The organism is Pseudoalteromonas rhizosphaerae (assembly GCF_028885455.1).
GTDB classification, from domain to species: Bacteria; Pseudomonadota; Gammaproteobacteria; order Enterobacterales; family Alteromonadaceae; genus Pseudoalteromonas; species Pseudoalteromonas rhizosphaerae.
Genome location: NZ_CP118496.1, coordinates 4,094,266 through 4,151,936, shown reverse-complemented (window position 1 = coordinate 4,151,936; position 57,671 = coordinate 4,094,266). Strand labels below are relative to the sequence as shown.

The following is a 57,671-nucleotide window of genomic DNA, read 5'->3' as shown; positions in this document are numbered from 1 at the left end:
CATCAACAGTAATAAATGCTTTAGCTTTAGAAACTCGCTCTATTTCTTGCAGTGCTTTTGCGCAATTATTAAGATCTAAATTATGAATAGTGTTAATTGATATTACAGTATCAAAACTATTGTCTTCGAAAGGTAATTTAGTAGCGCAACCTTGTTGTAATAAGTGCTTTACTTCCTGTTTGGCATTGTCTAATGCGTAATGGGATATATCTATTCCACTTAATGTCATTGTTGGTAGCTGTTGTAAAATATCATAAAGCATAAATCCTTTTGCACAGCCTACGTCTAATAAACTGCTATTTTCTTGCAGACCAAAGTGCGTAATAAAGTCAGGCACGACTGGCTGCCAAAATCTTGAATGATAGTTAAAACCACCATAGCCGTGCTCTCTATCACCATCAAAGAATTCCTCGTCAAATTGGCGCGCTATAGCTCTAACTGCTTCACTTTTGGCTTCTAATCTACCAGAAAGATCACGCTTAGACTTAGGGTAATTTTTTAGTAAATCTATTTCTTGTCCTATCATGATTGCCTCAAGGTTTGTGAATATAGTCATGTTCTTGCTTGGCGAGTACATCTAAATTTTGCTTCATCCAATAAATTGTACGTTCTAAGCCGTTTTCTAATGAAATAGAGTCTTGCCAATTTAGCTCGGAGCGAATTTTTTTTGTGTCTAATAAATATGCTGCATCTTTTCCTAATCGATCTTCAGTCGATTGGCACACTTGTTCAAATGGGAGCTTAAGCATATTGCAGATTGTTTCAACGAGTACTCGAATAGAGATCATTTGATCTGTTGAAATATGGTAAATATCACCATTTTTACCCTTTTCGCCAATAAGTTGTGTCGCTGAAGATACATCGTCAATATGTATAAATGATCGTGTTGAATGCCCTCCGCCATGCAGCTGTAATTTTTTGCCTAGTAGGGCATATAAAATAGTACGAGGGATTATGCGATAAAGCTGTTGGCCTTCACCATAAACATTGGCAGCTCGTGTAAATACCACTGGAAAGTCATAAACATCTGCAAATGTATGTAGACTCATATCTGCAGCAGCACGGGAGACTGCATATGGTGTACTGGGTTGATAATTAGTATGCTCTGGTACTAATCCGTTACAACTACCATAAACTTCGGGAGTTGATATATGGATGTATTTTTCAAGGAAATCTAATTGTCGGAGAGAATTGTGTAACTTGATCGTTGAAACAGTGTTAGTCATAAACCAATGTTCAGGATGTTGCCAGCTTTGACCAACCATGCTTTGTGCAGCAAAGTTATAAATTTTTTTAATTTTTTTCTGTTTAACAATATCAATAATTTTTTGCAGATGATGATTTATATCCAGTTGGCTAAATTGCAATTTATCTGCATTTTTTTGCCAACTATATGGTAGTAATGCTGAATTAGGTTCTGATGAGCGACTAACAGCAACAATTTGCTGATCATTTTTTAGCATATGCGCACAAAATGATGCCCCTGAAAATGAATTGCTTCCTAAAACTAAAATTGATGAGTCATTCATAGTTTAGATTGCCGCCTTATTTATTTTATTCTCAAGAAGAGAAAATTGAGTTTGAATATTTTCAAATGAATCATCCATCCATGCATTTATTTGAAATTCATTATCATTAAAGTAATGATTTTTTCCAACTTCAAAGCCGTGCATGCTATTTGTTCTGTCTGATAGATTTGGAATATCATTCGAACACCATCTAAAAATGATTGAGCGAGCCCCTTCAAGATAGCTAATCGGATAAAGAGGACCACTGTCAACACCCATATTTATATACGCTTCATGGTATAAGGCGAGCCTGATACTTAAATCTACAGCTGCAAGGGGATACGTTGTAAGCGATTGATATTTTTCTTCAAGGGGCTCACTTACTTTATAAGTATCTCTAATAATTAGCGGAAAGTATTCATTGAGGTCTAGTGATAATGCAAAATCAAGCCATGCCGTTGTATTGCTATTTCTGTGCTCGGAATTTGCCCAATATTCTCTCAATGTAATTGTTATTAGCTTTTTTTTGCCCACGTTATGTCTTATGAAGTCATTAACAATAGTATAAGCTTGTTGTGGAGGTGCTAAGTTACTTAATTTAATATTTTGCTCGGCATAAGATTTTAATAATTTAAAATCTCCAGCTGCTTGTCTAGGGTTTTGAAAGTAGTTATTTGGATATATGCTAGGGTTCAAGCTTTTATAGTATACAAGGCTACTTTGCGAAATCGGCTGATCAATACCTATGCATGAGGCAAGACAATTAAACATGGGTTTAATAACCTTTTCGATACGCCATTTAGCATCAACGTTATCGTGATATACATTTAATCCTGGAGTATCGTCACTATGGCTAGGGATAATTACAAATTGAATATTTTTTTTATTTTGTTTTTTTCGTTCTATTTCAGCTAAAACGATAAAAGTAGTTACATCAAAGCAGGGCAAATTATAAGAGAGATCATAAAAAGCATATAACGTTGATTTAGTATCAATATCAAATTGCATTTGTATACAAGGAATGAGCTTACCGCTCATGTGGTTAAAAAAAGAACATTGATTAGTGGTAATACCAATTTTATTTAAAGATTGTAAGATATCAAAGACAAATTCAGAACAAATTACTACTTGGAGCGTTTGTTTTTTTTCTAGTTTTGATAATTCTTCTAATGATTTTGCAGGCGTGCCTTTGTATGATTCGCCACCATTTGTACAAGCAAAAATATTATTGTCAGTATTATATTCTGATCGGATAAACATTTCTGTTGAGGCTGTAATTCCGTAGACAATGGTGGTCATTAATTAGCCTCACGTAATGCATTGTATAGAGCTTTCATTAAGATATGCCCGACAATAACTTGAGTATCTTCTGATATCTGCATATCTTGGACTTCGAAATGGAAAACTTGGTCAAGCATCGGCTTAACTTTACCGCCAGAAAATCCTAAAATGCCCACTGTTTTCATGCCAATGTCGAGTGCTTGTTGAGTCGCTCTAATTATATTTTCAGAGTTACCGCTACCAGATAAAACAAGTAAAATATCATTGCTGTTTGCTTTAACTTTTAGCTGATGTGCAAAAATATTTTCATAACCAATGTCATTGCCTAGGCAAGTTAAAACAGAGCTGTTTGCTGGTAATGCTTCAACTTTTAATGCATTACCTTCTGGGCTAATACCAAATGTAAAGTCATTTGCAAGGTGGATTGCATTTGCTGCTGAGCCGCCATTGCCACATAAATATAAAGTGCCGTTATTTGCCTTCATAGTAAGTAAGGTATCAACAAGACTCTTAACTTGTTCACTATCTAACTGTTTTAATACATCCGTTAGGGTGTTCACATAGTTTGTTGTCAGGTTTTTCACTGAATCCTTGGCTATAGTGGTTGCAGATTGGTTGTTAGTCATAAAACTTCTCTTTGCATCCATTTAAGGTTGTAAAAATGGTCTTCATCTTTAAGTAAGTCTTGTTTGTAAGCTGTAATAATTTCGGTAATGGCTGTGTCGACATTTTTATTGGGTGTAAAACCGGTAGATAGTAACTTATCTGAATTAATACGGTAACAACGAGGGTCATTTGAAGGAGTAACCTCAATCTCACATGCTATTTTAGCCTGTACCATTTTTGCTATATCCATAATTGAGATATTTTCAAACCCTGCATTAAAGACACCAGAGACTTTCTCTGGATTATCCAGCATATAAATATAGAGATCAGTAATATCGTCAATATGAATATTTGGTCTGACTTGATCGCCGCCAAACACTGTGATTTTTCCATTTTTTAGAGCTTGCATTGTCAGCATATTGACAGAAACATCTAAGCGCATTCGTTTAGATAAACCGCATACAGTTGCTGGGCGTACAATTTGTACCGCCATGTCGTCGGCATAACTGAGAAGTACACGCTCTGCAACCATTTTCGTTTTGTTGTATTCAGAAATAGGCTCAAGCGTTAAGTCCTCAGTTACTTGCTCTTCATCTTTAACGCCGTATACGCTACCCGATGACGCATAAATAAACTGTTTTATTCCACAGCGCTTTGCTTTATCGGCTAAGCGCATAGTTGCTAACGCACTCACTTCCCATGTTAATTTAGGGTTTAAATCACCACAGGGATCGTTTGCGATAGAAGCAAGATGAATAATAGAATCCACACCGTCTAAGTTAATCGTATCAGTGTCGCGTACGTCACCTTTAATGACTGAGAGGTTGTCATGAGAGGGCAAAAAATTACCAAACCATTGGATGTCAAACGCGATTACGCGATGGCCTAAAGCCAGTAGTTTTGGAACCAGTACAGTTCCTTTATAGCCAGTTGCACCGGTAACTAATATTGTTTTTGGATTCATTTAATATTCTCTAATTCTTTGGTAGTCATAAATATAATGTTCAATGACATACAATTATTATGCCTAACTTAAGTAGATTTTTGCTCTACATGTTTATTTATATCGGTGATGTGAGGGTTTTCCTTTAATGTTTTTATTAAATCATTATAGGAAAAATCTACTTTATTCAAAAAATGCTCATAAACAGCGGTAATTGCTTTGTAATCGTCTGGTTCATCAAGTGTTAGGCGAAAGTGGCTATAATCTTCATACGCACTGAATGTGTGAGTCGTTATAGTATTAAATTTTGCCATGCCTAACGTAACATGCTCACGATCGTCCGGTGATGTTGCTTTTAGATGGGTATTCTCTAGTAAATCAAATGAAAATGCGCAGCAGTCAAGTCCTCTAGGGTAACCACTATGAGGACCTAAATTAACCATGTCATAGGTTTGAGTCACTCTTTCATTAATCACTTTGTTACATAGCTCTTCATCAATCAGTGGACAATCACTCGTTAGCCTAACTATGGTTGTAGATGATTGAGCATTATAATGTTTAGCAGCCAGATAATAGCGGCTTAGTACGTCTTGTGTATCCCCTTGGTAGGTTTTAATATTCAGCTGTGTGCATAAATCCAAGATAGGCTGCTCAGTGCCATCATTAGTTGTTGCGACAATGATTTGATCGTGCCAGTTTGGTAAGCGTTCAAGCATAATTTGTAACACTGGTTTGCCACACAGCGGCAACATCACTTTGGCAGGCAATCTGGTTGATGTCATACGTGCTTGAATTATTATTAATACATCAGACATGGTCACTGGTAATCGTAATTATTATTGAGATAAATATAGCAAATCATTACACTCTTGCACATAACTTAAAAGTTAAAATCCTTTTGGATCAATATAGTTTATCAAATTGTAAGCTATTGTAGATAATTAGGTATGAAATTTGCTTTGATTTAATGATTTTTTGACAGTGCAATTTAAGGGGCGCAAATGGCGTTTAATTCTGAAATTACCATCGATGGTAGAAAAATTGGGCCAGGTCATCCTGTGTATATTATTGCCGAAATGTCAGCAAACCATGGTCAAAATTTAGAGCAGGCGAAAGCGTTAGTTAGAGCCGCAAAAGAGGCCGGAGCTGATGCGATAAAGTTACAAACTTACCGCGCAGATACTTTAACAATGGATTGTAAATTACCGCATTTTGAAGCAACAGGTCCATGGCAAGGACAATATTTATATGATTTATACGAAGGGGCATATATGCCATGGGATTTTCACGCCCCTTTAATTCAGCTGGCGAATGAAATCGGTATCACTATTTTTTCTTCACCATTTGATGATTCTGCAGTCGATTTATTGGAATCTTTTGATTCACCTGCATATAAAATAGCTTCGCCAGAGTTGATCGATCATGACCTCATTCGAAAAGTTGCTGCGACTGGAAAGCCGGTGATTATGTCAACAGGTGGAGCAACGCTTGCTGAGATTGACGAAGCTGTGAAAGTTGCTCACCAAGCAGGAGTAACAGATTTAGCTATATTGAAATGTACAAGTAGCTACCCAGCTCCCCCGCAAAGCATTAATTTAAAAACAATCCCTCATTTAGCAGATGTTTTTAAAGTACCAATAGGCTTATCGGATCACACATTAGGTAACCATATACCTGTCGCCTCTGTAGCTATGGGGGCGACAATTATAGAAAAGCATTTTGTGATGAGTAAAGAAGATGAAACGGCTGATAGCTTTTTTTCCATGACACCAGATGAACTTGAAGATTTAGTTCAAGGAGTTAGGCAAGTTGAGTTGGCTATTGGCAGTGTACATTTCCCTAGTGAGCCCAGTAAAGCAAGGCGTTGCCTATTTGCAGTGAGGGATATTGCTGCTGGTGAAGTTTTGAACAAAGAGAATGTGGTCAATCTAAGGCCTGGTGTAGGTGAGCTGATGCCAAAGGATTTAGGATTTATAACGGGCAGACTCGCAACGAAAGCGATTAAAAAAGGTATGCCTTTGACTTGGCATCACGTTGGAGCGATTAAATGAACTATCTAATTTACGGAGCGGGTCATTTTGGAGAATGTTTTTATAGAATTTTAGTAAAGCAAAAGCTACAAGTTAATGGGTGGATCGATCAACGTTTAGTTAGCCAGATGAAGTATAATTTACCTATTTTTGATGAGCATACAGCTGATCGTAATATGACAGTCATTGTTGCAGTAACGCCGTTAGTTAACTCTAATAGAGGGCAAATCAAAGAGCGCCTACAAGAGCTCGGTTATAATAATGTTCTTGGCTTTTTTGAGGCTGCACGAGAGTTCCCAGAAGTGTTTAAGGAATATGCACAGCTAGAGCATTTATGGATGCGCACAAGTCATCATGATATGTTGAATTTACCAAGTATTAAGTGGTTACGAGCGCGTTTGGGGGATGATAAAAGTAAAAATATATTAGATAAATTGTGTGCTTTTAGGGCATCCCTTTCTATTGATGACTACCCTGAACCGGATAGAAAAATTGAGTACTTCCCAGATGATATACCTTTCAATTTTCAATCACCAATTCGTTTTATCGATTGTGGTGCTTATACTGGGGATACAGTAGAGGCGTTTGTAGAACTTCATAAAAAAAATATTATAACACTTGAGCATATTTCCTCATTTGAACCCGATACAAATAATTATCAAACACTTACAAATACACAAAACAGGCTAAAGAAAAATAATCCTGAAATTTCTTTTCAAGCATTCCCTTCGGGTGTTTGGAAATGTGTTGATTTACTTAATTTTAATCAAGGGCAAACAAGCTCCAGCAATATTATACAAAGTGAAGTTATAAATGATTCTTCAGTATCTGTTGTTGATTTAGACTCAACTTGTCAAGCTATGGATATAAACTATATAAAAATGGACATAGAGGGGGCCGAATTAGCTGCTCTTGAAGGTGCCAAAAATTTAATTCAAACCCAACAGCCTGTGCTAGCTATTTGTGTTTACCATAAACCGAAAGATTTATGGGAACTCCCTCAATTTATCGATCAATTGCAGCCTAATTACGATATGTATTTACGAGTACATGAACATTTAGGGTTAAGCACCGTTTTGTATTGTATTCCAAAAGGTTCTCATTAATGAAAAATCAACTTATTAACTTTTTATATCAGTTTTTTACAGACAGAGGTTGCGCTGTTGATATTGATAATATTTTAGAGCTTTCATTCAAGGATGATATAGCTTTGGATTCATTTGAGATTCTGACATTAGTAATGCAGATTGAATTGACTTTCGGTATAAAAATTGAACCTCAGGAATTGCTTGATCCAAAGACGAATTATGTGAGTGGATTTGTTGATATGGTTATGGCAAAGCAATAATTATGTTTGCAATTCGTATCACTAATAAGCAAGACAATGGCATTGGTCATTTAATGCGAATGAAACATTTGGCTTCTGCATTAAAACAGCATCAATTAGGTGTCCACATAATTCTTGATGATTTATGTCAGTTTAGCCAAACGCTGTATGCAGATTTTAAAGTGGCTGATGTTCATTGGCAAAATTATGAAGAGGACGCACTTTTAACAATTAATTATATGCATCAGAATAGTTTATCGCATTTAATAGTTGATAGTTATACTTTACCGCATGAATACGAGCAGTTGATAAAGAAATCCGGTTTTACCTTAACCGTTATTGATGATAACGAGCGACAACATACTTGCGATTTTTTGATTGATTATAAATGGGTAGGACCGAATACAAAGAGCCGTTATGAATCGCTAGTACCGACTGATTGCGTTCGTCTTTTAGGCCCGAATTATTGTATTTTAGATCCCACATATCGTACCGTTGAAAAGCACTCTTCGGAGTCAGATCTTCCCGTTCGAGTTTTATTTTCATTAGGTGGCGGTGGTGATCTTTTTATTCTAAAAAGAATCTTTGATGGATTACCAAGAGCCATTCAAGCAAATGTTCTTTTTGATATAGTGATAGGTCCCTATGCAACGAATAAAGATACTATGTATGCTATTGGGCAAGAGTTTCCAAATATTAATATTTTAGAGAATGTAACTTGCCTGAAAGAGTATTATGAAAGATCCTCACTTTTTGTGGGTGCATTAGGCACCTCTTTTTATGAATGTGCTGCGACTAAAACACCAGCGATTACTTTTTCTCTTGAGGATAACCAGACTAATGATATTGATATCTTGGAGTGGTTAGGTCACTACCTCCATATTAATGATGTTTCTATTGATGATTTTTTGCGATTAGGAGAGTTAATTGATATCGCTCTTAGTCAATTACCAAGATTACAATTGCTGGTAGCCAAAAGAAAAGTATCGGTTGATGGCGAGGGGGCACGGCGAATAGCTAAAGCTCTTGTCGGTGAGAAGATATCAACAAATTGTTTTGCTATTGCTGAGCAGCACTGCGAAGTAAAGACTGAATTAACAGATAATTTGGTTGTTTGCCAAGTTGATGATACCCATATAAATAGTTATTTATCGGCTAGAAACTTACCTAGCAATAGCGTGAGAATGACTGTGCAGAATGCTATTAAGCCATTGGAACATTATTTATGGTGGTTTAATCAATCACGTTTTAACTTTGTGATTACAGAGCGAGAAGGCAGTAGACAATCTCAAAGTTTGTATATCTGGCATAATTTATATAAAGATAAGTATTTATATGGCGGCTGGTTTTCTTGTAATCAAGATCTTTCCTTGCCCATAGCTATGATCGCCTTACAATGGCAACTTGAGTTTTGTAAAGCGAGTCATCCCAATGCTATTTGGCTTGCGGTGATCCACAAAGATAATAAATTCGTCAATTTGCTAAATAAATATATGGGGTTTGTCTCAACGCCTATCGATTCAATTGAATATGCAACAACGCAGCAATTATTCCCTTTAGCCGATGAGCAGTTTAATTTTGTAATGTGGGACCCAAATGCACAATAAAAATATATACCAGCTTGTTCAATCACATACGGTTACTCAACCTGAGAAAATTGCGTGTATATATCAACAGACCCAAATTAACTACCAACAACTAATAAATAAGGTTGATTCTTTAGCTGCTGGCCTGACTCAGTTAGGAATTAAGCAAGGACATAAAGTTGCGTTATTTTGTCCAAATAACCTCGAGTTTACATATTGTTTATTAGCTGCGGCTAAACTGGGTATTGCGCTTGCGCCATTACCACTAACTCTTAAAGGACAGGCTTTATCAAAAGCGTTACAAGTAGCTGATTGCGAGTATGCTATAGCATGGATAAGTGTGGCTGAACAACTTGTTAATAATGATGTTTTAGCTACCGACAATATAATTACGATAGGTGGCAATAGTGATAACTTGATTGATTTGGTCAATGTAATGTCTGCATCCACGGCGCAATATGATGAGTTTCCAGTAGAAAATATCAATTTACCTTATATTCTTACCATGACTTCAGGTTCTACTGGTCAACCTAAGCCAATAGTATTTACTCAAGCGACTAAAATTGTTCGCGCATTTGATGCGACGGCTCAGTATTACCAATTAGATAAAAGCGATGTTGTGTTGGTTTCAACACCTTTATATCATTCACTTGCACAGCGCTCTTTACTGATGCCACTAATGTTGGGCGCAAGTGTAGTTATTTTACCCAAGTTCTCAGTTAATGCTTGGCTTGATGCAATCAATACTCATAAAATTAGTTTTTTATTTGCTGTTTCAAGTCAACTAAAGGCCTTGATCCCAGAGTTAGCAAAAGCGCAGTTAACAAGCTTGAAGTGTGTTGTATCATCTTCTGCAACGCTTGAAAGCGACGACAAAAAGTCACTGTTATTAGCCTTGAATTGCCGTTTTCATGAATGTTATGGGGCATCAGAAATGGGGGTGATCAGTGATTTTGATATAACCGAGCCGAATGTACCGATCAATAGTGTAGGTAAGCCTTTACCAAATCTGAAAATAAAAATATGTGATGCTGAACGTAATACTTTGTCTAATGGTAATATCGGTGAAATAGCTTGTCGCTCACCAACTGCGTTTGCACAATATTATAACTTACCAGAGCAAACTGCGCAGAGTTACGACAGTGATGGTTATTTTTTTACTGGTGACCTTGGTTATTTGGATGATGATAATTATCTTTATTATGTTGGTCGAACAAAAGAAGTTATTAAATCGGGCGGGATCAATGTTTACCCGAGCGATATTGAGTTGGTAACTAATTACTTACCTTGGATTGCTGAGTGTGCTGCTTTTGGAGTAAGTGATGATAAATTTGGAGAAGTCATTTTATTATCTTTTGTTTGTAATGATACTGCGCCAGTGAATGCAAAAATGCAGTTGCAAATGCATTTATTCAAAGAACTTACTGACTATCAGCAACCGCGAATTTTGTTTGAGATGAAAAGACTGCCAAAAACCGAAATGGGTAAAATCCATAAACCGAGTATCAAGCAGGCATATCTAGAGAGTTGTAATTAAGCGTATTACACGCTTTCCCAGCCAAGTGTTTGTGTCGAACGTTTAGCAGCAGCAAATAACTTTAAGCCATCTGCGGCGTGTTCTAAACCAAATACGTATGGTTGGTTATTTTCTTGCCCTAGTTGAAAACATTGTAAATCTTCAGCGATGTCGCTGTATAAGTTTGCAAATGCTTCTACAAAACCAGTGGGGTGGCCTGGTTTCATGCGGTTATATCTAAATTGGTGGGCGTAGTCGCACTGACCCGCTCGGTCTAATATCTCTCGCCTACCATCATTAAAATTTAGTTCTAACTCATCGGGGTTGAGCTGTAACCATTTAGCACTTCCGGTATCTCCATACACTCTGATCTGTAAACCGTTACGATGACCAATAGCCGTTTTTGACATCCACATGCTGCCTTTGACGCCACTGGCATACTTTACTAGCATTTGTACGTCATCGACTAAATTAGCATATTGAGAGTGGTTACTAAATTCAGCTAATGTGTGAGTTGGTTCCTCACCCAATAAAAAGCTACTTAGGTGATGAAGGTGAACACCTAAATCTAAGCAAATGGTTGGTACTTCAGCATCTCGCAGACGCCACGCCTGCGGTTGTGATGTTTTTCCCGCGATATCGGGGGGGCGGCGAAAGCCTTCTTGCGGCATTTCTAAGTGAATTTTTTGAATTGTTCCCAGCTTTCCTGAATTTATTAAATGCTTTAACTCACGTACCATTGCATAGCCACTGTAGTTAAAAGTAACAGCTAAAAATTGTTTCTTTGGATCATAATAAGGGCGAAGAGTTGCAATTTCTCGTGGTCCACAAACCATCGCTTTTTCACAGATTACGGGTAATTTTTTTTCGAATAAATACTGTAAAACTTCTAAATGATGTGGTGTTGGAGTGAGCACTACAAAAGCATCAATGTGACCCTTTTCAGCTTCGACCATTTCTTTCCAATCTGCGTAAACACGTTCTGCTGGGATCCCCCAATGAATACCTGTAGCTTGATTATTTTCTTGATTACGACAAAAGGCACCGGCAACAACTTGAAATTTATGATCCATGTGAGCTGCGCAAAAGTGCACATAACCAACAGCTGACGTGTTACCCCCGCCAATAAAAGCAAGTTTGAAAGTCGGGTGAGTTTGTAACATAGTTGCCTCAAGGTTCATTAAATAATATGTTTATATCGTCAAAAAGGTTGAAAACTTTAATTTAAGATTTGCTGTAGAGTGTTCAGTACAAAATGCACTTCTTGCTCTTTCAACGATGGATGAAGAGGAAGGGTGATAGCACCTTGATAATATTTTTCAGCATTAGGGAAGTCACCAACCTTAAAGCCTAGAGTTTGATAGTATGGCTGTAAATGTATTGGAATATAATGAACGTGGCCAATGATCCCAGCTGCTCGAAGCTGAGTTACAGCGTTTTTATGACGAGTTGTATTGCTATTATTTAGTTGAATTATGTACAAGTGATAAGCGGAATAACAGGTATCAATTTGCTGTAATGGACGAACCAAATTTAAATCAAGATGTGTATCATATATTTTAGCAAGGTGATGTCGCTGCTTAACAAATTCGTCAACTTTACTTAGTTGGCTAAGCCCTAACGCTGCGTGTAAATCAGTCATACGATAATTAAAGCCAAGCTCGATTTGCTGATAGTACCAAGGTCCATGACTTGCATCGGTCATTTCACTTTCATCTGATGTGATCCCATGGCTTCTTAATCGTTTTAAACGCTTTGCTAAATTATCATCATTTGTAACCGCCATACCGCCTTCAGCTGACGTGATGATTTTCACAGGATGAAAGCTGAATACGCAAATATCTGAAAACTCACAATTACCAACAGGTTTATCTAAATATTTAGCACCAATGGCGTGAGAGGCATCTTCGATAATTTTAAAATCATATTTAGTAGCGAGCTGATGAATGGCTTGCATATCGCATGATTGACCCGCCAAGTGTACCGGTATGACAACTTTAGGTAAGCAGTTATTTTTTTCTGCTAGGATCAGCTTCTGCTCAAGTTCCTTAATCGACATGTTGCCGGTATCTAAGTCAATATCAACAAAGTCAATCTTAGCACCACAATAAAGTGCGCAATTACTTGATGCTACAAAAGAAATAGGAGATGTCCAGACTATATCGTTTTCTCCAACGCCTAATGCTAGGCATGCGATATGTAACGCCGATGTTGCACTATTTACTGCAATGCCATGCTTTACTTTACAGTAACTAGCAATGCCAGCTTCAAATGCAGGTACTTTAGGACCTTGCGTGAGCCAGTCAGATTGTAAAACATTGAGTACCGCATCAATATCTGCTTGGTCAATAGATTGCTTTCCATATGGGATCATAAAAGTGCCTGAATATTAAAAGCTGCTATTTCTTCTATTGTCAAAAAGTGGGGGTTACTTAAAGAACTATACTCAAACCCGACTTCAACTTTTTTACCGCGCTCATTTAATGCGTTTGTATCAAAACTATTGCTGCGACTACTAAATTTAATACCAGGTGCAATCACAAAATGATCATCAAATTCGTAGGTATCAAAACACAAATCAGAAGGGCACATCACCTCATGTAATTTTTCACCCGGGCGAATACCAATATTTTTTTGTGGCAGGTTTGGTGCCATAGCTGTTGCTAAATCTGTAATACGAATTGATGGGATCTTGGGAACAAAAATTTCTCCCCCTAACATCCTCTCAAAGTTAGTTAAAACAAAATCAACACCTTGTTGTAGGCTTATCCAAAAGCGGGTCATTTCTTCATGGGTGATAGGGATATGGTCGCGGCCTTGGTCAATAAACTTTTGGAAAATAGGCACTACTGAACCGCGCGAGCAGACTACATTACCGTAGCGAACAACTGAAAATGTGGTGCGATTACCACCGGCAATATTATTAGCGGCAACAAACAATTTATCGGATGCTAATTTTGTCGCACCATATAAATTAATTGGGTTGGCTGCTTTATCAGTAGAAAGCGCAATGACTTTTTCAACATTATTATCTAAGGCAGCATCAATGACATTTTCCGCACCATTGATGTTAGTTTTGATGCATTCCATCGGGTTATATTCTGCGGCAGGGACCTGTTTAAGAGCTGCAGCATGAATAACGTAATTTACTCCACGCATTGCACGGCGTAAGCGGTCTTTGTCGCGTACATCACCGATGAAGTAACGCATACATGGTTGATCAAAGTCTTGCTGCATTTCAAATTGTTTTAACTCATCACGAGAGAAAATAATTATTTTTTTTGGCTTGTATCGCTCAAGTAACGTTTTTACGTATTTTTTACCGAATGATCCGGTACCACCGGTAATTAAAATTGTTTTGTTATCGAACATAGTTTTACCCAAGTTATTTATCATTGGCGTAGTTATAGTAAAAAAGTTAAATACGCAAAAAGTGAAATTTAATACACTGCTCAGTACTTTACCTATTAACAGAGTAGGTTAGCAAGCACGATGCCAAGTTAATTTAATTAAACAATGGTACAAAGTGCAAAATTTGGCAAATTAAGCTATAATTTAACCAATCAGCGTGTCGGAGCCTGTTATGAAAATTCAATCACCAGCAACTAGTTTTTTAAACCAAACACAGCAAACCAGTAACAAGCTTGCAGAGCAACTTGCTACGGGTAAAAAAGTCAACTCTGCGGCAGATGATGCCGCTGCATTACAAATAATTAATAGATTAACATCCCAGCAAGACGGTTACAGCCAAGCGGTGAATAATGCCTATGATGGTATTTCTTATTCGCAAGCGACCGAGTCAAACTTGTCGGGTGTCAACGATGCTGTCTCGCGTATTCGTGAATTATCTATCCAAGCAGGTAATGGGGCATTAAATGATAATGACCGTGCTGCTTTGCAAGAAGAAGTAGTGCAGTTACAAAGTCAAATTACAGAGACGTTTGAAAATGCTAATTTTGCAGGAAAACCTATGTTTGATGGTCAGTCGGTGTCGTTTCAGGTTGGTCCAGATGCGAATGCAAATCAAACGGTTACTCCTTCGGACGGTAGTTTTGCATCAGTAATATCAACAATTGATATTTCTACTCAAGCAGGTGCTCAAGCTGCAATTGATATTAGTGACCAAGCGGCGGACGAAATTAACGCCCAGCGAGCTGAACTTGGTGCTTTTCAAAATACTTTGGCAAGTACCATTAAAGGCTTAGGAACTCAGCAAGAAAATATTGCCGCGAGCCAAAGTCGAATTCAAGATACCGATTATGCTCAGGCGGTTTCACAGCAAGTATCAAATGATATTTTAGCACAAGCGTCAGTTGCACTGCGTGGACAAGCCAACCAATCGGCTGAATCTATTTTAGGCTTGCTTTAATATTAAAGATACTGCGGTAATTCTTAAGTATTACTTGCAATTAGCTAAGCGTCTATTTTTTGGCATGGTTGTCAAAAAACTGCCGCTTAGTGCTTGCATCCCTCTCAAACTCGCTTACAATTTAAATTATTAATAGCTTGTAGTAACTGTGGTTCGCTAAATAATGATCTTGATCTTAGATAATAATAATAATCGTGCGATTGGTTTACATGCTGCGCTTACCTTTATTGGTGAGGCAGTGCAACTGCTTGATGATGCAAGCCTTGAACAAGAATGTGAAAAATACCAAAAGCAGTCATGTATGGTGATCCTCGGCGCATTACAAAGTTTAGATCATGAGAGCGTGATCAAGCGCCATCCAACAATACCATTTCTATTAATTGGTGAAACCCTTAAACCACTGTTGAGCATTGCCAATGTAGTTGGCCTTATCTGTGAACCTTTTAACCATGATGTAACGACTCAATTACTGCATGATTGCCAACAGTATCAACGGATGTTACCAAATGAGCATAAACACGCAAAACCGCACAAAACCTTTGATGGCTTAGTTGGTGAAACTGAAGCGGTTAAAGATGTACGCTTTTTAATTGAACAAGTTGCTAAAACGGACGCTAATGTATTAATTTTAGGCGAATCAGGTACTGGTAAAGAAGTGGTTGCTCGTAATGTTCATTTACTATCAAAACGTAATACAGGGCCATTTGTACCCGTTAACTGTGGGGCGATACCTGCGGAGCTGTTAGAAAGTGAGTTATTTGGTCATGAAAAAGGCGCGTTCACTGGTGCTATTTCAGCGCGTAAAGGCCGTTTTGAACTTGCCCAAGGTGGGACGCTTTTTTTAGATGAAATTGGCGATATGCCGCTGCAAATGCAAGTAAAGTTATTACGAGTGTTACAAGAGCGCAGCTATGAGCGGGTTGGTGGTACAAAACCAATTCAAGCGGATGTGCGGGTGATTGCTGCAACACACCGTGATCTTGAAAAAATGATAGAGCAAGGAAGTTTCCGCGAAGATTTATATTATCGACTCAATGTTTTTCCTATCGAAAACCCATCACTTGCAGAACGTGCTGATGATATTCCATTATTATTAAAAGAGCTAATGCGCCGTATTAATGAGCAAAGTGGTACTACCGCTAAATTTACCGAGCGCGCAATTGATAGTTTAAAAGAGCATACATGGCCGGGTAATATTCGCGAGTTAGCTAACTTAGTTGAGCGTATGGTGATCATGCTGCCAGATAAAGTGGTTGATATTCCAGACCTACCAGCAAAATATCGTTATATTGAAGTTGATGCTTATGAACCACAATATCCCGAAGAGCTTATGGAGCGTGATGCTTTCAATGATATTTTCAGTACTGGTTTTAGTGATTACGACGATGAGCCAGAAGTTGAAGCAATTCAGCCATCAGCAGACCTTTTACCCGACGAAGGGATTGAGCTAAAAGATTATTTAGCTGAGCTGGAAATTAGCCTGATCACTCAGGCCTTAGAGCGTTATGATTATGTCGTAGCGCGTGCTGCGGAGATCTTGGGTGTACGCCGCACAACCTTAGTTGAAAAAATGAAAAAATATAACCTATCACGAGATTAACACGTGCTAAGTTGCTAATATTTTACTTCGCAATATCAGTAATCACAGAGTGTGGTCGTCGTTTACGGTGATAAGTTCATTGACGCGCTAAAGCACTACCTACCATTTCGGTGCTTGCAAATAGTTACTTAATTTTTACCACCGAGGCGCTGCGCGCTACACGGAGCTGAAGGGCTAGGACCCTAATCCCTTCCTCTTTGAACTCGGAGTTCTCTGTGGTGGATCAATCATTTAAAGATCTTTTGCACAAAGAGAAGTGAATGAGAGCAAATGAGCAGATAAAAATATATATAAATCTTTCGCGGCTGAAGCCTGCTTATATGTGGGTTAAGCATTTGTAGGAAATGGCTTCAGCCATTAATTCCCAGACGCTAGATTTTAGGATCCTAGTACTTCGTCACACAAATTTTGACTAGTTGAGAGCACCGTAAGCTCTCTCTAGTTTTTCACGTGCTGAATCAACATTAAACATCCAATTTATACTGGCGCCTTCTTTATTTCGGCGCCATTCCCACGCCGTGAGCTCTGTCTTTAACTCTTCCATACTTGCTATGCGCCGATCTAAGCATTGCTTATTCATATTGCCAATTTCTATCTCGACCATATTCAACCAACTCGCATGTTTAGGTGTGTAATGGAACTCTATTTTATTTAAAATACGTCGTGCTTCTTGCGGTGAAAATGCTTTATATAACGCACCTTCCGTATGAGTCGATAAGTTATCTAGCACGACACGAATTTTATTCGCATGTGGGTAGTGTTCATCGACTAAGTCCTTCATACAGTGTGCAAAATCAACTTTCGTTTTCCTCTGTGTTGCTTTAACGTGTCGCCAACCCCGATGACGGTCAAAGAATACAAATAAGTTAGCCACGCCAACCCGTTTATATTCATAATCTAGGCGTTTTACCTGTCCCTTTTTCATCGGTTGTACTGGCCGTGTATCATCAACAAGTTGCTTCATCGCCTCATCAAAATTAATAATGGGATTGAGCTCATCCGCTGGCTCAGCATATAATTCAAGTACATGCTCCATTCTTGCAATATACTCAGCGTCCATTGTTGCCACACACCACATCTTTTTTTGCCATGGCTTTAACGCATTTTCTTTAAGGCGTCTACGAACCGTTTCATATGAAATACTGTCTAAATCCGTTAATGTTATTAATCGCTCGCCAAGTAACGCTAATGTCCATCGGCAGTGTCCTGTTGGCGGCTCAGAACAGGCTGTGGCTATTAAAGTTACTTCATCTTTCGCGGAGGTTTTTCTCATAGCACCACTTCGTGCACCTTCATTTAAAGCGGCTTCTAAACCGTCTTCGACAAACTGACGTTTGACTCGAAATACAGTTGAAGAGCTCACTTGAACCGCTTCACATATTTGATCTGTTGTATATCGACAACGGTCCGCTTTTAATAAAATGGCGGCTCGTTTGTACTTTCGAACATTGACCATGCCTTTTTTGCAGTAGTTAACTAATTCGCATTTTTCTTCTGCTGATAATTCAACAATATACTTTCGGTTCATAACAATATTAAATGAGTAAATATGAGTTAAAGGATCGTCAATTAGGATAAAAGTTCATTATGAATAAAGAAGAGTTGCCGTCGTTCACTGTGAAACAAGGGCAGTATTTGGCATTTATTTATTACTACACAAAAGTGAATGGTGTTGCACCTGCTGAAAATGATTTTGAGCGTTATTTTGGAACTGCATCATCAAGTGTTCATGCAATGATTTTAACGCTTAAAAAGAAAGGGTTCATCACTTCAACTGCTGGAAAAAGCCGAACGATAAAGCTATTGATAGGAATAAATCAGTTGCCTGAATTTAAGTAAGGCAACTGATCAGAACTTCTGTGAACGAGTACTAGTCACTTTTCTAGCTCTTAACACCTAGTATTTTTCAATAATCTCTGCTTTACGAAAACAATCATTACTGTGATCATTCACCATACCACAGGCCTGCATATGGGCGTACACTGTGGTTGGGCCTAAAAACTTAAACCCCCGTTTTTTTAAATCTTTTGCAAATGCAGTTGAGGCCTCGGTAATTGCAGGGTAGTCACTAAGTTTATCTAACTCATTCACTAACGGCTTACCACCTACAAATTGCCATTGATAGTTACTGAAGCTGCCAAATTCTTGCTGAATTTCAATAAAACGTTTGGCGTTATTTATGGTTGCTACAATTTTTAAACGATTACGTATAATTGTTTCATCAAGCATTAATCGTTCAACATCGTGCTCGTTCATTTGTGCGACTTTTTCTACATCAAAATCCAAAAATGCACGACGATAGCCATCACGTTTCTTTAAAATCGTATACCAACTTAATCCTGCTTGTGCTGATTCCAGAGTAATAAATTCAAAAAGTGTTTGGTCATCATATACTGGGATCCCCCATTCATCATCGTGATAGGCAACATAGTCATCTTTACTGATATCGAGCCAAGGGCAGCGACATAAATTTGTTGAATTCATAGTGTCTCCTTGCTTTGCTTATTTTAGTTTGTCATTTTTTTGTCGCGTTATTTATACGCTAAGCAAATGAAATTAATCAATATAATTGTTGGTACAATTTGTGCATTTAGCTAGTTAGATCCTGTAAACGAGAATGCATTATGGCCCTAGCTAATGTCTTAAAACCACAATTTATCACAGCGACCCAGTATAACCCATGCTTACTGCAAGAAGAGTACATTGGTGAGTTAAGTGAATTACGCCAGCAAGCCAGTTGGTTAAGTCATTTAGTAGATACAATGCCTGCGGGTGTTGTGGTGCTTGATGGTCGCGGTTTGATCGCTAAAGCTAATCAAATTGCAACAGACATGCTAGGGGAGCCACTCGAAGGTGAAAAGTGGTTCAGTGTGATCCAGCGCTCGTTTCGGCCCCAACAAGATGATGGCCATGAAGTATCGCTAAAAGATGGACGCTTAATTAAGTTAGAAATAACGGCATTAGCGCCAGAGCCAGGGCAATTAATCTTAATGACTGACTTAACCGAAACGCGTCGTCTACAAACACGCGTTGCACATATGCAGCGTTTAAGTGCATTGGGTAAAATGGTGGCATCTTTGGCACATCAAGTGCGAACACCACTGTCTGCTGCGATTTTGTATGCCGCTAATTTAGGTTCAAAGCGGTTACCCGAAAGCTCTCGAGGCAATTTTCATACTAAGTTAATGTCGCGTTTAAAAGATCTCGAAACCCAAGTAAACGATATGTTGTTGTTCGCAAAAAGTGGCGATCAGCAAGTTGTTGAACATGTTTCCATGCAGCAATTATTAACTGAAGTGAAAACTGGCGCTGATGCTATGGTCGCACTTAATAATAGTGAACTTCAGGTCAGTTTACCTGAGCCTGATATCGAGATAATGGGCAATAAAACTGCGCTTGCCAGTGCCATTCAAAACCTTATTCACAATAGTATTCAAGTCATTGGCAGTAATGCACTCGTTCAATTAAGTGCGCAGCGGGATGCGAGTGACCCCGAGCTAGTGTGTATTACTGTAAGTGATAATGGCCCTGGGGTCGATTTAAGCTTACTTGATAAATTATTTGAACCATTTTTTACTACGCGAAGCCAAGGCACCGGTTTAGGCTTAGCGGTGGTTAGTTCAGTCGCAAATGCACACCAAGGACGAGTTGAAGTAACGAACAATGCTCAAGGCGGAGCCTGCTTTAGTTTACTGTTACCTATTTGTACAAAGTCAACATCGGCGGAGGCAATATGAACAACACGATTTTAGTGGTTGAAGATGATGCAGGGCTTCGTGAAGCCTTGATTGATACGCTTGAAATGTCTGGAATAGATTGCGTTGCGGCTGACAGTGCCGAGCAAGCTATGGTGCTACTTAAAAAAGACAGCTTTTCGCTGGTCGTGAGCGATGTGCAAATGGGCGCGATGAGTGGTCTTGATTTACTGCGCAGCATTAATCTTAATTACCCTGATCTACCGGTTTTAATGATGACAGCGTATGCGACTATTGATGATGCTGTTGAGGCTATGCGGTTAGGGGCAATTGACTATATGGCCAAACCGTTTGCGCCCGAAGTGCTACTTAATATGGTAAGCCGCTATCTACCTGAGCCAGAAAAAGAAACTGACGGGCCGATTGTCGCTGATCCGAGTAGTATTCAGCTATTAGAACTTGCAAGTCGGGTTGCTAAATCGGATGCCAGTGTGATGGTGCTTGGTCCTAGTGGCTCAGGTAAAGAAGTACTCGCACGCTTTATCCATGATAAATCAGATCGCGCAGAGCAGCCATTCGTCGCAATAAACTGTGCTGCGATCCCTGAAAATATGCTCGAAGCTACATTATTTGGCTACGAGAAAGGCGCGTTTACTGGTGCGATTCAAGCTTGTCCGGGTAAATTTGAGCAAGCACAAGGTGGCACAATTTTACTTGATGAAATCACTGAGATGGATTTAGGCCTACAGGCTAAGTTACTACGCGTATTACAAGAACGCGAAGTTGAACGTTTAGGTGGTCGCAAAACTATTAAGCTGGATGTGCGTATTTTGGCTACCAGTAACCGTGATTTAAAAGAGGCTGTGGCTAAGCACCAGTTTAGAGAAGATTTATATTATCGATTAAATGTATTTCCGTTGATGTGGCGTCCACTTTGTCAACGTCCAGGCGATATTGTCGTGTTGGCAAAGCATTTAATTGAACGTCATCTCAATAAAAGCAAAGAGCCTATCGCTGTACTTAGCGAACCGGCAGAGAAAAAATTATTAGCTCATACTTGGCCAGGTAATGTGCGTGAACTGGATAATGTGATCCAGCGTGCGCTGATATTACGCCACGGTGATATGATTGACGAAAGTGCTATTTTTATTGAAAATTTAACCCAGACTCCTCTAACTGCGGCTTTATCAGCAAGTTTAGTGCCGGCTAATTCAGCACCAGAAAGCACTACTTCGGCGGTTACAAGTTCACCAACTAATGATGCTTATTATGATCTGCAAGCGCCAGCAATAAAAGCCACAGCACAACGCAATCAGCTGCGTGAAGAATTACCAAGCTTGGATTCGGGAAGTTACAAAGATGAACTTAAAGATAAAGAGCATAGAATTATTTTAGAAACCCTAAATCGTTGTCAAGGCAAGCGTAAAGATGTAGCTGAAACATTAGGGATCAGCCCACGAACATTACGTTATAAATTGGCTCAAATGCGTGATTTGGGGATCACCTTACCTGCTTAAGCCTCTATAATTTTTGTTTTCCTTCACTATTTAATTTACGCTCAGCCTTGCTGGGCGTAAACTTGTCAAAACTCTGACAACTAAAATAAATCTTAAGTTTCTGATATTTATTGGTTTATTAGTTGGCATGCTTTGTGCTTTATTAAGTTATTAGTAAACTGCATCGTCAGAGACAATTATGAAAATTCAAAACAGCGCATTATTTCAAGAAATGCAATCTATGGCTCTCGAAGCTGGTCGTAGTAATCAAGTAAACAAATTACCGACGCAGGCGCAGCCTACTTCGAGCGCCCAATTTGGCGATTTGTTAAGTGATGCACTCAATACAGTGAATGGCCTTCAAGCTGATGCGAAACAAAAAGTCGTAGCGGTTGAAATGGGCGATCGAAATGTGTCATTAGCGGATGCAATGATCGCATCACAAAAATCGTCAGTTGCCTTTGAAGCTACGGTGCAAGTTCGTAACAAACTTGTAGAAGCCTATAAAGAAATCATGAACATGCCTGTTTAACTAGGTAGTGGAGAATTATTGTGGCGCAATCTAATCAATCAACAGATCTTGCTTTGGCCGGCGGCGGTATCGACCAAACTGATAATGACGATCAACAAGAACAAAAGTCAGGCTATTTAAGTGCATTAAACGGCGTTGATGTATTGCGTCAGGTTACTCTAATTATTGCATTAGCGATTTGTTTAGCGATTGCTATTTTTGTGATTATTTGGGCACGTCAACCAGATATGCGTCCACTTGGAAAAATGCCAACGGAAGAGCTAATTCAAACGCTCGACTTTTTAGATGCACAAAAAATTGACTATCAACTTGATGGCAATGTGGTTTCTGTTCCTGAAAATGAATATCAAAATATTAAATTGTTAATGACCCGCGAAGGTATTGAGCAAGCGCCGAACTCGGGTACTGATATTATCATGCAAGATATGGGTTTTGGTGTTAGTCAGCGTTTAGAGCGTGAACGTTTAAAGCATGGTCGTGAACAACAACTAGCGCGTACGATTGAGGAACTACAAAATGTCACGCGTGCTAAAGTATTATTGGCAATACCGAAAGAAAATGTTTTTGCTCGTCGTGAGAAAAAACCATCCGCAACAGTGGTATTAACTTTAAAACGTGGTCGTATGCTCGGTAGTGAAGAAGTGGACGCCATTGTTGATATTATTGGTTCAGCAGTGCAAGGTTTAGAGCCGTCACGAGTAACTGTAACAGACCAAAATGGCCGATTACTTAATTCAGGATCGCAAAGTGCGTTAGCTGCTCGCTCACGCAAAGAATACGATATTGAACGTAAACGTGAACAAGAATATCTAGATAAAATAGATGGTATCTTAATGCCAGTTATTGGTATGGGTAACTACACTGCACAAGTCGATTTAAGTATGGACTTTAGTGCGATTGAAGAAACTCAAAAACGCTACAACCCTGATTTACCGGCGGTACGCAGTGAAACCACCTTTGAAGAAAACAACATCGGCGGGTTAGCTATCGGTATTCCTGGCGCGCTGACAAATCAGCCTCCAACAGATTCAAATATTCCTGAAATTGCCGGTCAAGGTGGTGCAGGCTCTGGTTCATCACCCAGTCGCACTCACAAAGAAGCGACACGTAACTATGAACTTGATACTACTATCTCCCACACACGTCAGCAAAGTGGTGTTATTCGTCGAATTAGTGTGTCTGTGGCAGTCGATTATGTGGCAAAAGTGGGTGAAAATGGTGAAACGACTATGGAGCCTCGCTCAGTTGAAGCACTGTCAAATATTCGTCGTTTACTGCAAGGTGGTGTGGGTTTTGACTTACAGCGTGGTGATGCATTAGAAGTAGTGACAGTACCGTTTGTACGTGAACCGATGGACTTAGCTATTGAAGTGCCACTGTGGGAACAAAACTGGTTTATGAAAGTTGTGCGTTTAGTGCTTGGCGCATTGGTTATTATAGTGCTAATCATGGCGGTGGTTAAACCTATGCTGAAACGCTTGATTTACCCAGATGATACCCTTGAAGAGTATGATGATGATGCGCTTAGTTCTGGTGTAGATATTGGTGATAACACCCTAGATATGCTAAATAAAGATTTTGATTCTGCTTCGGTTGGCTTCTCAAGTGATGGTACACTACAGTTACCAGACCTACATGGCGATGAAGACTTATTAAAAGCTGTTCGTGCCTTAGTAGCAAATGAGCCAGAACTCTCCTCACAAGTTGTGAAAGCGTGGTTAACTGAAGATGACTGATCAAGAACAAAAACAACTGCCAGCAGCGTTTGATGTTGATAAATTAGACGGTGTAGATAAAGCCGCAATTTTATTGCTAAGCTTATCCGAAGAAGATGCAGCGCAAATATTAAAGCACCTTGAACCTAAACAGGTGCAAAAAGTGGGTATGGCAATGGCGGCGATAGATGATCTATCGCAAGCCAAAATCAGTGCCGTGCACAATTTATTTATAGAACAAATACAAAGCTTTAGTACGATTGGCTTCCAATCAGAAGATTTTATCAAAAAAGCGCTTACTGCGGCACTTGGTGAAGATAAAGCGGCAAGCCTGATAGATCAAATTGTTATGGGATCTGGTGCCAAGGGTCTTGATTCATTGAAATGGATGGACTCAAAGCAGGTTGCCAATATTATTCGCAATGAGCATCCGCAAATACAAACTATCGTTTTATCGTATTTGGAGCCTGAGCAATCGGCCGAAATTTTAGCGCAGTTTCCTGAAAAAGTGCGCTTAGATTTAACCATGCGAATCGCCAACCTTGAAGAAGTTCAACCTGCGGCTTTACAAGAGTTGAACGAGATAATGGAAAAACAATTTGCCGGACAAGCTGGTGCGCAAGCTGCAAAAATGGGCGGCTTGAAAGCGGCGGCAGATATCATGAACTACCTCGATACTAATATTGAAGGTCAGTTGATGGATTCTATCCGTGAGCATGACGAAGAGATGTCGCAACAAATCCAAGATTTAATGTTCGTATTTGAAAACTTAATGGATGTTGATGATCGTGGTATTCAAGCTATCTTGCGAGAAGTCCAACAAGATGTACTGATGAAAGCCATCAAAGGTACTGATGATGCATTGAAAGAGAAAATCCTCGGCAATATGTCAAAACGGGCTGCAGAGATGCTTGCTGATGATTTAGAAGCAATGGCACCTGTGCGGATCAGCGAAGTTGAAGCCGCGCAAAAAGAGATTTTATCTACGGCACGTCGTCTCGCTGATTCAGGTGAAATTATGCTTGGTGGTGGTGGTGGTGAGGAGTTCTTGTAAACCATGAGCAAACCTACTCAATATCAAGGTCGTCCTTTACGAGCCAGTGAAGCAGTTGATGAATTATTAGAAAACTGGCCAATTCCAGATGTTACGCAAGACACTCGAAAATTCGATGGTCGTTCAACGGCGTTTGGTACACCGCTGGCCGATTTATATCGTAAAGAGCTTGAAGAAAGTGAACAAGCACTAGAGCCCGAAGAGCCTGAGCTGCCCTCGTTAACGATGGCTGAGCTGGAACGAATTCGTCAAGATGCCTACGAAGAAGGCTTAAAACAAGGCCACGAGCAGGGTTATATTGATGGTTTTGAAAAAGGCGTAGGTGAGGGAAAAGAAGCCGGTTATAAAGAAGGCATTGAGCTTGGTAAAACACAAGGTCAAGAAGAAGTAAAACCACTGATTGAAGAACAGCTAACGGGTCTAAAAGCATTGTTGGATAGTTTGTCAGCGCCATTAGCTAAAGTCGATGATGACGCCGAAAAGCAACTTGTACAGTTAACCGTAATGCTAACCGAAGCGTTAGTTTATCAAGAAATTAAAACCTCCCCAGAAATCATTTTGCAAAGTTTAAAGCAGTGTATCGATGCGTTAGCCAATGAGCAGCAAAGTGTGCGTATTCATTTACATCCTGAAGACATTGAACTGGTTAAAAATAGTTATGGTGAAGCTGCACTAGCTGAAAACCATTGGCAGTTAGTTGCAGAGCCGACTTTAGATCGCGGCGGTTGCCAAGTAAAAACACCTCAGTCATCTATTGATATGACTATAAAAACCCGCGTCAAAGAAACGTTGGATAGTTTTTTGCATAGTAGTGGTATCTAACGCTATTTTTGGTTTGCAATGAGTTCTCAACCACGCCCATTAAGTGAACGTTTACAACAGTATCAAAAACATATTCATAGTCCAACGCCTGCTGTTGCGGGAATTTTAACCCGTGTTGTAGGGTTAACATTAGAGGCGAAAGGATTACGCGCGCCAGTTGGCAGCCAATGTAAAATTGAAACCATGCATGGTTTTGTTGATGCTGAAATTGTTGGTTTTAATGATCAGACGCTTTACTTGATGCCAAATGACCATATTTCTGGTGTACTACCTGGAGCGCGAGTGATCCCACAAGTAAATGATACCGGACTGCCTGTTGGTATGTGTTTACTTGGTCGTGTTATTGATGGCTTAGGGCGTCCGTTGGATGGGCTTGGAGCTATTAAAGCAGAGCATTACTTAAAATTTGCACAAAATTCCATTAACCCATTATCTCGACGACCAATTACGCAGCCGATGGATGTTGGCGTACGCGCTATTAATTCAGTGATAACTGTTGGCCAAGGCCAGCGCATGGGGCTATTTGCAGGCTCAGGCGTGGGTAAGTCGGTATTACTGGGTATGATGACCCGAGGCTCAGAAGCTGATGTAATAGTTGTTGGTTTAGTGGGGGAGCGTGGCCGCGAAGTAAAAGAATTTATCGAAGAAATACTCGGTGTGGAAGGGCGTAAGCGTTCTGTCGTAGTTGCTGCTCCCGCCGATGCATCGCCATTAATGCGATTAAAAGGTTGTGAAAGTGCGGTAACTATCGCGGAGTACTTTCGCGATCAAGGCTTAAATGTTTTATTGCTACTGGATTCTGTAACGCGTTATGCCATGGCTCAGCGCGAAATAGCGCTTGCGGTTGGTGAACCACCGGCGACTAAAGGTTATCCGCCTTCAGTATTTGCAAAGCTACCCGCGCTGGTGGAACGTGCTGGTAATGGCGGCGAAGGGCAAGGCTCTATCACAGCGTTTTTTACTGTACTGAGTGAAGGGGATGATATGCAAGATCCGATTGCTGATGCGGCGCGAGCCATTTTAGACGGTCATATCGTGTTATCCAGAGAGCTCGCTGACAGTGGTCATTATCCTGCTATTGATATAGAAAAATCGATTTCACGGGTGATGCCACAAGTTGTCTCAGAAGCACACATGCAACAAGCGCGAGTGTTAAAACAAGTGTATTCAATGTTCCAGCAAAATAAAGATATGATTACTTTAGGTGCTTATCAAAAAGGCACCGACCAAATGCTTGATCAGGCCATTAATATGATGCCAAGAGTGAATGCATTTCTACAACAAGGCATGAAAGATGTGATTAGCTATGACGATGGCCTACAAGGGCTTGCGCAATTATTAGGACAAGCATAATGGCAACAAATAAGCTCAATCTATTGCTGAAAATAGAAAATGATAAAGAAGAAACTTTACGGATAAATTATTTACAAGCGCAGCAAAACTTGCAAGGCAATCAACAAAAATTGCAAGGCTTGAATAACTTTCGTTTGGAGTATACTCAGCAATTACATTTAAAAGGAAAGTCTGGTTTAAGTAGTGCAGGGTTTAGTCAATACCATGCTTTTATAGCCAAAATAGAAGAAGCTATTCGTCAACAAGCCAATACCGTCAGTACTGCTAAACAAGTTGTTTCACAACGACAAAGTTTGTGGCTGAAACAGCAGGTTAAAGCTAAAGCCGTTGCTAAATTAATAGAAAAACAGCAGCTTAAAGCGAATGTAATCGCACAAAAAAATGAACAAAAAATGCTTGATGAATTTTCTGCAAATCAATTTTATCAAAGACGTCGCGCTCTATAGTCATCGCCCAAAACAGCATTATTTATTTATTAAAATTAGCTTAGGCATATTATTTGCTTGTTTAACGTATGAAGTATTTATTCTGGCAAACTGCGGCGGCAAATTGCCACTTTTAATCTAGGTGAATTATGGCTATTAGTGATCTTTCAGTGTTTATCTCAACTGAGCAGGATGTTCAGTTAAATAAAAAAGACAGTGCCAAAGGCAGTGCGGCAACAGGTAAAGAAAGCACCGATAGTGATTTCTTTAGTGAGTTACAAAACGCTAATAATGCTGCAGAAACACCCATGAAAGTTAACTCATCTGGCGCTGTGTCAGCTGCAAGTGAAGCCGAAGTTGCTGCTGAAAAAGCGCAAAAAACGCCCACTGACAGCAGTGATGAGAAAACGATGTCAGGTGATGCAATGCTTGCTCAGATCACGGCAGCTAATAACATGGACACTCGGGTAAATAATACGCCAACTGTTGAAAATTCCTCATTACTTTCAACGTTGGGGAAATACAGCGAGGAAAAAATAGACCCTACGCTTGTTAAAGTCATTGGAGCCCGTCCAATTGATGATGTTACGCCTATTATTGATACAGAGATTCCTGCTACTGATGATCCGATTGCACAATTAGTCGATAAACAGCTAAAACCATCGTTACTTACAGAAAAAACGGTGCTGGCAGAGGCAATTGATAAACAACTTCAGCTAAAGGGGAACACTCCGCCTGATGATGCGGTTACTCCTATTATTGATGATATTCAAGTCGCAAAAGAGACATCGCAAAATAAAGCGATGGCAATGCAGCCAACAATCCAACAAGCGGTTGCTACTACAACTACGTTAAAAAGCGGGCAAGTTGACAATGACGCAGCTGAAATAATTGCTGCTGCAAATACAAGCCAAGGTAAACCACAAGACAGTGAAGTATTAGCTAAAGGTTCCGACGCTATGCTTGCTCAGCAAGGAAAACCTCAACAGAGCGCAGCACTAACTGCAGATGCAGCAGTTACTAACGTTACTGCTAACGCTAAACAAGCAATCAAAAATGCTACTGAAGTAGCAATGGACGCTAAAGCGGTTAAAGGTGTTGCTTCAAGCTCTCAAACTGATGTATCAGAAAAAGCAGCTGAACAGTCAAAGCATAATAATAGTGCTGTATTAGAGCAAATCAGCAAGGTATTACTTAACTCAACGACAACTGTGCAAAAAAATGAAAATCCACTGTTGGCGAGCTTAACACCGGAGCAGCAAAAACAGCTGCAAACTCAGGTTGATGTCATTCGTCAGCAAGATCCATCACCGGCTAACATAACAGACTTAAAAAAAATGCTGGCTGAATTTGTAGCGCTTAATAGTAAAGAAGTTGCAAAACCTACCACGGCAGTTGCGACAATGAACACCGCAGAGCTAACTCAACTAAGTAAAGATATTTCGCTGTTAAGCCCTATGCAAAAACAGGCATTAAGCCAGCAATTACAAAATTTTGTGAGCAATGAGCAGCCCAAAGGGGCTTTATTAACTCAGATCAATAAGGCGATTACTGAATTAGCCCAGCCAGAGAGTACTGAAAAAAGGACTGAGTCAAAAGCTCAATTGACGGTTCAGTCAATGGCACATAATTTAGTAAGCACTACAACTACCAATAGCAGCACCGCTAAATCAGATACAAATAAAGTATCTGCGCCACAAGATGCACTTATAAAGGCTGCAAGCAAAGAGCAAGAAGTGAAACTGGCAGTACAAGATAATGTTCTAAAAAGCGAGCAATTTGCTGAAAATATTAAAGCAGAGCAAAGCCCTGTGCGCGACAACACATTGGCACGTGTAAATCAATTGTTTGGCCAGCTCACCGGATTAACCACTGCAGTTACAACAGCCACGGCTGTAGAAGGGAGTGAGCAAAGTTATCAACAAGCTTTGGCTGATATGCAAGTAATGCATGCTCAGCAAGCGAGTCCTACATCACAGACAAGACAAATAAATATTGATCCAACTGCGCTACAAGCGTTGAATATCATGAAAAGTGATGCTGCCAAGTTACTGCAAGAACGAGTGAGTGCATTGTTAAGCATTAATAATAAAGAAGCTGAAATACGTCTTGATCCGCCAGAAATGGGCAGTATGCAAATTCGTATTCGTAGCGATGCAGAACAAGCTCACATTAACTTTGTGGTGCAAAATCAGCAAGCCAAAGATGCCCTTGAGCAATCAATGCCGAGATTACGGGAAATGTTAGCGCAGCAGGGAATTGAACTGGGTGAAAGCAGTATCCAGCAGGGAAATAGTCAAAGTGATACTGGTGGTGACGGACAACAAAATGGTCGTGGTCAACAGGCAAATCAGCAACAAAATGAAGAGGAAAGTGCATTAACTCAGCAACCAATTCGAGGCTCTGGGCAACAATCTTCATCATCAATAGATTACTATGCCTAACACCTGCTATTATATGAGGTATAAGACTATAAAAATAAATAACTTGATGGTGCGCGGTGACACTCGTAATATCGCTATTATTAAGGCATAAAGGAAAGCAGCATGGCTGAAGAAGCAAACTTAGAAATTGAAGACGGTAGTAAAAGTAAAAAAAAGCTGATTATAATTATTATTGCTGTGGTATTGGTAATTGGTGGTGCAGCTGGCTTTTTCTTGATGTCTGGCTCCGACGCTGCTCCTGAAACACTTGCGGATGAATCTGTTGCATCAGCAACTGAAACTGCAGATGTAAGTGGTAGTGGTGCAAAGGTTGGCAGTGCCTTATATGTTGCGATGCCTCGACCTTTTATTTTTAACGTACCTGGTGCCAGTCGTGATCGCATTGTGCAAATAAAAGTGCAATTACTAGTGCGCGGTGATGTGAATGAAGAAACGGCTAAAAAGCATATTCCACTTATTGAAGGCACATTGCTTGGTGTGTTTTCAACCACCACCGCAGATGAGCTTGGTACTAGCGAAGGCAAAGAAACCCTACGAGTAGCAGCGCTTGATAAAGTACAAGCCGCGTTAACTGATGTAGAGGGTAGTAAAGTAATTGAGCGGGTGTTGTTTACCGGCTTTGTAATGCAATAAGGGGTCAGCGTGAGTGATTTATTATCCCAAGATGAAATCGATGCCCTGTTGCATGGTGTCGATGAAGTCGAAGAGGAGGATCTACAGGACGGTGATGATGGTAGCGGTAATACGTTGCAATACGATTTTTCTTCACAAGATCGTATTGTTCGTGGTCGCATGCCGACTCTGGAGATTGTGAACGAACGATTTGCTCGACACATGCGCATTAGCTTATTTAATATGATGCGCCGTACTGCTGAAGTTTCTATCAATGGCGTACAAATGATAAAGTTTGGTGAGTATATCCACACTTTATTTGTTCCTACCAGTCTTAATATGGTGCGCTTTCGTCCTCTTAAAGGTACTGGGTTAATCACTATGGAAGCACGGTTAGTGTTCATCCTGGTTGATAACTTCTTTGGCGGCGATTGTCGCTATCATGCGAAAATAGAAGGTCGTGAATTTACACCTACTGAGCGCCGTATTGTACAAATGCTATTAAAAATAATCTTTGAAGATTACAAAGAAGCATGGGCGCCGGTAATGGATGTGTCTTTTGAATATCTTGATTCAGAAGTTAATCCGGCAATGGCTAATATCGTCAGTCCCACCGAGGTGGTGGTGATCAGTTCATTCCATATTGAGCTGGATGGCGGTGGCGGGGATTTCCATATCGCATTGCCGTATTCAATGCTTGAACCTATTCGTGAATTACTCGATGCTGGTGTGCAATCAGATACTGAAGATACCGATTTACGTTGGAGCAAAGCCTTACGTGATGAGATTATGGATGTTGAAGTTGGAATATCAACACAACTGCTTGAAGTTGATTTAACCTTAGCGCAAATTATGGAGCTTAAGGCTGGGGATATTATTCCTGTTGAGATGCCAGAGCACATAACGGTGTTTGTCGAAGAGCTGCCAACCTTTAGGGCTAAAATGGGTCGCTCTCGTGATAACGTCGCGCTGCAAATTAGTGAAAAAATTAAACGTCCTGAATCAGTCAAATCAGAGTTGCATGTCTTTACAAAAGGTGGCAAAAAGCTTGATTCAGATGCGGAATTAGCAGAACTAGAAGATGATCTACACCTTTCCGAAGGCGTAGATTTAGACTGGTAAGAGAATAAAAAGGTTTAATAGTATGAGTGATGACCAAGATACAATGGACGAATGGGCGGCTGCTTTAGCCGAAGCCGAAGGGACCGATAGTTCTGATGGTGCCAAAGTAACTGAACTTGACGAGTTAAGTGATGCTAGACATGAAATGAGTGGCGAAGAAAAACGCAAACTCGATACAATTTTAGATATCCCCGTGACTATTTCGATGGAAGTCGGGCGTTCAAAAATTAATATTCGTAACTTACTTCAGCTTAACCAAGGTTCAGTTGTTGAGCTTGATCGTGTTGCCGGTGAGCCATTGGATGTATTAGTTAATGGTACATTGATAGCGCATGGTGAAGTGGTCGTAGTTAATGATAAATTTGGTATCCGCCTGACTGACGTGATCAGCCAAGTTGAACGGATCAAGAAGCTGCGATGAGCAGTTGGCTTTTTTTATCGACTGCAGCAAGCTCAGCGCTGCCTGCAGCGACACCAATGGGCGACTTACTCTCAATGGTAATGTCTTTAATCATGGTGCTAGTACTGATTGTGGTACTGGCATTTTTGGTTAAAAAACTAAACCCCAATTTAGCAAATACCGACGAATTTAAAGTGGTGCGTAGTTTACCGTTAAGTGCGCGAGAGCGATTAATGGTCGTCGAAATTGATAATTGTCAGCACTTACTAGGCGTAACCCCGCACAGTATTAACTACCTGCATAAATTAGAGACTCCATTGACAGAAAAAGAGTTGCCAGCCCTTGCACAACGTTTTGGTAAACTCTTAAACCCACAAACTAACCACATTAAAAAGAATTAATAATATGACTAAGTGGCTGCTTATACTTTTTGCATTAGTTTTTATCCCCACAGTTAACGCCGAAGGCATTGAAGCGTTAAGTATTACGACTAATCCAGACGGTTCACAAGATTACTCTGTAACCTTGCAAGTACTGGCTATTATGACCGCGCTAAGCTTTATACCTGCAGCGGTGATCATGATGACCTCATTTACTCGCATAATCGTAGTACTGGCTATTTTACGCCAAGCAATTGGTTTGCAACAAACACCATCAAATCAAATATTGTTAGGTATGTCGCTATTTCTAAGTATTTTTATAATGACGCCGGTTTATCAAAAAGTGAATCAGCAAGCTATTGAGCCATATTTAAATGAGCAGGTGACCTCGATTCAAGCGCTTGAACTTGCCAAAGAGCCGATGAAGGAATTCATGCTCTCACAGGTGCGCATAAAAGATTTAGAAACCTTCGCTAAAATTGCTGGGTATGATAAGTTAGATTCTCCTGAAGCAACGCCATTAATTGTATTAATCCCCGCATTTATAACCAGCGAATTACAAACTGCATTTATTATTGGTTTTATGTTCTTTATTCCATTTTTGATAGTCGATTTAGTTGTGGCTTCAGTCTTGATGGCCATGGGTATGATGATGCTCTCGCCGATGATTGTGTCTATGCCGTTTAAAATTATGTTGTTTGTACTTGTTGATGGCTGGAGTTTAGTGATGGGGACTTTAGCTAAAAGTTTTGGCTTAGGCACTTGATATGGCAATACAATACTTTGCCTACAAAGGCTAGGGGGGCACCATGGAACCAGAAATCTTCGTCGATATTCTCAGTAATGCATTATTTTTAGTTATTAAATTAGTATCGGCAATTGTGGTACCAGGTTTATTAGTGGGTTTAGTTGTAGCTGTATTTCAGGCCGCAACGTCAATCAATGAACAAACATTAAGCTTTTTGCCGCGGCTATTAATTACTATCAGCGCCTTGATTGTTGGAGGGCATTGGTTAACGCAAGAGTTAATGGATTTTTTTAGTCGAATAGTGTTAATTATTCCTGAAATTGCAGGCTAGTATGGAATTCCCATTTTCGGTTATTATTCAGTGGCTGAGTGATTTTTTGTTACCACTAGTACGGATCAGCTCGATGATTATGATCATGGCGGGGCTGGGTGCTAAAAATGTGCCTACGCGGATCAAGATGGGTCTAGCGGTAATGATTACTTTTTTAGTTGTACCAGTACTTCCGCCTGCGACATTTAATAACTTATTCTCTTTTGAGATGATATTGGTAGTTATTCAACAAATGTTAATCGGTGTTGCGATAGGTTTTGCTTCTGTACTGATGTTGAATACTTTTGTGTTAGCAGGGCAAATATTAGCAATGCAAACTGGCCTTGGTTTCGCCTCTGTTGTTGATCCTTCTAATGGTATGAGTGTGCCTGCTGTTGGGCAGTTTTATTTGATTCTAGCCACGCTATTATTCTTTGTATTTAATGGCCATTTAATGATGATCCAAATGGTAGTGCATAGCTTTGAGGTGCTACCAATCGACGGTAATTGGTGGGCGGTTGATCATTATTGGGACATAGTGACGTGGGGCGGCTGGATGTTTACTACCGCCTTGGTGTTATCTTTGGCGCCTTTAACAGCTATGCTGGTGATTAATATGTCGTTTGGTGTGATGACCCGTGCAGCACCGCAGTTAAACATTTTTTCAATCGGTTTTCCGTTTACCTTGGTTGCAGGTTTAGTCATTATTTGGGCAACCTTAGGTAACTTTGTTACTCAATTTGAATTTCAATGGCTAAAAATGATTGAGTTAATGTGTACTTTAGTTGGTTGTTCCCCATAGGAGAGAGTGATGGCTGAAGATTCAGGTCAAGAAAAAACCGAAGAACCCACGGGGAAAAAAGTAGACGACGCGAAAAAGAAAGGCCAGGTTGCGCGCTCAAAAGAGCTTGGCACCATGTTTGTACTTATTTTTTCAGCGATTTCATTACTTATGTACGGACCTGAGATTGGCAAGGGACTGTATAATATAATGGGTCGCATGCTCAGTTTGAACCGCAATGAAACCTACGATACTACTAAAATGTTTTCTGTGTGGGGAGCGGTGGCTGATGCGCTAGTATTTCCGATGGCGATGTTCGTGTTTATTATTGTGCTGGCGGGTATCATAGGTAATACCTTGTTAGGTGGTTTTAACTTTAGTTGGGAGGCGGCAGCACCCAAAGCCAGTAAAATGTCACCAGCAAAAGGTATAAAGCGGATGTTAGGTCCACAAGCGGGCGTCGAGTTGGTGAAATCGATTTTAAAGTTTGTGGTCGTGGCGGGCTTTGCCATTTTTTTGATCAACACCTTCTTTGATGAAATTCTTCATCTGAGTATTGAAAGTGCGCCGGGCAATATCATTCATGCCTTAGAGATACTCGCATGGATGTTTTTAGGGCTGACCTGCACCTTAACCATTATTGCTGCGATTGATGCGCCATATCAAAGCCATAAACATCACAAAGAATTAAAAATGACTCTACAAGAAGTCAAAGATGAATATAAAAATTCTGAAGGTGATCCGCAAATTAAAGCGCGTATAAGACAAACGCAAAGACAAATGTCGCAGCGACGCATGATGCAGGATGTGCCAGATGCCGATGTCGTTGTTACCAACCCTACTCATTACTCTGTGGCATTAAAGTACGACACAGAGCGCGCTGGCGCGCCTATATTAGTTGCCAAAGGCGTTGATGAGATGGCGATGCAAATTAGAAAAATAGCCATAGGTAACGAGGTACCCATTGTAGAGTCCCCCATGCTTACTCGAGCACTGTATCATACTGCCGAAGTAGGAGAACAAATCCCTGACCAACTATTTACTGCAGTCGCACAAGTTTTAGCTTATGTATTTCAGCTTAAACGCTTTCAAAAAGGCCGTGGTAAACGCCCTACAAAATTGAATAAAACACTCCCAATTCCAGATGCCTATAAGTATTGATTTGAATAATCAGTATTCTTTTAAGCTCGTAATTAATAACTTGGAATAGTTATTGCAAATTCCGTTTAGTGTCAATTTTTTGAAATTGTAGAATTATGGAATTTAAAGCTGTATTACAACAACTTAATAAAGATAAAAAAGAGTATTTAAAAGGTGTTGGTACACCTTTGCTGGTGCTCGCTGCGCTGGGCATGGTGATTTTACCGTTACCGCCATTTTTACTCGACATTCTTTTCTCGTTTAATATAGCTTTAGCATTAGTGGTGTTGTTAGTGACAGTTTACACCATGAAGCCTGTTGAATTTGGGATGTTTCCCGCAGTACTATTGATTGCAACTATTATGCGTTTGGCACTAAATGTTGCCAGTACCCGGGTGGTGCTGCTTGAAGGCCATAACGGTGGCGATTCCGCAGGTAAAGTAATCGAAGCTTTTGGTTCAGTGGTAATTGGTGGCAACTACGCAGTTGGTTTAGTGGTGTTTTTGATTTTGATCATCATCAACTTTGTGGTAATCACCAAAGGCGCAGGCAGGATCTCTGAGGTATCGGCACGCTTTACCTTAGATGCGATGCCAGGCAAACAAATGGCCATTGATGCCGACTTGAATGCGGGTTTTATTAGTGCAGAGCAAGCACGAGACCGCCGTGAAGAAGTCACCCGTGAAGCGGACTTTTATGGCTCTATGGATGGTGCGAGTAAGTTTGTAAAAGGTGATGCGATTGCTGGTATAGTGATACTGATCATCAATATTGTTGGCGGCTTGTTTGTTGGTATGATCCAGCATGATTTAAGCTTTGGTAACGCAATGGAAGTGTATACCTTACTGACCATTGGTGATGGTCTAGTTGCACAATTACCATCATTACTGTTATCTATTGGCACTGCAATTGTTGTTACTCGTCAAAATGAATCGCTCAATATGGGCGATCAATTTAAGAAACAACTCGGTAACGAAAAATCATTATTTATTGCTTCGGGTATTTTAATCGTGATGGGTTTGGTCCCGGGTATGCCACATTTTGCCTTTTTAAGCCTTGGTGCTTTACTTGGTTATTTAGCGTATTACACCCAGCAAAGTAAGCTCAAAGAAGCGGCTGCTAAGGAAGCAGAAGCTGCCAATGGCGGTGCAACAGGCACTGGTGTTGCTAACAAGCAAGAGCAAAAAGAGCTAGGTTGGGATGATGTACAACAAGTTGATGTAATTGGCCTCGAAGTTGGCTATCGCTTAATTCCATTAGTTGATCAATCACAAGGTGGCGAATTATTAAACCGAATTAAAGGGGTACGTAAAAAGTTATCTCAAGAACTTGGTTTTTTAATTCCACCGGTGCATATTCGCGATAACTTAGAGTTAGACCCAAATGCATACAGAATTACCATGATGGGTGTTTCAAGTGGTGAGGGCGAGCTTAAGCACGGTGATGAGTTGGCTATTAATCCTGGCCAAGTATTTGGTCCAATAAAAGGGATTGCTACTAAAGATCCTGCCTTTGGTCTAGACGCTATTTGGATCAAACCAGATCAAAAAGATGAAGCACAATCACTCGGTTATACCGTGGTTGATGCAGCGACTGTGGTAGCAACGCATATTAGTCAGTTACTAACTAACAGCGCGGCCTTGTTACTCGGCCACGAGGAAGTGCAAAATCTATTAGATATGCTGGCAAAAAGTCATCCTCGTTTAGTTGAAGGGCTAGTGCCAGATATTTTACCACTAACAGCAATTGTTAAAGTATTACAAAATTTATTAAATGAAGGCGTTGCTATTCGCGATATGCGTTCAATTGTACAAACCCTTGTTGAGTATGGCCCTCGAAGCCAAGATCCTGATGTATTAACCGCAGCAGTGCGAATTTCACTGCGCAGATTAATTGTTCAAGACGCGGTTGGAATGTCATCAGAAATCCCTGTCATAACCTTGGCGCCTGAGTTGGAACAGATGTTGCATCAGTCACTACAAAATGCAGGCGACGAAGGTGCCGGAATAGAGCCAGGACTTGCAGAGCGACTTCAACAATCATTAAATGAAGCGCATCAAAACCAAGAAATGGCCGGTGAACCTTCGATATTGCTAACGTCAGGAATGTTACGCACTGTGTTATCTCGTTTTGTTAAGTACACCATTCCAGGATTGCGAGTGATGTCTTATCAAGAGGTACCAGACGAAAGACAGATCAAGATTGTCAGCTCAGTAGGCCAATAATCGGATTTTAAAGGGGTTGAACCATGAAAATAAAACGTTTTTTTGCTAAAGATATGCGCACCGCACTGAAAGAAGTTAAAGATGAACTCGGTGTAGATGCTGTAATCATGTCAAATAAAAAATTAGCCAATGGGGTAGAGATTGTTGCCGCCGTTGATTATGAAAAAGCAGCCCCGAAAGCACCGGCACAACCACATGTTGCTAAGGCGCAACCGCAAACGAATGCTAACTTTGTTAAACCTGCGCCACAACGTGCGCAGCATGAGCCGCAAGCTGCGGTAGCTGATAGCTTACAAGCATTATTAGAGCGCCAATCACCGCGTCCACGCTCACCTGAGCTTGCGTCTATGTTTAGCCAGTCAGGGATTGATACATCTACTCAGTATCAACCACAGCAACAACATCAAGCACAGCAAGCTCGCCATGAACCACAAGCGCATAGTGATTTTGCTCGTCGCGATACTGCGCCGCGTCCACAAACGCAAGCACATAGCTTAGGTTTTGATGATGATCTAGAAAGTGGTTTTGATGATTTAGATACTCCGATGCCAACAAAAAGTGCAGCCAAAACAGATGAAATCACCGCTATGCGTGATGAAATGGCTGCGATGCGTCAATTACTTGAGTATCAGGTATCGGGTTTGATGCAACAAGATTTAGCGCGTCGCGATCCTACTCGCGCATGCATGATCGATCGTTTAGTTGGAATGGGTATCGACAGTGAAGTTGCAGAGCAAATGGCCTGCTTTATTCCGGACGATGTGTCACGTCAGCAAGCCTGGCAAGCACTATTGCAAATGGTTGAAAACCAAATGCATACTACAAATAACGAAATCCTTCGCCAAGGCGGGGTATATGCACTTGTTGGTCCTACTGGGGTAGGTAAAACTACAACCGTGGCAAAACTTGCAGCCCTTGGCGCACAAAAATATGGTGCAGATAAAGTTGCGCTAATTACCACTGATACTTACCGTATTGGCGCTTATGAACAGTTAGCTACTTATGGCCGGATCATCGGTTGTGGTGTAAAACAAGTTAAAGATGCCAATGAATTAGCAGAAGTTTTATATCATTTACGAAATAAGCGTCTAGTATTAATAGATACCGCGGGAATGAGCCAACGTGATTTACGTTTAACTGAGCAGCTAAATACATTAATGCGTAATCAACGTGTCGATATTCGCAATTATTTAGTGCTCAGTGCGACCGCACAAATTAATGTTTTACAAGAAACCGTAAGACATTTTAAGAAGGTACAATTAAGTGGCTGTATTTTCACTAAATTAGACGAATCATTAAGTTTAGGTGAGATTATTAGTATAGCGATTCAAAATCGCCTTCCAATAGGGTATCTTACTAACGGTCAGCGCGTTCCAGAGGACATTCGGGTCGCCAATGCAGAGAAATTAGTAAAAAAAGCAGAACAATTGTATTTAAAAAGAACAAAAGCACAACATTCACGACGCCAAGCAGTAGCGTCAAGCACAGTAGGGATGTATGATTAACACAGTATTAGATCAAGCAAGTGGCCTGCGTAAAATGAGTCAAAACAATAATAACGGCGTTAAAGTTATCGCTGTAACAGGTGGTAAAGGTGGCGTAGGGAAAACTAACGTCTCACTTAACACTGCGATTGCGTTGGGTCAGCTCGGAAACCGAGTGTTAGTTCTGGATGCCGATTTGGGTTTAGCAAATTGTGATGTGATGTTAGGGCTTCGGGTTGAACGTAATCTATCTCATGTACTATCAGGTGAATGTGAGCTCGATGAAATTTTAGTTGAAGGGCCTGCAGGAATTAAAATAGTACCAGCGACGTCAGGCTCACAAAGTATGGTGGAACTTTCTCCATCAGAACATGCTGGATTAATTCGTGCTTTTAGTGAGTTGAATACCGAATTTGATATATTAATTGTTGATACTGCTGCTGGTATCTCTGACATGGTATTAAGTTTTTCGCGCGCAGCGCAAGATGTCATGGTAGTAGTATGTGATGAACCGACCTCAATAACCGACGCTTATGCATTAATCAAAGTGTTGAGTCGTGAGCATGGTGTGTATAAGTTTAAAATAGTTGCTAATATGGTGCGCAGTATGCGTGAAGGCCACGAACTATTTGCTAAGCTCTCAAAAGTAACGGATCGCTTTTTGGATGTCTCAATGGAATTGGTTGCAACAGTCCCTTATGATGAAAACATGCGTAAAGCAACTCGTCGTCAAAAAGTAATTGTTGATTTATTTCCAAATTCTCCAGCGGCAATTGCATTTAAAACATTAGCGACAAAAGCAGTTAAATGGCCTATACCTAATCAACCATCTGGCCATTTAGAATTTTTCATAGAAAAATTAGTAAACGGCTAACTATGACGGCATCGGTGAATAAAGCGATGGGATATCAATCGACACAAAATTTAAATGTGATTGTTGAGCGACATGCTTCTTTAGTTAAAAAAGTGGCTTGTCATTTGATCGCTCGTTTACCCGCGAGTGTGCAACTCGATGATTTGATTCAATCGGGGATGATAGGGTTAATTGAAGCATCAAAAAACTTTGATGCGACTAAAGGTGCAAGCTTTGAAACCTTTGCGGGCATTCGTATTCGTGGTGCGATGCTGGATGAAATGCGCCGAGGTGATTGGGCTCCTCGCTCAGTGCACCGTAATAGCCGCAGAGTTGCTGAAGCGATTAGTGAGCTAGAAAGCAGCCTGAATCGAGAACCTAAAGACAGTGAAGTTGCTGAAAAACTTGATATTACGCTAGATGAGTACCATCATATTCTTAGTGATGTAAATTCAAGTAAGGTTTTAGGTATAGAAGACTTGGGAATTGATGAAGATGTTATCACACCAGTGGGACATGATTTAGCACTAGACAAGCCCTTTAATAACGTTAAAAATGAACGTTTTAATCAATCATTATTAACAGCTATACAATCTTTACCTGAACGAGATGGGTTAGTATTGTCGCTTTATTATAATGATGAAATGAATTTAAAAGAGATTGGACATATACTCGATGTAAGCGAATCGCGTGTGAGTCAGATACATGGTCAGGCGATGATTAAGCTCAAAGCAAAAATCAATGACTGGATTAACTAGTAGTAAGTAAATATAGGTTCAGACCTCACCGGAGGATGTTTTGGATAAAAACATGAAAATTCTTGTTGTTGATGATTTTTCGACGATGAGACGTATTATCAAAAATCTGTTAAGAGATTTGGGTTTTACAAATGTACAAGAAGCTGATGATGGCTCAACAGCTTTACCGATGTTGCAGAATCAAGAATTTGATTTTGTAGTAACAGATTGGAACATGCCTGGCATGCAAGGAATTGACCTCTTGCGCGCTATCAGGGCCGATGACAGCCTGAAACACATCCCTGTTTTAATGGTAACAGCAGAAGCTAAAAAAGAACAAATTGTTGCTGCTGCACAAGCTGGTGTTAACGGCTATATCGTTAAACCATTTACAGCCGCAACACTGAAAACCAAATTGGAAAAAGTGTTTGAGCGTTTAGGTTAAATAAATAGGAGAGGCTTATGTCAGCACCAGCTGCGCCTCAGATCAGTTTAGAACAAGCCCGGCAGCTTGTGGTTTACCTTGAAAATGGTGAACAAGATAAAGCTGATCAGTTAATTATTGATGCGGCGTCAAAAGAGCAATCAGAATTATTTGCCGAAGTAGGCAAACTTACGCGTCAGCTTCATGATGCGTTGAAAAATTTTGAGCTTGATACACGTTTAGCTGATTTGACCAAAGACGCACTCCCCGATGCTAAGCAGCGTCTAAACTATGTTATGGAAATGACAGAGAACGCTGCTAATAAAACCATGGATGCTGTAGAAGCAAGTTTACCAATTGCCCAACAGCTTGCAGATGATATTTCAGACATTAAACCCACTTGGGATCGTTTAATGAATCGTGAAATTGAGCTAGGTGAGTTTAAAACATTATGCCACAGCTTAGATAAGTTCATGAATAGCTCGCAAACTAAAACGGATGAGTTGCAAGGACTCATGACCAATGTCTTGATGGCACAAGATTTTCAAGATTTAACAGGTCAAGTGATCCGTCGAGTGATAGAGCTTGTTAGAGAAGTAGAAGACAGCTTGATCCACTTGTTGACAGCATTTGGTAGCCAAGATGATAGCGAAACAAAAACAATAGCACCAGTCATTGAAAAACCGCCTGCTGAAAATACACTTGCAGGCCCTGAAGGGCCAATTATTGATAAAGAATCTCGTGATGATGTTGTCTCAGGACAAGATGATGTTGATGATTTATTATCAAGCTTGGGCTTCTAAGAGGAGAGAACTGCATGAGCTTTGAAGTCGATGAAGATATTTTACAAGATTTTCTAGTAGAGGCTGGAGAAATTCTTGAGCTTTTGTCAGAACAGCTGGTGGAGCTTGAAAATAACCCAGATGATACCGAATTACTCAATGCAATTTTCCGTGGTTTTCATACGGTAAAAGGCGGCGCAGGTTTTTTAAGCATGACTGAGCTAGTTGACGCTTGTCACGGTGCAGAAAACGTTTTCGATTTATTGCGTCAAGGTGTTCGTAAGGTTAATTCTGAGCTGATGGACGTGATCTTGCAAGCGCTCGATACTATCAACGAAATGTTTGCGACCATCCAAAGCCGAGAAAAACCAGAACCTGCAAATCCAGAGTTGCTGGCTGTTTTACATAAATTGGGATTGCCGCCAACTGCTGAAGAACTAACTGGCGCTGCTGAGCCTGCAGACGATACTCCTGTTGTTGATGCTGATGCTATTTTAGATGATTCTGATGATCCATTTGCATTTGACTTGTTATTTGATGGTCAAGTTGATAGCGATAAAAAAGATGTTCAAATCGATGATATATCAGAAGATGAATTTGAAAGTTTGCTAGATGAGCTGCATGGAAAAGGACAAAGTCCTGTAACTCCAGCAGTAACAGTTAGCAATGAGTCATCAAATAGTGATATTACTGATGACGAATTCGATAATTTATTAGATGAATTACATGGTGTTGGTAGCTTTGGTTTGGTCAGTAATAAAGATACTGCAAGCACCGAAAATACTGCGCCTAAACCGCCCCAAGCGTCATCAGAGCCAACTAAAAGTAATAGTCCAGACGAGATCAGCGATGATGAGTTTGAAGCATTATTAGATGAATTGCACGGCAAAGGGAGTGCACCACAAGCAGTTGCAGATACTGAGCCAACACCCGCTCAAAAACCAGTCCCTCCCCCAGCACCTGTTGCCGCAGCTAAACCTGCGCCTAAACCAGCAGTGTCTGAGCCTGCGAAAGCGGCTGAAAAGCCAGCTCCAGCGACAGCTGTTGCGAAAAAATCAGTTCCACCACAAGCTGATACCACTGTGCGCGTTGATACAAAACGCCTTGATCAAATAATGAATATGGTCGGTGAACTGGTATTGGTTCGCAATCGTTTAGTCAGTTTAGCAACCAATACTGAAAGTGAAGCGATGGGTAAAGCCATTTCAAACCTTGATGTAGTAACTGCGGACTTGCAAGGTGCGGTGATGAAAACGCGGATGCAACCGATCAAGAAAGTGTTCGGTCGTTTCCCTCGCGTAGTACGTGATTTAGCCCGCAGTTTGAAAAAAGACATCAATTTATTGCTCGTGGGTGAAGAAACTGATTTAGATAAAAACTTAGTTGAGGCACTGGCAGATCCTTTAGTCCACTTGGTGCGTAACTCTGTAGACCACGGTATTGAAATGCCTGATGTGCGTGAAGCGGCAGGTAAAGCAAGGACTGGGACTGTAACTTTATCAGCATCGCAAGAAGGTGATCATATTTTGCTTACCATTCGAGATGATGGTGCTGGTATGGATCCCGAAAAGCTGAAAAAAATAGCTATCAATAAAGGGGTGCTTGATCACGAGCAAGCTGCTCGATTATCTGATACAGAAGCCTATAACCTTATTTTTGCACCAGGCTTTTCCACCAAAGAACAGATCTCTGATATTTCGGGTCGTGGTGTGGGTATGGATGTGGTGAAAACCAAAATTACCCAACTAAATGGTTCTGTGAGTATTCAATCTGAGCTAGGTGTAGGTACAATCCTAGAAATTAAAGTTCCGTTAACGTTGGCTATTTTGCCGACATTGATGGTGGTTGTCGGTGAGCAAACATTTGCATTACCACTGGCTGGTGTTAATGAAATATTCCACCTAGATCTAACTAAAACGAATGTAGTTGATGGCCAATTAACCATTATTGTTCGTAAGAAAGCACGACCGTTGTTTTATTTAGAACATTGGTTAGTCAAAGGTGCTGACAGATCATTACGCAAAGCTCAAGGCCATGTTGTAATTGTACAAATAGGTACGCAACAAGTTGGTTTTGTAGTGGATTCATTGATTGGTCAAGAAGAAGTTGTTATTAAACCGCTTGATGCTTTACTACAAGGAACACCTGGTATGGCAGGTGCAACGATCACGTCTGACGGTGGTATAGCGCTAATCTTAGATGTTCCAAACCTGTTAAAACATTACGCAGGTTAGTCCAATTCTTATCTTATTGTGAGAGCTATATATGGCTCTCACAGATAAAATTTACATAGAGTATGCCAATGGCAGTTAAAGTTTTAGTTGTTGATGATTCAAGTTTCTTTCGCCGCAGGGTGAGCGAAATACTCGAGAAAGATAAGGATATTGAAGTAATTGGTTTTGCGGTAAATGGCAGAGAAGCGGTAGACAAGACAAATCAATTGCGTCCAGATGTAATCACTATGGATGTTGAAATGCCTGTGCTTGATGGTATTAGTGCTGTAAAAGAGATCATGGCAGCAAATCCAACCCCAATTCTGATGTTCTCTTCCTTGACCCGTGATGGCGCAACAGCAACCTTAGACGCACTTGATGCGGGTGCTTTAGATTTTTTACCGAAAAAATTTGAAGACATTGCTCGTAATAATGAAGATGCGATTAAGTTATTACAAAATAAAGTAAAAGAAATTGGACGCAAGCGTCTATCACGCTTCAGTAGGCCGACACCGACATCAATACCTTCCGTTTCTGCAGGTACAACAAGTCGACCTGCGATAACTCAACCTGATAGAAGTTTTAACCGCAGCACAGCGCCCGCTTCGAACATTGCAGCTAATACACGTGCTTCGGGTAAGAAATATCAAATAGTTGCAATAGGCACCTCCACAGGGGGGCCTGTCGCACTGCAAACTATTTTGACTAAGTTGCCGGCCAATTTCCCACATCCCATTTTGTTAATACAGCATATGCCAGCTGCGTTTACGCCAGCATTTGCCGCTCGTTTAAATGGCTTGTGCAAAATAAAAGTAAAAGAAGCACAACAAGGCGACCGATTAATGCCAGGCGTCGCTTATCTAGCGCCAGGTGGTCAACAGATGCTGGTTGAGGGACGAGGTGGAAATCGCACGTTACGTGTTTTTGAGGACGACAGTGCGCGGATCACTTAATAAGCCCAGTGTTGACGTTACTTTTGCTAGTACAGCCAAATCTTTTCAAGGTGATGTGTTAGCTGTGGTACTTACAGGCATGGGCGCTGATGGACGAGATGGTGCAAGAATGCTCAAACAAGCCGGCGCCACTATTTGGGCGCAAGATGAAAAAACCAGTGTGGTATATGGTATGCCACAGGCGGTTGCTAACGCTGGCCTATCGTCGGCAAGTATCGCACTTGAAGAGGTTGCTAATCGGTTAGTTCGAGAAATTGGTTGTGGATAAGTTGTCGTTTCTAGGCCTGTTCGTTGCACTTTTGGCGATTGGCTATGGTTACTCACTAGAGGGTGGGGTTGTAAGTGCTTTATTTAATGGCCCAGCACTAATTATTGTATTGGGTGGTACGTTAGGTGCTGTAATGCTACAAACACCGGCACATACGTTTAATAAAGTCTTAAGAATAAGTCATTGGGTGTTTTTTCCTCCAAGTCATGATATCGACAGAGCAATTGAGCAAGTTAAAAGTTGGTCACAAAAAGCTCGCCAAGAAGGGTATTTAGCGCTTGAAGAAGTAGCATTAACACATCCAGACCCGTACGTTGCCAAAGGCCTGAGTTTATTGATTGATGGTAACAGCGAGCAAAAACTTAGAGATGCGTTAGAAATTGATTTATTGTTAGAAAGGGAACGTTTACTTGAAGCCAGCCGGGTGTACGAGGCGTTGGGCGGTTACAGTCCTACTATCGGTATATTAGGTGCAGTGCTTGGTCTGATCCAAGCAATGTCATTTATCACTGAGCCTGAAAAGTTAGGTGCGGGGGTTGCGACGGCTTTTATCGCGACCATCTATGGGGTTGGTTTAGCAAATTTACTGTTTTTACCCATGGCTAATAAGCTAAAACAACAAGTAGAACAAAAGATGCTGTTTCATGAGTTATTAGCTGAAGGAATTATTGCAATGAGCCAAGGTGATAGCCCTGTCAATATTGAGCTGAAACTTGAAGCGTATCGTGTAGAGCGTCCAAGTCAGCTACAAGAATAATTATTATGATGCGCCGTCGACTTCGTCACTCATCGACCAAAAGTCAGCATACAGAACGTTGGCTAGTGTCGTACGCCGATTACATGACTATTATGTTTGCATTCTTTGTAGTGATGTATGCGATTGCGATTAATAAAGAAGAAAGCTTCCAAATTTTATCTGATTCGCTGGAGCAGGTTTTTGACAAGTCAGCTCGTCAGTATAGCCAAGAAGGCCAAGGTGTGACCGGTACTGGTTTATTAACCGACAGAGTAAGCCCAGAAAAAGAACTGTTGTTTGGTGAGAGTATTCAAAAGCAAGAAGTTGGCCCGCAGTTACTTGATGGCCAAAGCGACACCAGTAACATAAAACAAAAACACTTAGGTAAACCGCTAGATAGTTTATTAACTAAATTACAATCAGCTTTGATCGATGAAATACGCGATGGCGAAGCAAGTTTAGAGTTACACCAAGACTGGTTGATTATTGAGTTAAGCTCAGGAATGTTATTTTCCAGTGGCAGTGCTGTGGCGCATCAACGCGCGAAAGCAGTAATAAAATTAGTGAACGATATTATTGCTCCTGTAGATAACTACGTCAGGGTACGTGGTTATACAGATAATGAAACTATTCATAATGAAATGTTTCGTTCTAATTGGGAGCTATCTGTTGCAAGAGCGACTTCTATTTTAGTCGAACTTGATGCATTGGGTATCAACCCTGCGCGAATGGCCATCGAAGGTTACGGTCAGTATTCTCCTTTTTCTGATAATGATACAGAGCAAGGGCGTGCTGAAAATCGTAAAGTAGTCGTTGCATTATCAAAATATGGTTTACCACCCAAGCCCATTGTATCAATCGAGCAATCAGCAATAGAAACTGAAGCTGAGCAGCCAATTGAGTTGCCAAGTGATGATAACACTATTAAAGTGATCCAACTCCCACACGGTGGTATACGAATTACAACGCGCAACGAACAAAAATAAGGTGTGATGTGAAAATTTGGACGGTAGCAAATCAAAAAGGCGGAGTAGGGAAAACGACCACGGCTGTGAGTTTAGCTGGTATATTAGCGCTGCAAGGAAAGCGGGTATTACTGATTGATACCGATCCTCATGCATCTTTAACGTATTACTTTGGCATTGATTCAGAAGATTTAGAAGTTAGTGTGTATGATATATTTGCCCGTGGTAACACCATGGCAAGTGAAGAAATATTGCAAGCTTTGTGTCCATCGAACATAGACAACTTAGATATTCTTCCTGCAACTATGGCTATAGCGACACTCGATCGTAGTATGGGTAATAAGACCGGAATGGGGCTTATCTTAAAAAAAGCCTTAGCAAAAATTAGTGAGCATTATGATTATGCTATTTTAGATTGCCCGCCAGTGTTAGGTGTCTTAATGGTTAACGCATTGGCTGCAAGTGAGCGCATTTTAGTGCCAGTACAAACTGAGTTTTTAGCTCTCAAAGGGCTTGACCGAATGATGCGGACCATGGAATTAATGCAAAGCTCGCAATCAAAGCAGTATCAATATACCATTATCCCTACAATGTATGATAAGCGCACAAATGCATCCCTTGAAGCATATAAGACATTACAGCAAACGTACCAAGAAAAAGTATGGCCAGGGGTAATACCCGTAGACACTAAGTTCCGTGATGCAAGTTTAGCTCAACAAGTACCGATTCAGTATTGTCCACGCTCAAGAGGTGTTTATGCTTATCGCGCATTACTCGATTATTTGATTGAACAAGGTTAATGAATGAGTAAGCAATTATTTGCTAATGAAAAAGTAATGACCCAGTACTTGGGGGCTTTACTGTGCGAAGACGATGAGTCAACAGACTTACACCCGGTTGCAAAATTACTCGAACAAGTTCCATCCACAGAAAGTAGCAATAAAATGCCACTAAAGGCATCGCAGCAAACGATTGTGCAGCCAAACGCACTTGATGAGCCAAAGACGAGCCTTGAGAAAGAAATACCAGCGCAAATTACACCGCTCCTTGAGAAACCACAGATCCAAGCTAATATCAAAGATATAGCTAAAGTGAGCGAACAGTTAAATATTGCTAAAGACAAGACTCCTGTACAGCGTCAAGAAGATTATTTTGACGGCGAGTTTCAGGCGTTATTCTTTGAAGTGGCAGGGCTGACTCTCGCTGTACCATTAAAAGCATTAGGTGGTATTCATCAATTAGGTGAAGTTAATCAGCTTTTTGGTAAACCCAAGTGGTTTAAAGGAGTGATGCTAAATCGTGATGAGAATCTTAATGTAGTCGATACTGCTCGCTGGGTGATGCCAGAAAAGTATACCCAAGAGTTAGAAGACAAATTAAACTACCAATACTTAATTACTTTAGGTAATAGCCAATGGGGATTGTTGGCTGAAAAGCTAGTTAATAATATTACACTACGTAGTGAAGATGTAAAATGGCGAGCTAAAAGTGGCAAGCGGCCTTGGCTTGCAGGTGTAATTAAAGAAAAAATGTGTGCCTTAATTGATGTGCAAAGCTTAGGTCAATTATTAGAGCAAGGTTTAGATAGCCGCGACCAGTAACGATATTTGGAGTAATAACATGAGTGAACAAAGATTATTATCAAGCAGTAAAAATACCGATGGCAATGATGAAGTATTGCAGTGGGTAACTTTTAAGCTTGAATCAGAAACCTATGGTGTGAATGTGATGCAAGTGCAAGAAATTTTGCGTTACACAGAGATTGCTCCAGTACCAGGTGCTCCAAGCTATGTTTTAGGGATTATTAATTTACGTGGCAATGTTGTAACAGTAATCGATACGCGTGCACGATTTGGTTTGATGTCTGCAGAAGCAACAGACAATTCACGAGTATTAATTATTGAAGCTGAAGAGCAAGTTATTGGTATCTTAGCCGACAGTGTAGCAGAAGTGGTTTATTTGCGTAGCTCAGAAATTGATAGTGCACCAAACATTGGTACTGAAGAAAGTGCCAAGTTTATTCAAGGTGTTAGTAATCGTGATGGTGAATTATTGATTTTAGTTGATTTAAATAAATTACTAAATGACGAAGAGTGGGATGAGTTGAGCGATTTATAACGCTTACGGAAAAACTATGTTGTTATACTCGTTGCTTGGAGTCTCAATTGTACTGGTGTTAGTATGCCTGGGACTAATTTTTATTAATAATAATAAGTACGCTGCAGCATTAAAAAGCAAAATACTGCAACTGCAAGAAACTCAACAACAGCTCAGTATTTTACGCAGTGAAGTCGCAGAAATGCGCACCGGTATGCTAAGTATTGGTAAGCGCTTAGTTGCTGTAGAGCAGCGAAATCAAGAGTTAGCGCAGTTACAAGATGCGCAAAAATATGACGATCCTGATGCGAAAATTTATTCTCGAGCAGTGAAAATGGTTGAACTAGGTGCCGATATTGAAGAGATCATACGAGAGTGTGAACTTCCGCGTGCCGAAGCCGAACTATTAATGTCGTTACATCATCAAAAGGGCGCTAATTAGCGCCTTTTATTTTTTACGCCTGAATATTTAACTTGCCTTGAAAGTCTTGCCAGCCAGGTGGAAATTTACCCCGCAGTACATATGAAAAAGCAATCAGCTCGGCAATCACATAATACAGTTCTCTTGGGATCTCTTCGCCAAGCTCTAAATGCGATAACGTTTTAGCCAAAGCTTCATCTTTGTGGATCAAAATTCCTTTTTCTTCTGCGGCTTTAATGATCTCTTCTGCGAGCTCACCAAACCCTTTACTACTGACTGTAGGAGTGCGACCGGCTTCGTAAACTAAACCAATTGCAGACTTATGTTTTGATATCTCACTCATGGTTTAAACCTTAATATTAATAATGGCATGGGACTGATAAAAAGCTTGGTGTTGCGGCGCACCTTGGCTTAGCTTCATTTCACCAACTTGTAAGCCATGAGCTGTTAATTTATGGCGCAAACTCTCAAGGTGTGGATGAGCCATTGCGGTGATATCTTGGCTTGAGGCAAGTAATTGACAATCTAGTGCTTTATCCATTAATTCAGCGGTGATCTGTAATTGGCCTAGCTCTGCGTAATCAAAATTAAGTCGCACAAACCAAACATTTTTATCTTCGAGCTTATTTTGGCTTGGTTTTTTATATTGCCCTAATGAAATTTCTGTCTGTGCGGTTTCCGGTGGCAGTCGCATCGGCAGTAAAAATTGTACTAACGGATTATTATCAGGCTGCTGATTTATGGGGGTCGTGTTAATTTGGCTAATTGCAGTTTTTATTTGGCTCAGCTCAGCCGCTAATGCTTGTGATTGTGGCTGTAGTAATTGTTCTTGCAGTTTCTGTGGGTTAATTGCTTTAAAGTTAGGCACCAATACTTGGAGTAAAGCATCAAGTGAGCTTTGACTATTAAAATTCAATGCGCTGATATTTGCTAAGCTTGGAGCCGCTAAAATAGCCACGGCCAAATGCTCAACAGATTGGCTAAAACTATTTTGCAGGGCACTATTTGTTAAGCTTTCTGGACGTAAAACACTGAGTATTTCTCGTTGAATGGTTAACGGTTGCAACGATTGGCTGTCAATCATGCGGCTAAAAGCTTGATTGACTAGCCGATTTAAATCGACATTATCACTCACTTTGGTCGTTGCTAGTTTATCAATTTGTGAAGCGATATGCTGTTTATCGTAGTTTGCTGCTGATTTAAAATTAGGCAGCGGCTTTTCGATAGGCGTTTTTAAAAGTGGTGCCAATAATTTGGCTTCCAGTGGCAAGCTAATCTGGCTGGCTGGCAAAGCGCTAGTTATCGGCCCTTTTAATGGTGCATCGATATGTGAGTGGGTACTTGCTTTTAGATTGTCGTTGTTTAACTGTGCTGTTAGAGATGCTACTTTGGTATCTACCCCAGCAGCAAACGGTGGAGTTGTTTTTAATTTTTGCTGAGCATCGGCTATAACTGTTTTGGCTGCAGCGCTATTATCACTGACATTGACAGTTGTACTATTGATTTTGCTGGGTAGAATTTGTTCGGAACTGCGTGCCGGCGCTTTAGTGATAGGTTCTTTATTTAGCTGAGCCGGTTGAGTCGGTTGAGCATGAATATCAGCGGCTGTTTGTTTTGGATTAGCAGTAACCTGCGGTATTTTATTTTGCGCTACTGCAGTTTGCTTGCTGGATTGAATCGCGGCGGCTAGTTTATTTAATTGCTGATGGCTATCTGTATCGTTGCTCAGTGGCGCCGCAGTAGTACTGTTATTTTTAACCACATTAGGCTCTGTAATACTTGCTAAACCGGCTTTTAATCGCTGAAATAACTGTACCAGGGGAGGCGACTGGTGATAATGCTTTGGCAGCGCGGTACCTTGACTGATATCTGCCAGTAATGGTTGGGTGTTGCTTGTCGCCATTGCCACAAGGTTTATTTGCCGGAGTGATTTGGGTAATAAGGTTTGTGCAGTTTGATGTGTTGGTGTTAGCGATTGTGCTACAGCTGATTTATTGCTGATCATTGCTAATTGACTAAATGGTTTGCTTTCAAAATAGCGTACTGCGTCACTTATTCGGGTTTTTAAGTCAGCAAAACTGTCTTGTAACCACGAGCTTATTGGGCTGCTACTGACCAATGAGGGGCTACTAGGTGCTGCACTTGTTTGGGTATTAAACTGGCCTGGTACATGGCTTTTTTGTACCAGTGAATTAAAAGTATGGGCTAATGAATTTTTTAACTGCAAGGCTATTTTTGGTAGCTGCGTTTTTATTATTAATTGTTCATTAAGCGCATTTAATTGTACTTTTTGAATTACTCCGCCAAGCTGAGTTGAGTGTGTACTGTGGCTCTGTAACGGCTGCTGAGGTACTAATTTAATACTGCCATTATAGTTATTAAAACTCAGTATTACGGCGTTTTTATCTAGCTGTAGCTGCCCGTTAGGCACTTGTTTACTTAGCCAAAGAGCAAGTTTTGCTTGACTGATTGGCTGTTGGTGAAGTGTATCAGCAAAGCGATTAATAACACTTAAGGTAAAATTATTGCGGTTCGGAGTAATTATTGCTTTTAGGCCTTGTTCACTGTGCAGTAGTTGGGCGACTTCTTTATTGATAGGAATACTGGCGTGTAATTGGTTTAACAGTAATTTTGCAGCAGGTTGTAAAATAATTTGCAACGACAATGGTTTATTATCGACCTGATCACCACTATTAATAAAATTCAAAACACTTTGCAGCTGGTTTGTTTGGCGTAGGCTGATTTCAGTTTGTTTTGGTAAAATAGTGAGTTGTTTACCATCATTACTGAGTTGAATATCGGCACTGGCAATTTTTTGAGTGTTTGTTTCAGTGCCAGTTGTAGCTAAGCGCAATGTTTGCCAATGCTTATCAATATAGACTTCCATCTGCACAGAGCCATTGGCGAATACGATATTTTTAGCGCTGAGTGTTTGCTCGCTGAAAACAGGTAATTGCTTTGCAACGCCATTGTGTGACGAATGACTTATAGGAAGCGAATTCGCTAATGTTATCTGTGTAGGTTTGTTCATTAATTTAAATCAAGTTTTCGTTAATAGGTGCAAAGCATTATTCGTATTACCCTATCATTATGATAGACTAACGCCTAATTTTGGGTATAGAGAATCATCATCTTGTTACACATTAAGTCCGTCACCTGCATCAAGCAAGAGCGTTGTTTGTTTGCGGATCTTAATTTCAGCTTGAAATCAGGTCAAATCATGCAATTAGCAGGCCCAAATGGGGCTGGTAAAACATCACTGTTGCGTATAATTGCGGGTTTTTCTGCGCCCGATGAAGGACAAGTTATGTGGCAAGGTGAATCAATTGCTAAAAACTATGATGAATTTGCCCGACAGTTGTTATTTATCGGTCATAAAACCGGGGTGAATAGTCAACTTAGTGCGATTGAAAACCTACGGTTTTGGTTGCAAATTCAAGGTTACAATACTGAGCAAGATCTTTACTCATTATTAGCTAAAATTGGCTTAGTTGGTCTTGAAGATGTACCTGTGCGTACTCTATCAGCCGGTCAGCAACGTCGTGTTGCGCTGATTAGGCTCTGGCTTAATGATGCGAAGTTATGGGTTCTGGATGAACCATTTACAGCCTTAGACAAATCCGGGGTTGCATTTTTACAGCAACGGTTTTTAGCCCATCTAGAACAAGGTGGGGCGATTTTATTAACTACCCATCAAGATTTAACTACGCATTTTAATGAGTTACAAACAGTGACTTTGGAGTACCGACACTGATGTTACGCCAGCATTCATATTGGCAGCTATTTAGTGCCGTTTGTAAGAAAGATTTACAGCTGGCATTTCGCCAGCGTGCTGAAATCGTAAACCCCATTTTGTTCTTCTTGATTGTTATTACATTATTTCCGTTAGCAATTGGTCCTGAGCCCGGTCTACTTAGCCGTATGGCACCTGGTATTATCTGGGTCGCCGCTTTACTTTCAACCATGTTAGGCTTAGATAAACTATTTCGTGATGACTATCATGATGGTAGTTTAGAGCAATTGATTGCTTCATCGTACCCGCTACCGTTAACGGTGCTCGGTAAAGTTGTTGCCCATTGGATCATTACTGGCTTGCCGTTGGTGTTGATGACGCCGCTGTTCGCCTTGTTATTAAATTTAGACAATCAAGCATTGATTGCAACGGTGCTTACCTTGCTCTTGGGTACGCCATTACTTAGTTTTATCGGCGCTATTGGCGCTGGGCTTACTGTGGGATTACAAAAAGGCGGTATTTTGATGAGTTTATTGGTCCTGCCTTTGTATATCCCCGTATTAATTTTTGCAACGTCTGCTATCGATACCAGTACAATGTCACTGGATTATAGTGGGCAGCTTGCCATCCTTGGTGCGATGCTCGTCATTGCAATTATCAGCGCACCAATCGCCATATCGTCAGCATTGAAAGTGAGTGTAAGTTAATATGTGGAAGTGGTTACATCCCTACGCCAAAGCAGAGCGTGCATATCAATTATGCAATACGTTACTGCCCTATTTTACCGTGATAACGGTTGTCTGTATGCTTATTGGTTGGGTCTGGGGGTTAGCCTATGCGCCTGCCGACTATCAGCAAAAAGACAGTTATCGCATTATCTTTATTCATGTACCATCAGCTATTTTATCGATGGGTGCTTATTCATCAATGGCCATAGCTGCAGTGATCGCTTTGGTATGGCAACTTCGTAATGCAGAGTTAGCAGTAATTGCTATTGCACCTGTTGGTGCATGTGTAACTGCAATTGCACTTATTACTGGCGCCGCTTGGGGTAAACCTATGTGGGGGGCCTGGTGGGTATGGGATGCACGACTCACGTCTGAGCTCATTCTATTATTTTTATACTTAGGGGTATTGTCTTTATATCATGCCTTTGAAGATAAAAAAGCAGCAGGTCGAGCTGCATCTATTTTGGCTATTGTGGGGGTAATTAACCTACCAATCATCCATTTTTCTGTTGAGTGGTGGAACACCTTGCATCAAGGTGCCAGTATTACCAAGTTTGATACGAAAGCTATTGATCCAAGTATGTTTTGGCCATTAATGGTAAATATAGTCGCGTTTGCCGGCTTTGTCGGTATGGTGACTTTGATGCGTCTTAAAAATGAAATTTTACAACGTGAAAAGCATCGTCCTTGGGTGCGCCAGTTGTTGAATAGGGGTTAGTTATGCAGTTTGATTCTTTTTCTGATTTTATTGCCATGGGCGGCTACGGCTTTTATGTGTGGCTTTCTTTTGGTTCATGTGCACTGATTTTGTTAGGTATTTTAGTAAGCTCTTTGAATGATACAAAGCGTATTATGGCTTCTGTGCAGCAACAAGCTGAACGAGAAGCTCGCATTAAACACGCTAAGCAGGAGAATCATGCATGAACCCAAGACGTAAGAAACGTTTGCTTGGCGTCGTCGCTATTGTATTTGGTATTGGTGCCGCCATTGGTTTAGTACTTTATGCTCTGCAAGAAAATATTAATCTATTTTATACACCAAGTGAGTTAATCGAGGGGAAAGGCCCTGATAAAGAAAAGCCGCATATTGGTCAAAAGTTGCGTATTGGCGGTATGGTAGTTCCAGGATCAGTGATTCGGGATGAAACCAGCCTACAAGTAAGCTTTACCTTGATTGATACAGGCCCCTTAGTAACGATTAAATACCAAGGTATTTTGCCTGACTTATTTCGTGAGGGGCAAGGGATTGTTGCTCAAGGTGTGTTGATTGAACCTAATGTAATAGAAGCGTTCGAGGTATTGGCTAAGCATGACGAAGAGTATATGCCTGCCGAAGTTGCGGAAGCGGTGAAGGGGATCAAACACGAAAAACCAAAATATAACTTAGAAAGTGGCAATTAAGATGATCCCAGAAATCGGTTATTTTTCTCTAACACTGGCTATGGTGCTAAGTGTTTTATTGTGTATTTTTCCTTTGTGGGGCGCACATACTGGTAATTTACGGTTAATGCGTGCTGCTCCTTCATTAGCTATCGGCCAATTTGTATTCGTACTGTTGTCATTCGCAGCCCTTATTTATGCAAGTTTAACTGATGATTTTACCGTCGCGTACGTGGCGTATCATTCAAGTAGTACTTTGCCTTGGTATTATAAAATCACCTCAACTTGGGGCGGCCATGAAGGCGCTATTTTATTATGGTTAGTTATGCAAGCTGGTTGGACTGCAGTTGTTGCACTGCGCTCTAATTCATTACCTTGGATATTAAGAGCACGTGTATTAGGTGTGTTAGGCTTTTTAGGGGTTGGCTTTATGCTTTATACTCTGTGGATGTCGAACCCATTTGAATTATTACTGCCGTATTTTCCTGTCGAAGGGCGCGACCTTAATCCGTTATTACAAGACCCCGGAATGATCATCCATCCTCCTTTACTGTATATGGGTTATGTTGGGCTATCGGTCTCTTTTTCATTTGCAATTGCTGCATTATTAACAGGTAAACTTGATAATACTTGGGCTAAGTGGTCACGTCCGTGGACAATGACTGCGTGGGGATTTTTAACATTAGGTATCACTATCGGAAGCTGGTGGGCATATTCCGAGCTTGGCTGGGGTGGCTGGTGGTTTTGGGATCCCGTTGAAAACGCATCGCTCATGCCTTGGTTAGTAGCTACGGCGCTATTGCATTCATTGACGGTAACTGAAAAACGCGGTGTATTTAAATCATGGACCGTATTACTTGCGATTGCTGCATTTTCATTAAGTTTACTGGGCACCTTTATTGTTCGCTCTGGCATTATTGTCTCCGTGCATGCATTTGCTACCGACCCCGATCGTGGTTTATTTATCTTAGCGTTTTTAGCGATAGTAGTCGGCGGTGCGTTAACGTTATATGCATTTAGGGTATCGCAAGTACGCAGCGAAGGTCGCTATAAACTGGTATCACGTGAAGTGGCATTATGGCTCAATAATATATTTTTAGTGGTTGCTACTTTTATTGTGTTACTAGGTACTTTATTACCTATGGTTCATAAAGAAATGGGCTTAGGCAGTATTTCAATTGGCGAACCATTCTTTAATAAAATGTTTGCCATTATTTTGGTGCCGTTTGCCATCTTAATGGGTATTGGCCCTCTGTTACGTTGGAAGCAAAACAAGTGGTCTTTTTTACAAAATAAACTCCTTGTCTCAGCGTTAATGAGCATAGTAATCGGTGCTACTTGGTTATATTCAAGTTATGCCATCGTAGCGCCTTTAACTTTATTGGCGACCACGCTTGCGATATGGATTGTGATCACCACCGGTGTTGATTTATATGTTAAAGCTACTGTGCAAACTAACTTTAGCCAAGGCCTTAAAAGGTTAGGACTTAGTTATTGGGCTATGGTACTAGGGCATGTAGGTATTGCCTTTGTCATCGCAGGAGTCACTTTAACTTCTGCGTACTCTGTTGAACGTGATGTTTCGATGAAGCCGGGCGAAATCGTGCAGTTAAACCAATATCAGTATCGCTTTGAAGGGGTTAACACTATTCGTGGACCAAACTACAGTGGTCATGCTGGAGAAGTGAGTGTCCTGAAAAATGATAAACTAGTTACTATACTGCATGCAGAAAAACGCCGTTACGATATTGGTATGCAATTTATGACTGAGGCTGCAATTGATGCTGGCTTTACCCGCGATTTATACCTTGCCCTTGGTGAGCAATTAAATAACGGTGGTTGGTCACTGCGTATCTACCATAAGCCATTTGTGCGTTG

The 57,671-nt window shown here is 40.5% G+C and carries 57 protein-coding genes and 1 pseudogene (2 of these 58 only partly in view); 45 read left to right on the top strand and 13 right to left on the bottom strand.

The annotated features are described in order from the left end of the window. The 6 genes from PVK79_RS17935 to PVK79_RS17910 all read right to left on the bottom strand — a co-directional run. A protein-coding gene (locus PVK79_RS17935) for a class I SAM-dependent methyltransferase (RefSeq protein WP_257326280.1) crosses the window boundary here: on the bottom strand, window positions 1-556 show its 5' portion. It extends 137 nt beyond the left edge of the window; only the first 556 of its 693 coding nucleotides appear in the window; its start codon is at window positions 554-556; its stop codon lies off the left edge, out of view. Then, window positions 534-1,529: a GDP-mannose 4,6-dehydratase gene (locus tag PVK79_RS17930; protein ID WP_169019241.1), complete on the bottom strand. Its 996-nt coding sequence runs from the start codon at window positions 1,527-1,529 to the stop codon at window positions 534-536. The genes PVK79_RS17935 and PVK79_RS17930 overlap by 23 nt, the downstream gene beginning before the upstream one ends. 3 nt (window positions 1,530-1,532) lie before the next feature. Further along, window positions 1,533-2,807, bottom strand: a complete 1,275-nt coding sequence (locus PVK79_RS17925) for a hypothetical protein (RefSeq protein ID WP_076923523.1) — start codon at window positions 2,805-2,807, stop codon at window positions 1,533-1,535. After that, the gene (locus PVK79_RS17920; RefSeq protein ID WP_076923522.1) at window positions 2,807-3,415 is read right to left on the bottom strand and encodes an SIS domain-containing protein; all 609 of its coding nucleotides are present in this window, start codon (window positions 3,413-3,415) and stop codon (window positions 2,807-2,809) included. The genes PVK79_RS17925 and PVK79_RS17920 overlap by 1 nt, the downstream gene beginning before the upstream one ends. Next, on the bottom strand, window positions 3,412-4,359 hold the full coding sequence (locus PVK79_RS17915; protein WP_145239453.1) for an NAD-dependent epimerase/dehydratase family protein: 948 nt from the start codon (window positions 4,357-4,359) through the stop codon (window positions 3,412-3,414). Before PVK79_RS17915 ends, PVK79_RS17920 begins: the two co-directional genes overlap by 4 nt. Before the next feature lie 68 nt (window positions 4,360-4,427). Continuing rightward, window positions 4,428-5,153, bottom strand: a complete 726-nt coding sequence (locus PVK79_RS17910; protein WP_076923520.1) for a cytidylyltransferase domain-containing protein — start codon at window positions 5,151-5,153, stop codon at window positions 4,428-4,430. 186 nt (window positions 5,154-5,339) lie between these two features. On the opposite strand from PVK79_RS17910, the gene pseI reads away from it, so the two are divergent. The 5 genes from pseI to PVK79_RS17885 are packed head-to-tail and all read left to right on the top strand — an operon-like array spanning window position 5,340 to window position 10,818. Then, complete coding sequence (gene pseI / locus PVK79_RS17905; RefSeq protein ID WP_182718191.1) at window positions 5,340-6,389, top strand: pseudaminic acid synthase; 1,050 nt, start codon at window positions 5,340-5,342, stop codon at window positions 6,387-6,389. Next, the gene (locus PVK79_RS17900) at window positions 6,386-7,474 is read left to right on the top strand and encodes an FkbM family methyltransferase (RefSeq protein WP_257326279.1); all 1,089 of its coding nucleotides are present in this window, start codon (window positions 6,386-6,388) and stop codon (window positions 7,472-7,474) included. The genes pseI and PVK79_RS17900 overlap by 4 nt, the downstream gene beginning before the upstream one ends. Then, complete coding sequence (locus tag PVK79_RS17895; protein WP_076923517.1) at window positions 7,474-7,716, top strand: acyl carrier protein; 243 nt, start codon at window positions 7,474-7,476, stop codon at window positions 7,714-7,716. Before PVK79_RS17900 ends, PVK79_RS17895 begins: the two co-directional genes overlap by 1 nt. Window positions 7,717-7,718: 2 nt before the next feature. Next, window positions 7,719-9,302: a hypothetical protein gene (locus tag PVK79_RS17890; protein WP_257326278.1), complete on the top strand. Its 1,584-nt coding sequence runs from the start codon at window positions 7,719-7,721 to the stop codon at window positions 9,300-9,302. Continuing rightward, window positions 9,292-10,818, top strand: a complete 1,527-nt coding sequence (locus PVK79_RS17885; RefSeq protein ID WP_182718188.1) for a class I adenylate-forming enzyme family protein — start codon at window positions 9,292-9,294, stop codon at window positions 10,816-10,818. Before PVK79_RS17890 ends, PVK79_RS17885 begins: the two co-directional genes overlap by 11 nt. Window positions 10,819-10,823: 5 nt before the next feature. Here the strand turns inward: PVK79_RS17885 and PVK79_RS17880 are convergent, their stop codons facing one another. The 3 genes from PVK79_RS17880 to pseB are packed head-to-tail and all read right to left on the bottom strand — an operon-like array spanning window position 10,824 to window position 14,169. Beyond that, window positions 10,824-11,960 (bottom strand): Gfo/Idh/MocA family protein, encoded by a 1,137-nt coding sequence (locus PVK79_RS17880; protein WP_182731005.1) that lies wholly within the window; start codon window positions 11,958-11,960, stop codon window positions 10,824-10,826. A gap of 56 nt (window positions 11,961-12,016) precedes the next feature. Then, the gene (pseC, locus tag PVK79_RS17875; protein WP_145239433.1) at window positions 12,017-13,171 is read right to left on the bottom strand and encodes a UDP-4-amino-4,6-dideoxy-N-acetyl-beta-L-altrosamine transaminase; all 1,155 of its coding nucleotides are present in this window, start codon (window positions 13,169-13,171) and stop codon (window positions 12,017-12,019) included. After that, complete coding sequence (gene pseB, locus PVK79_RS17870) at window positions 13,168-14,169, bottom strand: UDP-N-acetylglucosamine 4,6-dehydratase (inverting) (protein ID WP_145239431.1); 1,002 nt, start codon at window positions 14,167-14,169, stop codon at window positions 13,168-13,170. The genes pseC and pseB overlap by 4 nt, the downstream gene beginning before the upstream one ends. A 211-nt stretch (window positions 14,170-14,380) precedes the next feature. Between pseB and PVK79_RS17865 the strand changes: the two genes are divergently transcribed. Continuing rightward, complete coding sequence (locus tag PVK79_RS17865) at window positions 14,381-15,166, top strand: flagellin N-terminal helical domain-containing protein (RefSeq protein ID WP_182734913.1); 786 nt, start codon at window positions 14,381-14,383, stop codon at window positions 15,164-15,166. Between the two features lie 163 nt (window positions 15,167-15,329). Then, window positions 15,330-16,766, top strand: a complete 1,437-nt coding sequence (locus PVK79_RS17860; protein ID WP_145239424.1) for a sigma-54 dependent transcriptional regulator — start codon at window positions 15,330-15,332, stop codon at window positions 16,764-16,766. A 412-nt stretch (window positions 16,767-17,178) separates the two neighbouring features. Here the strand turns inward: PVK79_RS17860 and PVK79_RS17855 are convergent, their stop codons facing one another. Further along, window positions 17,179-18,294 (bottom strand): IS630 family transposase, encoded by a 1,116-nt coding sequence (locus PVK79_RS17855; protein WP_257324033.1) that lies wholly within the window; start codon window positions 18,292-18,294, stop codon window positions 17,179-17,181. Window positions 18,295-18,353: 59 nt separating this feature from the next. On the opposite strand from PVK79_RS17855, the gene PVK79_RS17850 reads away from it, so the two are divergent. Further along, window positions 18,354-18,605: a LexA family protein gene (locus PVK79_RS17850; protein WP_149983453.1), complete on the top strand. Its 252-nt coding sequence runs from the start codon at window positions 18,354-18,356 to the stop codon at window positions 18,603-18,605. Window positions 18,606-18,662: 57 nt separating this feature from the next. Here the strand turns inward: PVK79_RS17850 and PVK79_RS17845 are convergent, their stop codons facing one another. Further along, window positions 18,663-19,250 (bottom strand): DNA-3-methyladenine glycosylase I, encoded by a 588-nt coding sequence (locus PVK79_RS17845; protein WP_257326277.1) that lies wholly within the window; start codon window positions 19,248-19,250, stop codon window positions 18,663-18,665. Window positions 19,251-19,390: 140 nt separating this feature from the next. On the opposite strand from PVK79_RS17845, the gene PVK79_RS17840 reads away from it, so the two are divergent. The 31 genes and pseudogenes from PVK79_RS17840 (at window position 19,391) to PVK79_RS17690 (ending at window position 49,974) form a co-directional block, all read left to right on the top strand. Further along, the gene (locus tag PVK79_RS17840) at window positions 19,391-20,503 is read left to right on the top strand and encodes a sensor histidine kinase (protein WP_145239418.1); all 1,113 of its coding nucleotides are present in this window, start codon (window positions 19,391-19,393) and stop codon (window positions 20,501-20,503) included. Continuing rightward, the gene (locus tag PVK79_RS17835) at window positions 20,500-21,978 is read left to right on the top strand and encodes a sigma-54-dependent transcriptional regulator (RefSeq protein WP_182731009.1); all 1,479 of its coding nucleotides are present in this window, start codon (window positions 20,500-20,502) and stop codon (window positions 21,976-21,978) included. Before PVK79_RS17840 ends, PVK79_RS17835 begins: the two co-directional genes overlap by 4 nt. Before the next feature lie 178 nt (window positions 21,979-22,156). Beyond that, a complete protein-coding gene (gene fliE / locus PVK79_RS17830) occupies window positions 22,157-22,489 on the top strand; it encodes a flagellar hook-basal body complex protein FliE (protein ID WP_145239413.1) in 333 nt (110 codons plus the stop codon). A gap of 20 nt (window positions 22,490-22,509) precedes the next feature. Next, window positions 22,510-24,225 carry a flagellar basal-body MS-ring/collar protein FliF gene (fliF, locus tag PVK79_RS17825; RefSeq protein WP_145239410.1) on the top strand — a complete coding sequence of 572 codons (1,716 nt, stop codon included), beginning with the start codon at window positions 22,510-22,512 and terminating at the stop codon, window positions 24,223-24,225. Continuing rightward, window positions 24,218-25,258 carry a flagellar motor switch protein FliG gene (gene fliG, locus PVK79_RS17820; RefSeq protein ID WP_145239407.1) on the top strand — a complete coding sequence of 347 codons (1,041 nt, stop codon included), beginning with the start codon at window positions 24,218-24,220 and terminating at the stop codon, window positions 25,256-25,258. The genes fliF and fliG overlap by 8 nt, the downstream gene beginning before the upstream one ends. A gap of 3 nt (window positions 25,259-25,261) precedes the next feature. Continuing rightward, window positions 25,262-26,080: a flagellar assembly protein FliH gene (fliH, locus tag PVK79_RS17815; RefSeq protein WP_145239404.1), complete on the top strand. Its 819-nt coding sequence runs from the start codon at window positions 25,262-25,264 to the stop codon at window positions 26,078-26,080. Between the two features lie 18 nt (window positions 26,081-26,098). After that, the gene (fliI, locus tag PVK79_RS17810; RefSeq protein ID WP_257326276.1) at window positions 26,099-27,433 is read left to right on the top strand and encodes a flagellar protein export ATPase FliI; all 1,335 of its coding nucleotides are present in this window, start codon (window positions 26,099-26,101) and stop codon (window positions 27,431-27,433) included. Then, entirely contained in the window at window positions 27,433-27,879 is a 447-nt protein-coding gene (fliJ, locus tag PVK79_RS17805; protein ID WP_257326275.1) for a flagellar export protein FliJ, read from the top strand. The genes fliI and fliJ overlap by 1 nt, the downstream gene beginning before the upstream one ends. Window positions 27,880-28,007: 128 nt before the next feature. Further along, window positions 28,008-30,302: a flagellar hook-length control protein FliK gene (locus PVK79_RS17800; protein WP_257326274.1), complete on the top strand. Its 2,295-nt coding sequence runs from the start codon at window positions 28,008-28,010 to the stop codon at window positions 30,300-30,302. A gap of 102 nt (window positions 30,303-30,404) precedes the next feature. Next, window positions 30,405-30,935 (top strand): flagellar basal body-associated protein FliL, encoded by a 531-nt coding sequence (gene fliL, locus PVK79_RS17795; protein WP_145239392.1) that lies wholly within the window; start codon window positions 30,405-30,407, stop codon window positions 30,933-30,935. Window positions 30,936-30,944: 9 nt separating this feature from the next. After that, the gene (gene fliM, locus PVK79_RS17790; RefSeq protein WP_274803920.1) at window positions 30,945-32,036 is read left to right on the top strand and encodes a flagellar motor switch protein FliM; all 1,092 of its coding nucleotides are present in this window, start codon (window positions 30,945-30,947) and stop codon (window positions 32,034-32,036) included. 22 nt (window positions 32,037-32,058) lie between these two features. Next, window positions 32,059-32,457 (top strand): flagellar motor switch protein FliN, encoded by a 399-nt coding sequence (fliN, locus tag PVK79_RS17785; protein WP_145239385.1) that lies wholly within the window; start codon window positions 32,059-32,061, stop codon window positions 32,455-32,457. Then, complete coding sequence (gene fliO, locus PVK79_RS17780; RefSeq protein WP_145239382.1) at window positions 32,454-32,837, top strand: flagellar biosynthetic protein FliO; 384 nt, start codon at window positions 32,454-32,456, stop codon at window positions 32,835-32,837. Before fliN ends, fliO begins: the two co-directional genes overlap by 4 nt. A 4-nt stretch (window positions 32,838-32,841) precedes the next feature. Continuing rightward, window positions 32,842-33,582, top strand: a complete 741-nt coding sequence (gene fliP / locus PVK79_RS17775; protein WP_145239379.1) for a flagellar type III secretion system pore protein FliP — start codon at window positions 32,842-32,844, stop codon at window positions 33,580-33,582. A 43-nt stretch (window positions 33,583-33,625) separates the two neighbouring features. Then, the gene (gene fliQ / locus PVK79_RS17770; protein ID WP_145239376.1) at window positions 33,626-33,895 is read left to right on the top strand and encodes a flagellar biosynthesis protein FliQ; all 270 of its coding nucleotides are present in this window, start codon (window positions 33,626-33,628) and stop codon (window positions 33,893-33,895) included. Window position 33,896: 1 nt separating this feature from the next. Further along, on the top strand, window positions 33,897-34,676 hold the full coding sequence (gene fliR, locus PVK79_RS17765; protein WP_145239372.1) for a flagellar biosynthetic protein FliR: 780 nt from the start codon (window positions 33,897-33,899) through the stop codon (window positions 34,674-34,676). A gap of 9 nt (window positions 34,677-34,685) precedes the next feature. Continuing rightward, a complete protein-coding gene (gene flhB / locus PVK79_RS17760; RefSeq protein WP_145239369.1) occupies window positions 34,686-35,816 on the top strand; it encodes a flagellar biosynthesis protein FlhB in 1,131 nt (376 codons plus the stop codon). 95 nt (window positions 35,817-35,911) lie between these two features. Further along, entirely contained in the window at window positions 35,912-38,020 is a 2,109-nt protein-coding gene (gene flhA / locus PVK79_RS17755; RefSeq protein ID WP_145239366.1) for a flagellar biosynthesis protein FlhA, read from the top strand. Between the two features lie 23 nt (window positions 38,021-38,043). Further along, window positions 38,044-39,525, top strand: a complete 1,482-nt coding sequence (gene flhF, locus PVK79_RS17750; protein ID WP_182759892.1) for a flagellar biosynthesis GTPase FlhF — start codon at window positions 38,044-38,046, stop codon at window positions 39,523-39,525. After that, window positions 39,518-40,378: a MinD/ParA family ATP-binding protein gene (locus tag PVK79_RS17745; RefSeq protein WP_145239360.1), complete on the top strand. Its 861-nt coding sequence runs from the start codon at window positions 39,518-39,520 to the stop codon at window positions 40,376-40,378. Before flhF ends, PVK79_RS17745 begins: the two co-directional genes overlap by 8 nt. Before the next feature lie 26 nt (window positions 40,379-40,404). Continuing rightward, window positions 40,405-41,115, top strand: a complete 711-nt coding sequence (locus tag PVK79_RS17740; protein ID WP_145239602.1) for an RNA polymerase sigma factor FliA — start codon at window positions 40,405-40,407, stop codon at window positions 41,113-41,115. Window positions 41,116-41,155: 40 nt separating this feature from the next. After that, complete coding sequence (gene cheY, locus PVK79_RS17735) at window positions 41,156-41,539, top strand: chemotaxis response regulator CheY (protein WP_016708035.1); 384 nt, start codon at window positions 41,156-41,158, stop codon at window positions 41,537-41,539. Between the two features lie 17 nt (window positions 41,540-41,556). Continuing rightward, on the top strand, window positions 41,557-42,321 hold the full coding sequence (locus PVK79_RS17730; protein WP_145239357.1) for a protein phosphatase CheZ: 765 nt from the start codon (window positions 41,557-41,559) through the stop codon (window positions 42,319-42,321). 14 nt (window positions 42,322-42,335) lie between these two features. Further along, a complete protein-coding gene (locus PVK79_RS17725) occupies window positions 42,336-44,534 on the top strand; it encodes a chemotaxis protein CheA (RefSeq protein ID WP_182778307.1) in 2,199 nt (732 codons plus the stop codon). A 68-nt stretch (window positions 44,535-44,602) separates the two neighbouring features. Next, window positions 44,603-45,734 (top strand): annotated as a pseudogene (locus PVK79_RS17720) (protein-glutamate methylesterase/protein-glutamine glutaminase). Then, window positions 45,727-46,491, top strand: a complete 765-nt coding sequence (locus PVK79_RS17715) for a flagellar motor protein (protein ID WP_145239348.1) — start codon at window positions 45,727-45,729, stop codon at window positions 46,489-46,491. The pseudogene PVK79_RS17720 and the gene PVK79_RS17715 overlap by 8 nt, the downstream one beginning before the upstream one ends. Before the next feature lie 5 nt (window positions 46,492-46,496). Next, window positions 46,497-47,456: a flagellar motor protein MotB gene (locus tag PVK79_RS17710; protein ID WP_145239345.1), complete on the top strand. Its 960-nt coding sequence runs from the start codon at window positions 46,497-46,499 to the stop codon at window positions 47,454-47,456. Between the two features lie 8 nt (window positions 47,457-47,464). Then, entirely contained in the window at window positions 47,465-48,235 is a 771-nt protein-coding gene (locus PVK79_RS17705; protein ID WP_145239342.1) for a ParA family protein, read from the top strand. Between the two features lie 3 nt (window positions 48,236-48,238). Beyond that, entirely contained in the window at window positions 48,239-49,036 is a 798-nt protein-coding gene (locus tag PVK79_RS17700; protein WP_145239338.1) for a chemotaxis protein CheW, read from the top strand. A gap of 19 nt (window positions 49,037-49,055) precedes the next feature. Further along, window positions 49,056-49,553, top strand: coding sequence for a chemotaxis protein CheW (locus PVK79_RS17695; RefSeq protein ID WP_145239335.1), 498 nt, complete (start codon window positions 49,056-49,058; stop codon window positions 49,551-49,553). Between the two features lie 16 nt (window positions 49,554-49,569). Continuing rightward, complete coding sequence (locus PVK79_RS17690; protein WP_145239332.1) at window positions 49,570-49,974, top strand: DUF2802 domain-containing protein; 405 nt, start codon at window positions 49,570-49,572, stop codon at window positions 49,972-49,974. 13 nt (window positions 49,975-49,987) lie between these two features. Here the strand turns inward: PVK79_RS17690 and PVK79_RS17685 are convergent, their stop codons facing one another. Together PVK79_RS17685 and fliK are read right to left on the bottom strand one after the other, a co-directional pair. After that, window positions 49,988-50,296 carry an EscU/YscU/HrcU family type III secretion system export apparatus switch protein gene (locus tag PVK79_RS17685; protein WP_182731015.1) on the bottom strand — a complete coding sequence of 103 codons (309 nt, stop codon included), beginning with the start codon at window positions 50,294-50,296 and terminating at the stop codon, window positions 49,988-49,990. A 3-nt stretch (window positions 50,297-50,299) separates the two neighbouring features. Next, entirely contained in the window at window positions 50,300-52,984 is a 2,685-nt protein-coding gene (fliK, locus tag PVK79_RS17680) for a flagellar hook-length control protein FliK (protein ID WP_257326271.1), read from the bottom strand. A gap of 102 nt (window positions 52,985-53,086) precedes the next feature. Here fliK and ccmA point away from each other — a divergent pair, with 102 nt between their 5' ends. The 6 genes in view from ccmA to PVK79_RS17650 are tightly spaced (at most 2 nt apart) and all read left to right on the top strand, a layout consistent with a single transcriptional unit that may run on beyond the window. Then, window positions 53,087-53,707 (top strand): cytochrome c biogenesis heme-transporting ATPase CcmA, encoded by a 621-nt coding sequence (ccmA, locus tag PVK79_RS17675; protein WP_145239326.1) that lies wholly within the window; start codon window positions 53,087-53,089, stop codon window positions 53,705-53,707. Beyond that, window positions 53,707-54,393, top strand: coding sequence for a heme exporter protein CcmB (gene ccmB, locus PVK79_RS17670; RefSeq protein WP_145239323.1), 687 nt, complete (start codon window positions 53,707-53,709; stop codon window positions 54,391-54,393). The genes ccmA and ccmB overlap by 1 nt, the downstream gene beginning before the upstream one ends. Before the next feature lies 1 nt (window position 54,394). Then, window positions 54,395-55,132, top strand: a complete 738-nt coding sequence (locus PVK79_RS17665; RefSeq protein WP_145239320.1) for a heme ABC transporter permease — start codon at window positions 54,395-54,397, stop codon at window positions 55,130-55,132. A gap of 2 nt (window positions 55,133-55,134) precedes the next feature. Continuing rightward, window positions 55,135-55,338 (top strand): heme exporter protein CcmD, encoded by a 204-nt coding sequence (ccmD, locus tag PVK79_RS17660; protein WP_145239317.1) that lies wholly within the window; start codon window positions 55,135-55,137, stop codon window positions 55,336-55,338. Next, on the top strand, window positions 55,335-55,814 hold the full coding sequence (ccmE, locus tag PVK79_RS17655; protein ID WP_145239314.1) for a cytochrome c maturation protein CcmE: 480 nt from the start codon (window positions 55,335-55,337) through the stop codon (window positions 55,812-55,814). The genes ccmD and ccmE overlap by 4 nt, the downstream gene beginning before the upstream one ends. Window position 55,815: 1 nt before the next feature. Beyond that, on the top strand, window positions 55,816-57,671 hold the 5' portion of the coding sequence (locus tag PVK79_RS17650; protein ID WP_182731016.1) for a heme lyase CcmF/NrfE family subunit. The gene runs 112 nt beyond the window's last position; only the first 1,856 of its 1,968 coding nucleotides appear in the window; the start codon lies at window positions 55,816-55,818; the stop codon falls past the right edge of the window.

What these genes read in the sequence shown, in the direction of transcription:
- PVK79_RS17930 (WP_169019241.1), bottom strand. Translation starts at nt 1,529, where the DNA reads ATGAATGACTCATCAATTTTAGTTTTAGGAAGCAATTCATTTTCAGGG.
- PVK79_RS17925 (WP_076923523.1), bottom strand. Translation starts at nt 2,807, where the DNA reads ATGACCACCATTGTCTACGGAATTACAGCCTCAACAGAAATGTTTATC.
- PVK79_RS17920 (WP_076923522.1), bottom strand. Translation starts at nt 3,415, where the DNA reads ATGACTAACAACCAATCTGCAACCACTATAGCCAAGGATTCAGTGAAA.
- PVK79_RS17915 (WP_145239453.1), bottom strand. Translation starts at nt 4,359, where the DNA reads ATGAATCCAAAAACAATATTAGTTACCGGTGCAACTGGCTATAAAGGA.
- PVK79_RS17910 (WP_076923520.1), bottom strand. Translation starts at nt 5,153, where the DNA reads ATGTCTGATGTATTAATAATAATTCAAGCACGTATGACATCAACCAGA.
- pseI (WP_182718191.1), top strand. Translation starts at nt 5,340, where the DNA reads ATGGCGTTTAATTCTGAAATTACCATCGATGGTAGAAAAATTGGGCCA.
- PVK79_RS17900 (WP_257326279.1), top strand. Translation starts at nt 6,386, where the DNA reads ATGAACTATCTAATTTACGGAGCGGGTCATTTTGGAGAATGTTTTTAT.
- PVK79_RS17895 (WP_076923517.1), top strand. Translation starts at nt 7,474, where the DNA reads ATGAAAAATCAACTTATTAACTTTTTATATCAGTTTTTTACAGACAGA.
- PVK79_RS17890 (WP_257326278.1), top strand. Translation starts at nt 7,719, where the DNA reads ATGTTTGCAATTCGTATCACTAATAAGCAAGACAATGGCATTGGTCAT.
- PVK79_RS17885 (WP_182718188.1), top strand. Translation starts at nt 9,292, where the DNA reads ATGCACAATAAAAATATATACCAGCTTGTTCAATCACATACGGTTACT.
- PVK79_RS17880 (WP_182731005.1), bottom strand. Translation starts at nt 11,960, where the DNA reads ATGTTACAAACTCACCCGACTTTCAAACTTGCTTTTATTGGCGGGGGT.
- pseC (WP_145239433.1), bottom strand. Translation starts at nt 13,171, where the DNA reads ATGATCCCATATGGAAAGCAATCTATTGACCAAGCAGATATTGATGCG.
- pseB (WP_145239431.1), bottom strand. Translation starts at nt 14,169, where the DNA reads ATGTTCGATAACAAAACAATTTTAATTACCGGTGGTACCGGATCATTC.
- PVK79_RS17865 (WP_182734913.1), top strand. Translation starts at nt 14,381, where the DNA reads ATGAAAATTCAATCACCAGCAACTAGTTTTTTAAACCAAACACAGCAA.
- PVK79_RS17860 (WP_145239424.1), top strand. Translation starts at nt 15,330, where the DNA reads ATGATCTTGATCTTAGATAATAATAATAATCGTGCGATTGGTTTACAT.
- PVK79_RS17855 (WP_257324033.1), bottom strand. Translation starts at nt 18,294, where the DNA reads ATGAACCGAAAGTATATTGTTGAATTATCAGCAGAAGAAAAATGCGAA.
- PVK79_RS17850 (WP_149983453.1), top strand. Translation starts at nt 18,354, where the DNA reads ATGAATAAAGAAGAGTTGCCGTCGTTCACTGTGAAACAAGGGCAGTAT.
- PVK79_RS17845 (WP_257326277.1), bottom strand. Translation starts at nt 19,250, where the DNA reads ATGAATTCAACAAATTTATGTCGCTGCCCTTGGCTCGATATCAGTAAA.
- PVK79_RS17840 (WP_145239418.1), top strand. Translation starts at nt 19,391, where the DNA reads ATGGCCCTAGCTAATGTCTTAAAACCACAATTTATCACAGCGACCCAG.
- PVK79_RS17835 (WP_182731009.1), top strand. Translation starts at nt 20,500, where the DNA reads ATGAACAACACGATTTTAGTGGTTGAAGATGATGCAGGGCTTCGTGAA.
- fliE (WP_145239413.1), top strand. Translation starts at nt 22,157, where the DNA reads ATGAAAATTCAAAACAGCGCATTATTTCAAGAAATGCAATCTATGGCT.
- fliG (WP_145239407.1), top strand. Translation starts at nt 24,218, where the DNA reads ATGACTGATCAAGAACAAAAACAACTGCCAGCAGCGTTTGATGTTGAT.
- fliH (WP_145239404.1), top strand. Translation starts at nt 25,262, where the DNA reads ATGAGCAAACCTACTCAATATCAAGGTCGTCCTTTACGAGCCAGTGAA.
- fliI (WP_257326276.1), top strand. Translation starts at nt 26,099, where the DNA reads ATGAGTTCTCAACCACGCCCATTAAGTGAACGTTTACAACAGTATCAA.
- fliJ (WP_257326275.1), top strand. Translation starts at nt 27,433, where the DNA reads ATGGCAACAAATAAGCTCAATCTATTGCTGAAAATAGAAAATGATAAA.
- PVK79_RS17800 (WP_257326274.1), top strand. Translation starts at nt 28,008, where the DNA reads ATGGCTATTAGTGATCTTTCAGTGTTTATCTCAACTGAGCAGGATGTT.
- fliL (WP_145239392.1), top strand. Translation starts at nt 30,405, where the DNA reads ATGGCTGAAGAAGCAAACTTAGAAATTGAAGACGGTAGTAAAAGTAAA.
- fliN (WP_145239385.1), top strand. Translation starts at nt 32,059, where the DNA reads ATGAGTGATGACCAAGATACAATGGACGAATGGGCGGCTGCTTTAGCC.
- fliO (WP_145239382.1), top strand. Translation starts at nt 32,454, where the DNA reads ATGAGCAGTTGGCTTTTTTTATCGACTGCAGCAAGCTCAGCGCTGCCT.
- fliP (WP_145239379.1), top strand. Translation starts at nt 32,842, where the DNA reads ATGACTAAGTGGCTGCTTATACTTTTTGCATTAGTTTTTATCCCCACA.
- fliQ (WP_145239376.1), top strand. Translation starts at nt 33,626, where the DNA reads ATGGAACCAGAAATCTTCGTCGATATTCTCAGTAATGCATTATTTTTA.
- fliR (WP_145239372.1), top strand. Translation starts at nt 33,897, where the DNA reads ATGGAATTCCCATTTTCGGTTATTATTCAGTGGCTGAGTGATTTTTTG.
- flhB (WP_145239369.1), top strand. Translation starts at nt 34,686, where the DNA reads ATGGCTGAAGATTCAGGTCAAGAAAAAACCGAAGAACCCACGGGGAAA.
- flhA (WP_145239366.1), top strand. Translation starts at nt 35,912, where the DNA reads ATGGAATTTAAAGCTGTATTACAACAACTTAATAAAGATAAAAAAGAG.
- flhF (WP_182759892.1), top strand. Translation starts at nt 38,044, where the DNA reads ATGAAAATAAAACGTTTTTTTGCTAAAGATATGCGCACCGCACTGAAA.
- PVK79_RS17745 (WP_145239360.1), top strand. Translation starts at nt 39,518, where the DNA reads ATGATTAACACAGTATTAGATCAAGCAAGTGGCCTGCGTAAAATGAGT.
- PVK79_RS17740 (WP_145239602.1), top strand. Translation starts at nt 40,405, where the DNA reads ATGGGATATCAATCGACACAAAATTTAAATGTGATTGTTGAGCGACAT.
- PVK79_RS17730 (WP_145239357.1), top strand. Translation starts at nt 41,557, where the DNA reads ATGTCAGCACCAGCTGCGCCTCAGATCAGTTTAGAACAAGCCCGGCAG.
- PVK79_RS17725 (WP_182778307.1), top strand. Translation starts at nt 42,336, where the DNA reads ATGAGCTTTGAAGTCGATGAAGATATTTTACAAGATTTTCTAGTAGAG.
- PVK79_RS17710 (WP_145239345.1), top strand. Translation starts at nt 46,497, where the DNA reads ATGATGCGCCGTCGACTTCGTCACTCATCGACCAAAAGTCAGCATACA.
- PVK79_RS17700 (WP_145239338.1), top strand. Translation starts at nt 48,239, where the DNA reads ATGAGTAAGCAATTATTTGCTAATGAAAAAGTAATGACCCAGTACTTG.
- PVK79_RS17695 (WP_145239335.1), top strand. Translation starts at nt 49,056, where the DNA reads ATGAGTGAACAAAGATTATTATCAAGCAGTAAAAATACCGATGGCAAT.
- PVK79_RS17690 (WP_145239332.1), top strand. Translation starts at nt 49,570, where the DNA reads ATGTTGTTATACTCGTTGCTTGGAGTCTCAATTGTACTGGTGTTAGTA.
- PVK79_RS17685 (WP_182731015.1), bottom strand. Translation starts at nt 50,296, where the DNA reads ATGAGTGAGATATCAAAACATAAGTCTGCAATTGGTTTAGTTTACGAA.
- fliK (WP_257326271.1), bottom strand. Translation starts at nt 52,984, where the DNA reads ATGAACAAACCTACACAGATAACATTAGCGAATTCGCTTCCTATAAGT.
- ccmB (WP_145239323.1), top strand. Translation starts at nt 53,707, where the DNA reads ATGTTACGCCAGCATTCATATTGGCAGCTATTTAGTGCCGTTTGTAAG.
- PVK79_RS17665 (WP_145239320.1), top strand. Translation starts at nt 54,395, where the DNA reads ATGTGGAAGTGGTTACATCCCTACGCCAAAGCAGAGCGTGCATATCAA.
- ccmD (WP_145239317.1), top strand. Translation starts at nt 55,135, where the DNA reads ATGCAGTTTGATTCTTTTTCTGATTTTATTGCCATGGGCGGCTACGGC.
- ccmE (WP_145239314.1), top strand. Translation starts at nt 55,335, where the DNA reads ATGAACCCAAGACGTAAGAAACGTTTGCTTGGCGTCGTCGCTATTGTA.